We start from the raw sequence: 57,671 nt of genomic DNA on the forward strand, positions 1-57,671 counted from the left end.
TGCCTTATATGCAGTTATTTGGCATTAGCGCCCTTGCGTGGATGTGGGCGCGTATTGCAGCAACATCTCTTGCTGCGATTGAATCTGGCACCGATGAACTAGCCTTCTATCAAGCTAAATTGAATACCGCTTCTTTTTACATGAGTTATTGGGGGTGCCAAACTCGCAGCTTACGCAAGCAAGTTGAAATGAGTAGTGCCCAGATTACAGGTTTTGACGAAGCTGACTTTTAATCACGCATTTATTTAGCGACATTAATATCAAATTTAATAATGCGAAACCGCTAATGAGCAAAATGAAAGTGGATAATTAAATGAAGTTCTGAGTCAGTAACAAAACAAAAACAGCGCCAATAGGCGCTGTTTTTTTTAAATTCAAATTGCCATGTTACTTGTTGGCTAGTAACTTATTAGCAAGTTACTGGGTTTATTAATCCCAGATAAATTCACGAAAATGCTTACGACACACAGACTCGTAGCTTTCATTACCACCAATAGCCACCTGCTCACCTTCGCGCATTGGTTTGCCATTACCATCAAGACGAACCACCATGTTAGCTTTACGGCCACAATGACAAATGGTTTTTAACTCTACCAATTTATCAGCCCATGCTAATAGGTACTGACTGCCACTAAACAGTTCACCTTGGAAATCAGTTTTAAGGCCATAACACAGTACTGGGATATCTAAATTATCTACCACATGAGTTAACTGCTTCACTTGCTCTTTACTCAAAAACTGCGACTCATCAATTAAAATGCAATGTAACTTTTGGGTTTCAAGCTCAGTTTCAATCATTTTTGATAAGTTATCTTCAGCGCCAAAAACTTGCGCTTCAGTTTCAATGCCTATTCTGGATGCAACTTTTCCCACACCATATCGATCATCGATTGACGCTGTCATTACAAGCGTGTTCATACCGCGTTCACGGTAGTTATAAGATGATTGTAAAAGTGATGTAGATTTGCCTGCATTCATTGCCGAATAATAGAAATAAAGTTGTGCCAAAACAGGAGTTCCTTATTGTTATAATCGCGCTTAGTCTAACATTGAATCGATTTATAGATAAGTCACGCTGGGATTAAATAGCGTGAGGCAGCTAGCAGTATTTCTTGTAAGATTATTCATCTTCTTCCCCCTCAAACCTCTAAACAGCTCGCTAATACATCCAATTCACCCTTTATTTAAAACATCAAAACCTTAACAATATTTACATTTTGCAATGAATTAGATCACACTTTTTAAGCCGTGATACTTCACAACAGCTACAGGCATCACGAAAGTGCAAAATCTTCATATACGATTAAGAAACAATTGATAAATTGCGTGAACAACTATAATTAAGGAAGTAAAAAGTAAATGCATAAAACAATTGTCGCAGTAGCCATTGCTACCACACTCGCATTAAGCGGTTGCAGTAACACCCATTCAGACAGTGCCGAACAAGGAGCTCAAGTGCAGCTTCAAAACCCGTTACTGCAAGCCAGTAGCTTGCAATATCAAGCGCCTGATTTTAGTAAGTTGAAAAATGAGCATTACCAACCAGCGTTAGAGCTTGGTATGGCTCAGCATCATCAGCAAATTTTAGATATCGCCAATAACTCAGCGGCACCAACATTTGAAAACACCATTGTCGCAATGGAGAAAAGCGGTACATTACTCACCCGTACTTCTAGCATTTTTTATAATCTAACAGGTTCAAACAGCAATCCAGAACTACGAAAAGTACAAGGCATTATGGCGCCCAAAATGGCGGCGCACTCAGATAACATTAACCTCAACCCTGAGTTATTCAGCCGTATTCAAGCGATTTACGATAGCCGTACTACCAGTTCATTAACCGCTGAAGAAATCCGCTTAGTGGAAGTTTATCATCAGCGTTTTGTCCTTGCTGGAGCTAAACTTACAGAAGCTGAAAAACAAAAAATTCGTGACTTAAACGAAGAGCAATCAACATTAACCAACGAGTTTGCTCAGAGACTACTTAGACTCAGTAAAGAGATTGCAGTCAAAGTCGATGATGAAACTAAACTTGCAGGCTTATCACAATCGGCCATTGCAGCAGCAAAAGCTGACGCTGAAGCAGCGGGACTTGAAGGGCAATACCTTCTCAACATCACCAATACGACACGCCAGCCAGTATTAGCACAGCTAGACAACCGTGAACTACGTCAGCAGGTTTGGGAAGCATCGGCTAATCGCGGATTAGCAGGTGATAACGAAACAGCGTCTTTAGTCGCGCGATTAGCACAGCTTCGTGCTAAAAAAGCTAATTTACTAGGTTTTGACACTTGGTCTGATTACCGCTTAGCCCCGCAAATGGCTAAAACACCAGAAGCGGTATATGACATGTTTGGCTCAATGGTGCCAGCCGTGGTTGAAAACACCCAAAAAGAAGCCGCTGACATTCAAGCGATGATCAATAAAACAGGCGGTGATTTTACTTTAGCACCATGGGATTGGGCTTATTACGCAGAGCTAGTACGTAAAGAAAAGTTCGACCTTGATGCAGCATCAATCAAGCCTTACTTTGAGTTTAACCGTGTATTAGAAGACGGCGTGTTCTTTACCCTTCAAGAGCTATACGGCGTAACGCTTAAACCTCGTCCAGATTTACCTGTATATCATCCTGATGTAAAAGCTTACGAGATGTTTGATGAAGATGGCAGTAGCATGGCAATCTTCTACGCTGATTACTTTGCCCGTGAAGGCAAACGTGGTGGTGCTTGGATGAGCTCGTTTGTGGGTCAATCTCAGTTACTAAACCAGAAACCTGTTGTTGTGAACGTGATGAACATTAAAAAGGCGCCTGAAGGCCAACCTACGTTTGTCAGCTACGATGAAGCAACTACCATGTTCCATGAAATGGGGCACGGTACTCACGGCATGTTCTCAAAAGTGAAATACCCATCACTTGCAGGCACTTCTGTATCACGTGACTTTGTTGAATTCCCATCCACTTTCGAAGAAGACTGGGCCGCGCACCCTAAAGTGTTAGCCAATTACGCCAAACACTATGATACGGGTAAGCCAATCCCTGATGATTTACTGCAAAAGTTATTAGCATCAAGAAGCTTTAACCAAGGTTTTGATACCTTAGAGTACATGTCTGCTGCACTGCTTGATTTAGAATGGCACGCATTAGATGCTAATGCCCCGCTGCAAGATGTGGAAACGTTTGAAGCTAATGCGCTTAAGAAACATGGAGTTGATTTACCAGCAGTGCCGCCTCGTTACCGCTCAACTTACTTTGCACACGCGTTCCCAGGTGGGTATTCAGCAAGTTACTATGCTTACATGTGGAGTGAAATCCTAGCCGCTGATGCTTTTGCTTATGTGCAAACTCAAGGCGGTTTAAATCGTGAAATCGGAATGAAGTTTAGAAAAACTATCCGTGAAGTTGGCAATAGTGTACCGCCAATGGAAGCTTACCAAAACTTCAGAGGTCAAGCGCCGACGACAGATGGTCTACTAGAACGTCGTGGATTAAAGTAAATCTAAGATTTAATTAACTCTCGTACAAAAATGCCACTCAGTTGAGTGGCATTTTTTATGGCTTGATTTATAAAGTTTAAAGCAATTAAAGTCTAAAGCAATTTTATAAATAGTTACTTTAAAAGAGCTCTTCACAAGAGCTCTTCAATAGAATTACTTGGTTGCAATTTTTAACCCTAATACAGCCAATACAAACAACACAGAACAAGTAATAAAGCCCATAGCAACAGAACCTGTAAAACCAAGTACTGTGTAGCCCACTAAGCTTAATGCTGCCACAATAACTGCGTAAGGTAATTGCGTCATAACATGATCAAGATGATGACAACTTGCACCAGTAGAAGACAGAATTGTAGTATCTGAAATTGGTGAACAATGGTCGCCAAATACCGCGCCAGATAATACTGCAGCAAGCATTGGTAACATCATAGTGCTGTCACTGCCCATCGCCATATCGGCAGCGATTGGTAACATAATACCAAACGTACCCCAGCTAGTGCCGGTTGAAAATGCGGTTAAACCAGCCAGTAAAAATAATACTGCAGGCAGTAATGCAAACGGAATATTGCCAGTCGCAAGGCTTGCCATGTACTTGCCTGTTTCAAGCTCACCAATCACAGATGCGATAGTCCAAGCAAATAGCAAAATATAGATTGCTGGAAGCATTGATTTGGCACCAACCTTAAGACCAGTAAACATCATGCTAGTGCTAATTTTTTGTTGGATGGTTAGCAGTACAGTAACTACTAAGCCCACTAATGAACCGTAAAATAGAGACTCACTAACTTCAGTATTTTCAAATGCACCTAACACACTAAACTTAAGGCCTTCGCTTGCAAGTGCATCAGCGCCTGTTGAAACCATAAAGTAAATCGTTGCTGCAACTAACACAAAAATTGGTAGGAACAAGCCCATGATTTTACCGGTATCTGCTTCTGGTAAATCAGCTGTTGCACCTGGTGGTAAGCCTTTGCTTTCGTCAAATAACTCACCTTTTTGTGCATTGCGTTCATGTTGACGCATTGGACCGATATCTAAACCGAAGATAGCCACACAAAGTAATAATAACAGAGCAAAAATGGCGTAAAAATTCATCGGTACCATTTGCAGGAACACGCTTAAGTGACCCGTGTCAGCAAAACCATGTGCCGTTAAGATGCCGCCGATAAGTGCGATGATATACGCACCCCAACTTGAAACCGGAGAGATAACACACACTGGCGCAGCAGTTGAATCTAATAAATAAGCCAGTTTTGCGCGAGATATATGATAGCGGTCTGTTATAGGACGAGCTATTGAACCAACAACAATACTGTTGAAGTAATCATCAATGAAGACAACACAGCCTAAAAACATAGTCATCAGCTTAGCATCACGTTTATTACGAATCCGCTGATGCGCCCAATCGGCAAATGCACGTGCAGAACCACTTACAGTGATTAATGCGGTGATCATCCCTAATACTACTAAGAAGCCAATGATCTGTAGATTCCACGCGTTTAACGCGCCGTCATCCCACACTAAGCTCGTCACAGTGCTGACTAAATGACTTGCAGCCGCACCAAACGAGAAGTCACTTAAAAGTACAACACCAGCAAGAATACCTAAGCCAAGTGAAAGAAGAACTCTACGTGTTACCACTGCTAAAATAATTGCCACTACTGGAGGCAAAAGCGAAAGTGCCGAATCGGCATAACTTGTTATCATCATTTTTATATTTTCTTCGTTAAGTACGAATGGAGGATAACTGATAAGGCAAGACAACGCAGGAAGCGAAGACAAGGATCTTTTCAGTAGCACTCCACAGTAATATCGATATCAACATCGATATCCATTGTTTTATCCTCACGGATAAAAATTACTATGACAGTGCAGCCCCTTTCGGAAACTGCCCCAGCAAACGGCATTGATATAACCTGTTCACTTCGGCACCAAATCCTTTCACGCTAAGTTATTGGTATCACCCAACCTAACCTTACTGATATTTGATGCGCCTCTACTTATGTATTCAGCCGTGCGAGAACCTTATTTGAAGCTCTCAGCTATTACACGCCACTATACAAACATAAGCACGAGGTTAATTACCAGATAAAAGTAGCTTATCTTGTGAGAAATAACATCACAATCAAAAAACACCACAGCAGCTTATCAGCCGTGTAACGATTTGTTAGCAAGTGTGGATTTATCCATCAATAATGACGATTTCAGTCAATTATGCCGCTGTTCACTTTCTTTATTTATTGATGAGTAGTTTCACAGCTTTAGTAATTAATTGAGGGTGATTACTTTTAATTCAGTTGATGCTCTCAGTGATAAAACGTCGTATTAGTGAGTGCCATTGATGATTATTAACTTAACCAAGCGTGCAAGTGAGCCTTATATAGCAACCTAAAATAAATCGTTGCTCTAGAGTAAAGCACTAAGGCTTAACAATTAGAGCATATACTTTAATTGAGGATTGTTTTTATCGCTACATTAGCAGCTCAAGATATTGAATAATAATCCATTTAGTACTATTTAAATCACTTGTTAATAATAAGCCCTCAGTGAATGAAGAAACCTTTAGTCATTAAAAAAGCACTCGCTAAAGAGGAGCTTTAAACAATAAGGAAGCATTAGCTTATTACGAAAGTTTGTAACCTTGAGTACATTTAGAAATAGCTAGAAAGAAGATTTATCAAAAGTGACATTTAAATTAACTTGTCTATTTAAATAGCTTGATAGTTAGCAATTTAATTTGTAAATATTCAGCCAATAAGCCCGTAATCAATCCAATCACGCTCGATAAAATTCTGGTTAATAACTCCCAAAATATACCGCTTTTTTCTAGGCATTAAAAAAGGTTTTTGTCTGTAAGACAAAAACCTTTTTTACTAGTCACTCATATCAAATCAATAACAGCCCCTGGGAACAGACTAAGGACTGTCAGCGATAGCTTATAATGCGTTGGTTAATTCTGGTATAGCATCGAATAAATCAGCTTCAAGACCATAGTCAGCCACTTGGAAAATTGGCGCTTCAGGGTCTTTGTTAATAGCAACAATGACTTTAGAATCTTTCATACCCGCTAAATGCTGAATAGCACCAGAAATACCGACAGCGATATATAAGTCAGGAGCAACAATCTTACCTGTTTGGCCTACTTGTAAATCATTCGGTACAAAACCAGCATCAACAGCTGCGCGAGATGCACCTACTGCTGCAGTCATTTTGTCAGCTAACGCTTCTAAAATGGCAAAGTTCTCGCCACTGCCCATACCGCGGCCACCAGAAACAATCACACCTGCACTACCCAACTCAGGACGTTCAGACTCAGTCAGTGTTTGTGAAACAAACACGGTTTTAGCTTCAGCAACAAAATCAACGGTAACGGCTTCAGCACTACCTTCATTACCCGCAGCATCGAATGCACTGGTACGAACGGTTAATACTTTTTTGTCATCTAAGCTTTGTACTGTCGCTAACGCAGAACCTGCATAAATAGGACGCACAAACGTATCTGCGCTTACCACTTCAATCACTTCAGATATTTGTGCTACATCTAAAAGTGCAGCGACGCGAGGTAATGTATCTTTACCCACACTGGTAGCAGCTGCAACAATATAGTCGTAATCACCAGCAAGCTTAACCACTAATTCAGATAAGTTTTCAGCCATTTGCGCTTCATAAGCAGCTGAATCAGCAACTAATACTTTACTCACACCAGTTAATGCTTGAGCTGCAGAAACTGCTGCACCGCATGCGCTGCCAGCAACTAATACATGAACATCACTACCAATGGCAGTAGCTGCACTAACCACTTTTGCAGTGTCTAGCTTCAAACTTGCATTATCGTGTTCTGCTAATACTAAAATGGCCATAATTAGATCACCTTCGCTTCATTTTTTAACTTTTCAACTAGCTCAGCTACTGAACTTACCATGATCCCAGCTTGACGCTCAGCAGGAGGAGTCACCTTCACGATATTTTGATGTGCTTTTAAGCTCACACCTAAATCATCAATTGAAAGTGTCTCAAGCGGCTTACGCTTAGCTTTCATAATATTTGGTAGTGAAGCGTAGCGTGGCTCATTTAAGCGTAAATCTGCAGTCACAACAGCAGGAAGCGGCATCTTAAGTGTTTGTAAACCACCATCCACTTCACGGGTAACTTCAGCTCCATCAACGCTTAACTTAAGCTCTGAAGCAAATGTGGCTTGAGGCATTTGGGTTAATGCAGCAAGCATTTGACCGGTTTGGTTATTATCGCCATCAATTGACTGTTTGCCAAAAATCACCAAGTCCGCTTGTTCTTTTTCTTGCACGGCTTTAAGAATTTTAGCAATTGATAAAGGCACTAACTCTTCATCTGTTTGCACATGAATAGCACGATCTGCTCCCAATGCCATTGATGTACGTAGCTGCTCTTGTACAGCTTTAGATCCAACACTGACAACCACGATCTCTGTCGCACTTCCCGCTTCTTTCAATCGAACTGCTTCTTCTACAGCAATTTCACAAAATGGGTTTAACGCCATTTTCAAATTAGCAGTATCAACATTTGTGTTATCAGCCTTTACTCTGACTTTCACATTGGCATCGACTACGCGCTTTACAGGCACCAATACTTTCATGGGATTTCCTTCTACACCTTCAATGTATGTGGATGGCACATTGGTTGTCACCAATGCAATATGGCACAACTTTACGTCCTGTTAACGTTAACGTCAACCGAAGTCAAACACTTGTTTTATATTTTTTTGGTTAAGTTGATGCTTATAAATAAGTTGTATTATGTAATAATTTATTAATCTATCGCTTTATTTACGCTTTTTTATTTAAATTTTGTTCATTTATTGATTTTTTTATTTGATCCAAACAAGTTTAGTTTCTATTATTAAAGCCGATTCAAGTAACCGTGTTTTCTACTATTATTTTTTAACATTTAAATGGTCAAATCAATTTACGCTTTCGGTTGATTACAATTAAACAATCAAGAGTTTTGATAAGTATTATTTAATAGCCACTGAATTACTTGAGATACTTATTATTTAAAATCATTAGGATGCACATTGATATGAGTGACTTTTTAGAAATTTTAACACATGGTCGTCGTTTTAAAGCAGCAGTAAAAGAGTTATCACTAGAAGATTTACGTGAACTGTCAGTAAAACTTGAAAAGATTATTACTGAGAGAGAAGAAGACGAGAAAGCTGAATTAGAAGCGAATGCAGAACGTAACGAACGTATTGCTGAAATATTAGCGCAAATTGAAAACAGTGGTTTATCAATTGAAGACTTAGGTGAAATCACTGCTAAGCCTGCGCCAAAGAAACGCGCTCCGCGTCCAGCTAAATATCAAATAGAAGTTGAAGGTGAATTAATTCAGTGGACTGGTCAAGGTCGTATGCCAACTGTATTTAAAACACAAATTGATGCTGGTAAGAAAATGGAAGACTTTTTAATTCCTGGCATGGAATAAAGGTTATCTTTTCTGCAATTATAGAGCTTACTTCGGTAGGCTCTTTTTTTATCGTCAGAACTCTGTCAGCAAGTATTTCCACAACCTTGTTAGCCATGTAAACTGTAACCCAGAACTCCCTCTTTAATGCACTCAAAAGAATTAGGTCGTATTATGAACACTTCTCGTCAGCTTGCGTTATTCACAGCCCTTTCGACTGTACTTTTATCAGCTTGTTCAGGTAATTACTCATTCAACAGTAATTTAGACGGTGAAGCGATTGATGAATACTTCAAACCTTCTGGCGTAGTGTTATACAAAGATGGTGAACGCCCTAAAGGTGCGTTTGAAATTGTCGGATTAGTCGAAGGCGAGTCTTGCCAAGAAACTGAAGATGGTGTGCCAGCGAATATCGCAGATGCGCGCACTGAGGCTCGTAAAAAAGCAGTTGAATTAGGTGCCAATGGATTAATAGTGAAAAAGTGCTTATTAACAGAACAGAAGAACAATACCTGTTATACCCAAGCCTTTTGTGTCGGCCAAGCAATTAAAACTGAAATTACTGAATAACCGATAAATATATTAGTTAAATAAATGAATAAATATTCTAAACAGTCTTTTAGCTCTCAGATAGAAGCTGTTGCAATATGTCGCACACCGTACAAACAAAAATTTGGAATACCAAGACAACCTGGTTTGGTAAATGTGCGAGGCTGGGTTGAACTCGCTCCGCACGTTAATAACCTCGATGCAGTTCGTGGTATTGAACAATACTCTCACTTGTGGCTGCTTTTTTGTTTTCACGAAAACTTAGCCCAAGGTTGGAAAAATACTGTTAGGCCGCCAAGATTAGGCGGAAACGAAAAGCTAGGTGTATTTGCCACTCGCTCTACATTTAGACCAAACGGTATTGGTCAGTCAGTAGTAAAATTACACAACGTCGTGCAACGCAATGGTAAAGTCTGTTTAGAAATATCAGGAATGGATTTATTAGATGGCACGCCCATCATCGATATTAAACCCTATATTCCTTTTTCAGACTCTATTGATAATGCCAGTGGTGGAATAGCACAATCAACGCCTAAGCTTATAGAAGTTGAATTTAGCCAATTAGCACAAGAGCAACTTGCAGATTATTCTAGCACTCAACAATTGGTAAATTTACAGCAAGTGGTTAATGATGTTTTAGCTCAAGACCCTCGCCCAGCATATAAAAAAGCAAAGCTTGACCCTAAAATATATCAAGTCGCCCTATATGATATCGATATTTTTTGGCATATTAATAATGACAAGATTGAAGTGATTGAAATAAAGCCGACCTCGGTATGTTAACAGCTCAAAGCCTGTCAAAGTTGTTGTAAATACCGACTCTACCTCCATTTAATGCTCAAATAAAAAAGTCCATAACCATGACCAATGATAAACCAGACTATCAAAGCCAACATAAAAAACGTTTATCTTGGATGCCTTGGCTGTATTTTTCCTTAAAAGAAAAACATTTAGTTTGGGCTAAACCTTGGCAAGACAACATTCAACAATTATTGATGCAAGTTGAAACTATTCATATTGGTGAGCAATGCTTTATTGCCCCAGAGGCGCATTTATTTGCTGAGCGTGGCCGAGATATCCATATCGGTAATCAATGCATGATTGCCGCCGATGTATTTCTACATGGGCCAATTACGATGGGGAATGAAGTGGCAATTAATCATGGCTGTTCATTCGATGGCGGAAGAGTAGGCATTAGCATTGGCGACAGAACACGTATTGCCAATAACGTAACGATTTATGCTTTCAACCATGGCATGTCTGTAGACTCCCCCATTTATCAGCAACCCGTTAGCGCAAAAGGCATCACCATAGGTGAAGATGTTTGGGTTGGAGCACAAGCAGGGATAGTAGATGGTGTAAAAATCGGTAACCAAGCCGTTGTTGGTATGGGCAGCATAGTGACAAAAGATGTCCCTGAGTTTGCCATTGTTGCAGGAAACCCTGCCAAAATCATTGGCGATAGACGAGATAAATAGCCTGTTTAATTAACCCACGACAGTGCTACTTGGGGTGGCTTAGGTCTGGCTCAATATGTGTATTTATTTCCGCGAAGTTCATTGTTAAAGTCATCGCTGACAACCTAGCCAGTCCACTCTCTTCTGCAGCAGCTACAATAAAGCATTTTTCACATCAATTATCTGGTGACAACATCGTGGCAAGTGCTAAAATGTCGCCCATTAATAGTTACTAAGTGGACATTGGGAATGCGAGTTAGCAATTACCTGCTTTCAACACAAAAAGAAACCCCTGCTAATGCAGAGGTTGCCAGCCATCAATTAATGCTACGTGCGGGTTTTATCCGTCGTAATGCATCAGGTCTTTATTCATGGTTACCGAGCGGCCTACGTGTTTTACGTAAGGTTGAAGCGATTATCCGTGAAGAAATGGACAAAGCAGGTGCAATTGAAATCTTAATGCCGTTAGTTCAGCCTGCAGATCTTTGGGTTGAAACGGGTCGCTGGGAAAAGTTTGGTCCTGAGTTATTACGTTTTCAAGACCGCCACAACCGTGACTTCGTATTAGGCCCAACTCACGAAGAAGTGATTACTGACTTAGTGCGCAAAGAAGTAAGCTCTTACAAGCAACTTCCACTGAGTCTGTATCAAGTACAAACTAAATTCCGTGATGAAGTTCGCCCTCGTTTTGGCGTGATGCGTGCTCGTGAATTCTTGATGAAAGACGCATACTCTTTCCATTTGAATCAAGAATGTATGGACACTACATACGCAGCAATGCATGAAGCGTATAACAATATTTTCACCCGTATGGGCTTAGCATTCCGTTCTGTTATAGCTGACACAGGTTCAATTGGTGGTGACACTTCCCACGAATTCCACGTATTAGCCAACAGCGGTGAAGATTTAATCGCTTATTCAACTGATAGCGACTATGCCGCTAACATCGAGAAAGCTGAATCTCCACTACCAACAGCGACATTAGCTGCGCCATCACAAGAAATGACACTTGTTGATACGCCTGATGCAAAAACTATCGCTGAATTAGTTGAACAATTTGATATTGAAATCACTAAGACAGTGAAAACACTGATCGCTAAAGGTGCAACTGAAGAAGCGCCATTGGTAGCTTTAGTGGTTCGTGGCGATCATGAGCTAAATGAATTAAAAGCTGAAAAACACGAACTTGTGCTTTCACCTTTTGAATTTGCCAGCGATGAAGAAATCAAAGCAGCGGTGGGTGCTGGCCCTGGTTCATTAGGCCCTGTGGGTCTTGAAATGCCAGTTATCATCGACAAAGATGTTGCTGTTATCAGTGATTTTGGCGCAGGTGCTAACCAAGAAGGTAAGCACTTCTTCGGCATCAACTGGGAACGTGATTTACCAATGGCTCACGCTATGGATATCCGTAACGTAGTTGAAGGTGAAGCGACACCAGATGGCAAAGGTACTTATGCTTTCGCTCGCGGTATTGAAGTGGGTCATATTTTCCAATTAGGCACTAACTACTCTGAAGCTATGGGCGCTACCGTACTTGATGAAAACGGTAAATCTAAAGTGATGATGATGGGTTGTTACGGTGCAGGTGTTAGCCGTATCGTTGCAGCAGCAATCGAGCAAAATCATGACGAGCGCGGCATGATGCTACCAGAGTCACTTGCACCGTTCACTGTGGGTATTTTACCAATGAACATGCACAAATCTCATCGCGTTAAAGAAATGGCTGAACAGCTATATAAAGATTTAGCTGATGAAGGCATTGAAATCTTATTAGACGATCGTAAAGAACGTCCTGGTGTGATGTTCAACGATATGGAATTAGTTGGCTTACCGCACGTTGTAGTCATTGGTGACCGCAACATCGATGCTGGCGTATTCGAATATAAGAACCGCCGCACGGGTGAGAAGCAAGATATCTCATTTGATCAAATTGTTGATTTCATCAAGTCTTCAATTAAAGGTTAATTCAATTTAACCTTATTCAAATCGCAAAGCCTTAGTTTACATTAAGACCTGTCGAGATAAAGACGCACCATAAGGTGCGTTTTTTTATGCCTAATCGTTTATCCAGTCTAAAAACTCTGCCTGTTAAAGATGAAATAATTGTTCAATTACTCGTCGAACCAGATATTATTAACCATACTGATATCATGACGTTAGTCATTAGGAAGGAGATCTTAGTTGTCAGAATCAATTGCACTTGTTTTAGGCGGTGGTGGCGCACGAGCAGCATATCAAATTGGGGTGTTAAAGGCCTTGGTTCAACTGTATCCTCGTAATCATCACATTCCGTTTGAAATAATCAGTGGTACGTCCGCTGGTGCGATTAACGCCACATCTTTGGCCACCCACGCTTCATGTTTTCACTTAGGTGTTAAAAAGCTAGATTGGGTATGGCGTCATTTTGAAACTAAAAAAGTCTACCATTCATCGTTTCCGCGAGTATTTAAGCATCTGTGTAAAATGGCGCTTAAAGGCCTACAGAGCGATAAAATGAATACCGATGCTGGCAGCTTATTAGACAATGCACCACTTCGCTGTCTGCTTAACCAGTTGATTGATTTTCAGCGAATAGAGCGCAATATTGGTAGCGGCGCACTCAAAGCCATTAGTTTAGATGCATCAAGCTACAACGACTCTCACTCTTACAGCTTCTTTCAAGCCAATAGCAGTGTAAGTGACTGGCAAAGAGCCAGACGACAAGGAAATCGCTGCACTTTAACCACAGACCATTTAATGGCTACATCTGCTATTCCATTAGTTTTTCCGTCGATTAAATTAAATCAAGCTTATTTTGGAGATGGATCGGTGCACCAACTGTCCCCACTATCCAGCCCCATACATTTAGGCGCAGATAAAATCATGGTGATTAATCTCGATAGTCCCCATCAACAACACCATAACGAAGTCGACGCCCATCCAAAAACGGCCACCATTGCAGGTCACTTACTTGATACTATTTTCTCAGATACCTTAAATAGTGATTTGGAACGGTTAGAGCGGATTAACACCACATTAGCGTTAATTCCAGAAGCGGATGCTAAGCTAATAAATTTGCGAAAAATTGATACTTTGGTCATAAAACCCAGTGAAGATTTAAGTGAGATAGCCGCGCGATATTTTAAAGAGTTACCCATTGCTATTAGGGTGTTACTCAAATTTTTTGGGGTTGATTGCGAAACCGACTCCAGTGTCGTCTCATATTTATTATTTGAAAAAGCCTACACGAGTGCTTTAATTGAATTAGGTTACCAAGACGCAATGACGCAGATTGATACTATTAAAACGTTTTTTAATATCGACCCAGCACTCACAAAGGACAGGTAAGTCAATTATGTAAAGCCTGATTGACCCTATACAAGTTCAAATACCAAAGGAATGCTCATGAGCGCAATAAGGATAATTGCAGCGATAGTAGTCATAGTGCTCACCGCTTGCTCTGAACCACAATTAACTTTCGACCCAGATCCTGCCAAAGGAAGCATACACACCGTCGACTGGCCAGGAGTGTATCAAGGCACTTTTCCGTGCCCGAGTTGTGATGGTATGAAAACAACCCTCACTTTAATACCACCGAATCAATATAAAATATCTACTGAACATTTAGGCCAAACTCCCCTACCATTTAAGAATGGCGGCATATTTCACTGGGACAAAACCGGCAATATTATCTATTTAGACCGTGGCCAAATTTATCATGTGGTTGATGGAAAAATGTATTTATTGAATGTCGAGAGCCAACGAATTCGCGGCGATGATGAAGAAAAATACATAGTGAATAAAATTGCCGATCTACCCAATAAATCATCAATTAGCTCAGATACTTCGAATCAATCATCACATGCAAAAGATTGAACAAAAAAATTCACCGTCTTAGGTGATTTTTTTTGCTTTCGTTCGAAATTCAAATTAGGTAAAAATGGGGTTGTACTCAAAGTGAGTACGGCTCATCACTGAGTTGAACTATCACGTCTTTTATGTGGTCATCAATCAGTTTAAGAAACACGTTGGAAAGAGATATGTCTCAATACTACAAATTTGATATCGACGATGCCCTTTGGGAAAACGAAGTTGAAGAAAAGCCAAAAGCTAAAAAGCTCAAGCAACGCAGAGTAGATGTTAAGCGTCGTTATGCAGATGATTACGCAGAGTTGGATTTTGAAGTAAACCAGTACCACTAAAGTGTTTATACTTATTCGATCAAAAAGCAAGTTGCCCTGCAACTTGCTTTTTTGTTGCCAATGACTTTATCGCCACAACAACATTTTTAATTTTTTCGCTTAAAATCGCGACGTACCGCCAATGTAAAAGCCGTCTTCAAACGATCTGTCTGAATGATTATCATATTGGAATTTCATGTTTCGGTAACCAATAAAGATAGCCATGTTCGGGTTAAAGTCGTACTGCACTTTTGCACCTAATTCGGTGTAACCATCAACATCTGAAAACGATAATACTGATGGCGCATAGTACGCATCACCATGGAGTGAGATTTTATTGCCTAAGGCGAGCGTGTAATGTCCACCAACAGAAATAACACTGCCATCTGGACTGTCATCAAACCATACAGATGTCCACTTAGGACCGATTTCGATAGTATGAGCACCAGTTTGATGAGTCATATGCATAGCAAACTCTGCAAGGTGACCTTTTTTATCAGAATAGATGTACCCACCTTCAAGGTTTGTATGCGGATTTATATTTGATTTTAAATTAGCAGACACAACATGCTCACTTAAGCCAAATGAAACTTCGCTCGCCGTTGCACTTAACGACAACCCACTGACAGCCATCGCTGCTGCTAAAATGATTTTTTTCATATTACAAACCTCGGTCTTAAACTTTATTTCCCGAGATTATACTGGGCTAAAATCTTTAGTCTTTATAAATCAGTTGTATTGCTCAGGGTTCAAGCAATACACACACAAACTTCACACACACAGATAACATCCCCCGCTTTTAATTAATAATTGATACCCATTCGCGATTGGTTAGGTATTTACTAAGTATTCAGTGCTGATGAGGCGACCAATAGCGGGGCATTTAAAAAAATATCAGCTTAAGTCTTAGAGCCACTATCTACAAAGCTATAATCGATATACTAAGGTTATAAATAATTTAAATTGTGCGCAATGCAATTGACTAAATTCAATACTGCTATATAGTGATATTAAATTTATAAGGAGTTTCTATGAGCCAGTCTTTTTACGAGCAAAGTGCAGTTGATATTCAAGGCAACACAGTTTCAATGTCAGATTTCAAAGACAAAGTTGTTTTGGTTGTAAACACTGCCAGTGAGTGTGGTTTTACTCACCAATACAAGCCACTTGAACACCTGTATCAACTCTATAAAGATCAGGGCTTTGTCGTGTTAGGTTTTCCTTGCAATCAATTCGGTGGGCAAGAGAAAGGTGATGAGGCTACTATCAGTAAATTCTGCGAGCTTAACTTTGGCGTCAGTTTTCCGCTATTTAGTAAAGTTGAAGTTAACGGAGCAAATACGACCCCACTTTATAAGTTTCTAAAGTCATCCGCCAAAGGATTACTTGGCAGTGAAGGCATTAAATGGAATTTCACCAAATTCTTAATCAACAAGGACGGAAAAGTGTTAAAACGCTATTCACCAACAATGAAGCCTGAAAACTTAATGACTGAAATTGAATCCTTATTAAAGTAAACCAAGCCTGAGCAAAATTTCTGCGTTAGCAACACTTATAGCGTCTACTAGCGACATACTAGGCCGATAAATAACAGCTGGCGTCAATAATTTTTTTCGCAAACGATTGATTTTAAATACAAAAAATTTTAATCGAAAAAAAATCAAATTAGTTGTATCTTTTTTGAACTATTTTCTCAGGTGACAGTCTTATTTAGTAAGACAGTGTGATTTCACTTTCATCATCTCCCTGGGACTTCTAGCGCGGTCCCCTTGATCTCAAAGTGGATCGATAGGCAATCATTTGATTGCCTTTTTTTATGGCTGTTTTTCTTTTGCTATCACGTTTTATCATTCCCTTTGGAAACATGGATTACTAGGACATCCACCGTTTTAGCGTATTTAATGCAGGCAAGCCATTTGGTTATTTTTCTCAGAGATGGGAATTAGCATCATTGATTTAGCCGTTATGACGGTCTTAGAGACACCAGCTTAATAGGAAATTAAATAAATTTGATCTTTTTTATAAAAAATTTGAACCTTTCTGAAAAGCGTGACTCTGAGTAATGTAGCAAGTTGATAATGTCGATTTACTTTAAAACGAATAACCCCTTCATCACGGTTTATTCAAAGTTAATAAACATATCAACATGGTCTCATCAACCAATGCTAATCGAATTAGTTTTAAGACTTTTTCTTTGTTTTAAAGTTTCATCATCATCCCCCACATTTGGGAACGTATCGATAAGCTAGCGCAACTTTGATACATGTCCCGCAAGAGATACTTCTGGCAACCCGTTGGGTTGCCATTTTTTTTGCGTTCGATTTATCGTAAATCAGTCTCTGCCATTTTGGTAAAACGCCAAGCTGCTCTTCCTGTAAAAAGCTAAGCTGATTTTAAAGTTACAGTGCCAAAGGTGAATATCAGAAACAGAAACGGACAACGACTGCATAGCAATCTATTGATAGCTGAGAGATGGCGATGTGTAAGTAGATGCTTTCGAAAAAGCGTTTACAGAAGTGTGACAAAAAGTTAAAAGAAATAATCAACAGCAGCTTGAAGAGCTGATTACAAACGAGTTGACTCACAAGCCGTTAAAAAAGCCTATTCAATGATAAGAAAAAACGACTTTTCAAAAAGCTCTTTTTAAAATAATGACTAAAAATGAAATTTTTTATCGAGCACATTGAACCTTTCTAAACAATGATACTCATAGTAACTGTAGCGAGTTGATAATGATTTAAACGACTTACTGTTTACAGTAAATCAAGACATTATCTAAGGTTAACTAGCCCTTCATCACGGCAACTTAATTATCGCTAAAAGAATTAGTTTAAAACGGTTTTATTGTTTTTCATTAATTGTTCATCATCATCCCCCTTATTTGGGAACGAGTTAATACGCTAGCGCATTATTAACCATGTCCCGCAGAGATACTTCTGGCAACCCTTTGGGTTGCCATTTTTTTTGAGTTCAATTTCGATATTTCACTTACGCTTAACTTCAGTCACAGTTAACTTTAGCCCCGCTCAAGCTTAGATACAGCCATGCTCATAGCCACACTCAAAAAATAAATTGAAAAAAAGATCATTTTTTATCGATCTGATTGAACCTTTTATAAGGTGGGTACTCATAGTAACTGTAGCGAGTTGATAATGTTTAAATGACTTACCGTTTTTGACTGTATCTCATTACAATTTCAACGGTTAATTTGCCCTTCATCACGGCAAACTAATCATTGCTAACCGAATTAGTTTTAGACTTTTTCATTGTGTTTCCTGTAAACGTTCATCATCATCCCCCCTATTTGGGAACGTATCGATAAGCTAGCGCAACTTTGATACATGTCCCGCAGAGATACTTCTGGCAACCCATTGGGTTGCCATTTTTTTTACCTCCCACTCATGCAACTCAAACTTAAATACATAATATCTGTATAGCCATAAGCGCAATCTCGGACGTTTATGAATAAGCTTGAACGACTTTAAAAACAAGAAAGTTGAGGGTTGAGGGCTAAGAGTGAATTGATGAAGAGATATAGCTAAAACCGTCACTTAAATCATTTAGTACGGCATAAATTAGCTTAGGAGAAAGCATTAGTATTAAACTGAATAAATAAATCGAAAAAAAAGATCATTTTTTATCGAATCGATTGAACCTTTTCCAAGGTAGGTACTCATAGTAACTGTAGCGAGTTGATAATGACTTAAACGACTTACTGTTTCAGTGAATCAAAACATTATCTAAAGTTAACTAGCCCTTCATCACGGCAACTTAATTATCGCTTAAAGAATTAGTTTAAAGCGTTTTGTAGTTTTTCATTAATTGTTCATCATCATCCCCCTTATTTGGGAACGAGTTAATACGCTAGCGCATTATTAGCCATGTCCCGCAGAGATACTTCTGGCAACCCATTGGGTTGCCATTTTTTTATCTTTAAATTTGCTAGTACCATTAAATTAACCACTACTAGTGATTTAAATTCAATCTTTAAATATCAGGTCTAACTGCACTTGAAGTGAAGGATGGTAGCCAGCTCTAGCTTGCTCAAAAATTGTTGTTGCTTGAGTTCGGTAACCCGCTATTAGTAGTTCGCTATAAAGAGGCTTAACAAACTTAGCTCGGCCAATATTGGTGAGAAATTCTGCTACTTTTGGTAACACGATTTCATATTGATTTTTGATCGCAACTCTAAACCAATCACATGCGAGCTCAGCGTTTTGGCTGTTAGTAAAATCAAATGCCATATCAAGATCTTTTAATTGCACTTGGCTTAAGGTAAAAGGCAGTTGAGTGATGAAATATTGCCAATGATGTACTCGCCAGTTCGTCACGTTAAGCTTCGCGGCATTGACTCCCTCACCAAACTGCTTCAAAGCAAATTTTACCTTATCAAGACTGGTTGAAGTTGGCCCAATAAACCACTCAGGTAACCCCTCACCATAAACCCAAATCATTAACTCTGACTCGCTGATTACTGAACTATGTTGGGTGAGTAACGTTTGCTTTGCATACTTAACGAAGTCTTCCGTGGTAATTGCTTCAAATTTGAAATGCTCAACATAATCAAATAAAAACTTATCGAAAGCTTCGCGACCTAACCGCGACTCTAATTCATGGACAAACATCGATGCTTTATCGTAAGTAAATCGATTAAATGAGTCGTTGGCATCTTGATCTTGTACATTAGCTGGAAGAGTTTGCGACGCTAATGGCATTGACTGCATTTCTTCTTGTAGGCGCCCATACTCAATCACCCATTCAAGTTCTGCCTGCTCTTTGCCATATATTTTCTCAACTAACCGATTAGTAAAATAAGTGGTAAAACCCTCATTAAGCCATAAATCGCGCCAAGTGGCATTACTGACTAAATTACCCGTCCAAGAATGAGCGAGTTCGTGAGCAACGGTCGACACTAAGCTTTTATCACCAGCAATTAAAGTTGGTGTTATAAAGGCTAATCGCGGGTTCTCCATTCCGCCAAATGGGAAACTTGGTGGCAATACAATCATATCGTAACGTCCCCATGGGTAAGGCCCAAGTAAAGACTCAGCAGCTACAATCATTGATTCAGTATCTTCAAATTCCTTGAGCGCTTTTTCAAGCATCGCTGGCTCTGTGTAAATTGCGCAGCGCTCGCTCACTTCACCATAGGCAAGATCGCCTACCGCAAGTGCGAGCAAATGCGTTGGAATCGGCTTCTCCATTTCAAAGTTAAACAAACCATCTCGCGGCATTTCAGCAGAATTGGCGGCACTCATCACCGCCCTCAACCCGTTATTAACTTGAATTGACGCACTGAAAGTAATTCTGGCTTTCGGAGTGTCTTGTAGCGGGATCCAACTGCGAGCATTTACAGGCTGAGATTGACTAAACAAATAAGGAGACTGTTTTCCTAAGGTTTGTGCTGGTGTTAACCACTGTAATCCTTGTGCATCCTTGGAGGTATGATAGTTAACTACAACCTCAGTGAGCTCACTACCAACTTCAATTATGATCATTTCGCCCTGAAGTTCATTAACATGCTGCTGGGTAAATTCAAGCTGACGGCCACTTGTATCAGTGATACTAGCAATGTTTAAGCGGCGACCATCCAAAATTAATTGAGTTGAAGTGGTAATGCGGTTAAACAATAGATTAACTGAACCTTGTAGCTGCTGTTTATCAAAGTCTACGTCTAAGGTAAGTGCCATATGATGCACTTTCATTTCGTTAGTATTCGCTAAAGAATGGTAATCGGTATTGAAATCAAATTGTTCAGCCACAACAGTTCCTTATAAGTATTATTCTGCTGCTATTTTAGCTTAATATCTTGGCTTCATCGAGTGTAAGCTTGAGTGGATTTCAGACACAAAAAAGCCTCACGAATGAGGCTTAATAAATCAGATAAATCTAGGCTTTTATCACTTCAGTAATTAAAGCTTGATACCTGCTTTTTCTAGGTCTTTAGCAACTACACTGCGTGGTAGTGGTACATAACCGTCTTTTTCTACAATTTGCTGACCTTGCTTAGATAACACGTAACGGATGAACTCGCGATCCATTGGTGATAAATCTTTGTTAGGGTGCTTATTGATGTAAACGTATAGATAACGTGATAATGGGTAAGTACCATTCGCAGCGTTAGCAGCTGTTGCATCAATATATTTAGTACCTTTCTTAGAAATAGCTACCGCTTTAACACCTGCAGTCTTGTAACCGATTCCAGAGTAACCGATTGCGTTAAGGCCTTGAGAAACAGACTGAACTACTGACGCAGAACCTGGTTGCTCATTAACGTTTGCTTTGAAGTCACCTTTACAAAGTGCTTTCTTTTTGAAGTAACCGTAAGTACCAGATACTGAGTTACGACCGTATAACTGAATGTCTTTCTTAGACCAGTTTCCCTCTAGCCCAACATCAGCCCAGCGAGTAACGTCATCGCCACCACATTTTTTAGTAGACGAGAAAATTGCATCGATTTGTTCGATGCTTAAACCTTCAATTGGGTTATCTTTATGTACGAAAACCGCTAATGCATCGATTGCTACACGAATTGCCGTTGGTTGGTAACCGTAATGCTTTTCAAATGCTTCAATTTCGTTAGGCTTCATTTGACGGCTCATAGGACCGAATTGTGAAGTACCTTCAGTCAAAGCCGGTGGTGCAGTAGAAGAACCAGCAGCTTGAATTTGGATATTTACATTAGGGTAAATGTGTTTGAAATCTTCAGCCCATAACGTCATCATGTTTGCTAACGTGTCTGAACCAACTGATGACAAGTTACCTGAAACACCACTTGTCTTTTCATATACAGGTAATGTTTTATCAATTGCTGCCATCGATGTTGCTGAAAAAACACCAGCTGCTGCAAAGGCGATAGTGCCAACTAGCTGTTTAAGTTTCATTGTAATGCTCCGGTATTATTAGCGTTGTTATTTAAGACACGCTCAGTATCAATCGCTTCAATGACAAGTCTATGACTAATATGTGACAGTTGTATGACAATCAACATTTTAAACAATTAAGAAACAAACCCACCAAACGCTGTGACACATAACAAAAAGCAAATTAAATCAGACAAATAACCCTACTTGACACAGTAAAAAACACAGAACATATAGTGGCATAACCACAAAACCATGACAGCTAGTTTTCGTTTAAATTAAAACCTACGGCCGAAACCTACAATGACATGCTGCCAATTTAAGAAACCGTATTCAGCATAAAAATTCCATTCATTCTTAGGGCCAAAGTCATAATTGACACTAAAAGACATGTTTTTAGTTTCTTTTTTAGCAAGGTCTATATCAAACTTTACCTCTTCCATCAAAGGTTCAAGCTCTGTCCCAATAAAGGAGTAATCACCTGTCACATTCTGATTAACACTCTGATGGCTAAATGCTAAAAACCAAGCGAGTTTATCACTGCCGACATCAAAACGTTGCCCGACCCTAATTGAAGCAAGTTTGGTTTTAATAACACTGTCAGTGGTATCTGTATGGGCTTTTACTATCGCCCCAACCGCCATAATAATTACTGGCGTATCACCGATTAACGGATCAATTTGCCCAGCAAGCACTGTACCGATCCCATAATTTTTAGCCGTGTATTCAATAGGGATAGGCAAAACGATGCCATTACAGGCCTCGTCACAAGGTAAACCTTCAACATTATCAAGTTTAGCCTTGATGTTTTTACTGCCTTCAGTATATCCAAGCAAACCGTAAACATTCCAAAATGGTAGTATCCATGCATCAATTTTTAGCTGTACACTTCTGTCTGTACCAGTAATGCTGACATCCTCCGCTGGTACGACATAGTCGTTTGGCCCTCTAAAGCCTAAAAGTCCACCATCGACCTGAACTTGAAAGTCATTTACCGCGATATAGTCAGCGTCAATATTGTTATAAAAAAGGCTTACCCCCACAGGAATGGGTAGCTCATGACCGCGCTCTGTAGCTTTATCGGCCATTAATGGTAAACCACTCCAATGAACCGGTTTAGTTTGTTGTTCTACCAGTTCTTTGACATCATTTTCAGCCCAAGAAGACAAACTAATAGTAATGAGTAGTATAAAACCACTTACGTTTCGAGAGTAATTAGCCATATATCCGAGACCATAATGAAAGTGAAAGAAGGTCAGGTTTAGAAACTGACTTATAGTAGAGTAGCAGTCTTATTTAGAAGAGCTGTCTTATTTAGAGGAATAGCCTTGATACATATTGTAAAACATATTAATTAAACTGGAGAAGTACTTAAGCAATCATTAAATCAAGGATGTTAAGCCCATCACACCGAACAGGGCTGAAATATTCCACTCAACAAAAAAGCCAACCCAATGAAATTGAATTGACTTTATTAATAGAACTTTCACGCAAACGTTTTACATCTTATTTTAGCTTTTTTTTACCACTAAATGGGTTGGAATGATAAAGCTAAAACAACTGCCCTTTTCAAGCTCACTGCTGATGCTTAATTCACTGTAGTGATGGTTCAACGCATGCTTAACAATCGCTAAACCTAAGCCACTACCACCAGTTTTACTTGAACGGGCATTATCAACTCGATAAAAGCGCTCTGTCAGTCTATTAATATGCTGCGGCGCAATACCAAGACCAGTATCTGTCACACTAAACTTAGCCCCAGTCGATACGGTTTCCCATCTTATTGAAATTTTGCCACCAGGTTCTGTATAGCGAATAGCGTTAGAAATTAAGTTGGTACACGCGCTGCGAAGCTGCACTTCATTACCATGACAATCTAAGTTATCTTCAGCATAAAAGCTGAGCTCGTACTGATCTAATGCTAATGCTGACGCTTCATCTTTTAAGATATCAAGCATCACTCGCATATTAATGGTTTGTTCAAGGTCGATGTCAGCACCATCTTCAATACGAGATAAAGCAAGTAGTTGCTCTACCATTGATTGCATGCGCCGAGTTTGCTGCTGCATTAGATTCAATGGTTTGTGATTCATGCTGTCTGGCTCTTCCATACTTTGCATGATCTCTAAGTAACCTTGAATCACAGTTAGCGGGGTTTTAAGTTCATGAGAGACATTTGCCACAAACTCTTTACGCATGCCTTCTAGCTGATTAATTCGAGTAACATCTCTTGCAATAAGCAGTAACTGCCTATCACCGTAACTCATCAAGCGAATTTCTAATAACCGTTGTTCAGAAACTGGAGACGCAAGTTCAAGGGGCTCTTTAAACTCGCCTTTTTTTAGATAATCAGAAAAGTCTGGATGGCGAATTAGATTATCTATTCGCTGACCATTATCCTGCGGCCAAACGAAACCTAAAATCAACTGTGCTAGTTTATTACACCAAAGAATATTGTGCTCAGAATCGAGAACCACAGCAGCATCAGGAAGCGCTTCAGCACCTTGTCTAAACCGGCTGAGCAGTGACGCTAATTGGCCTACACGACGACGGTTTTTTCCCTGAAGGCGATAGATACCGTTAAAGATCCCTTCCCAGCTGCCAGTACCTTGAGGCGGAGTTAACTTTCTATCTTTCCAAAGCCAGAAATTGAGACGACTTATTTGACGATAATGCCAACCTAAAAGTAAAACACTGCCAACAATAATGGCAAAAGAGACTTGCTCAATGATAACGCCGATGAGAGCAAAAACTAGCAGTATTCCAACGAGGCGTAGGAGCAACCGGGATCCTGAATAAGATCGAAACATAAGCGGCCTAATAATTAATGAAAATAATCTCTTAGCGGATATTTAACTAATTGTCGGTAGAAATAATGGCTCACAAGATAGCTTAAAATGATGACACTGACTATAGCCGACTGTTAAAAAAACTGCTGAATAAATGTGACAACGAAACAACACTTCCTGTATGTATCATTTATAAACAATCTGATTCAGCAGTCTTTCATTCGCGGTCTAATGAGCGATTACATTCTGGTTGAAAAACGGTATCCCGCCCCGCGCACAGTCTGAATTAGCTTATCATGGCCAGAGTCTTCAACGGCTTTACGTAAGCGACGAATATGTACATCTACAGTTCTGTCTTCAACATAGACGTTTGTGCCCCAAACGTTATCTAATAGCTGCTCACGGCTATAAACACGCTCTGGATGTGTCATAAAAAAATGCAGTAGTCTAAATTCTGTCGGCCCCATATCAAGGACTGATTCACCCACCGAGACGCGATGACTCACAGGATCAAGTAGTAATCCTTGTACATCAATCGTTTCTTCTAAACGTGTTGGTGCACTGCGACGTAATACCGCTTTAATACGTGCAACCAGCTCCTTAGGTGAGAAAGGTTTAGTGATGTAATCGTCAGCACCGACTTCTAAGCCTTTTACCTTATCTTCCTCCTCACCACGTGCGGTGAGCATGATAATAGGAATTTGACGTGTAAACTCATCTTGCTTTAAACGCTTCGCTAATTGTATACCACTGCCACCAGGGAACATCCAATCCAACAGAATCAAGTCTGGATAAGGTTCTTGCAGTAGGTCTATCGCTGAATCAAAATCTTCAGCAGCAGATGTGGTAAAACCGTGTTGTTCCATAACAAAGGTCAGCATCTCTCTGATCGCTGATTCATCTTCTACAATTAAAATCTTAGCTGTCATAATAGTTTCTGTGATTAATTTGCCGCATGGGTATTATTGGTCAGTTTTATTACAGAAATATGATCTTAGGGCTAATAAAACCTACAAAATCATATTTTTGTCATAAATCTATCATGTTTTAGCTTAGGTCATTGGTTTAAAAACACACAAAGGAGACATACGCCTCCTTTGTGATACTACTTTATTCAAATTAAATCGTTATGAATAACGACTCAATTTAGAATTTGTGTTCGATACCAACAGCGAAGTAGCTTTCATCAATTGAGATATCAATCATTTCGCCATCATCTTCTTCCACTGTACCCATTGAAGTACGGTCAGTGTAGAAAGCGAATAGTTTAGTAGGCTTACCTAATGAATAATCGGCACCAATTGACCATGAATCACCTTTATCTTCCATGTCTTGGTATTGTGCTTTCAACGTCACTTGTTGAATTTTGTAAGCTGCACTTAGTAAGTAACCATCAATGCTTTCTCCGCCATCAACAGCTTCTTCTTGTTGGTACATACCACCTAGTACGAAACCAGCAATTTTACCCTGAACAGTACCACGAACAATATCGTAACCAGCGACTTCTGAATCATAGGCAATGGCTGCGTAAACGGGTGTACTCTTAAGGCCTGAATCACCGTACATAGCCGCAAGACTGAAGCCATCATTTTCTTCTTGCTTGCTATCGCCTTCAGCTGCGTAAGTCACGCCCACTTGGAAATCACCAAACTTAGGTGTTAAGTATGTTGCTGTTTGCGCTAGACGGTTTTCGCCTTTGAATAGCGCCTTTAAATCACCTGAGTAATCGTTGAATTGGTCAACTTTACCTTGTGACTTTTTAAGCATTGTATCGTTACGACCTACAGCAAAAGAACCAAAGTTACCTTTTAAACCAACGAATTGGTTACGTGCTGTGAAGTTATCAGAGCTTGAGTTACCCGTATCAACTTGGTACTCGATTGTGTAGAACGCTTCTAAAGAGTCGCTTAATTCGAATCCACCTTTAACACCAAAACGAGACGCATTACTTTGAATTTCTGTAACTGAACCATCGCCATCATCATTCGACTGAACAGTAACATTTAACTTACCGTATACTTCAAGTGGTTCAGCAGCGTGTGCAGTTGAAAGCGTAGCAGCGGTAATAGCTGAAGCAACTAGAGTTTTATAAAAAGCGTTCATCATTATCATCCTTTAGACATAATTTATTGGTGTTCTACACCTAGTTTTTGCTGCTATTTGGTTGGAACTAACAGATTACTGCTAACCAATAGCTTGGGAACGAGGCGAATTCTGCACGTCTTTTGTTGCAGAAATATTTCAATTCGTTATTTTTATTTAGCGAAAGCTAAATTAAACACACAACAAAACAAACAAGCCATTGTAAAATAAAGGGAATAATGCATATTCAGCAAATATGACAGTTTAATGAATTCTGTTATTGCAACAATCTTTGATCATTAATCTGATGGTTTACCCCAGCGCTGTGATACCGTAAACTGCATTTTTAATTTTGATGAGCGCCTTATATGTGGTTTAAAAATCTCACCCTTTATCGTTTCAACAAGCCTTTCACTACCGATACCGAGGCACTCGAAACAGCTTTAGAAGACTTCACCTTTTCTCCTTGCTCAAGCCAAGACATCAGCAAGTTTGGCTTCTCTAATGCATTAGGCAAAAAAGGCCAAGCCTTAGTTCACAGCGCCGAAAACCGTCACTTAATCTGTGTAACCAAAGAAGAAAAGATAATTCCAGGTCAAGTCATCAAGGAAGCCATTGATGAAAAAGTGGCGATGATTGAAGATCAAGAAAGTCGCAAAGTCACTAAGAAAGAAAAAGACGCGATGAAAGAAGAGATAACCATGACATTGCTACCACGAGCATTTTCTCGTCGAAGCCAAACTCATGCGCTTATCATGCCTGAACTCGAAATGATCCTTGTGGACAGCTCAAGTGCAGCAAAAGCTGAAGAGCTATTGGCTTTATTACGTAAAGCATTAGGCAGCTTGCCTGTGGTGCCTTTACACTTCACAACGCCAATTGAAACGACGTTAACTGAGTGGTTACGTAACGGCTCATCTCCACAGCCATTTGAGATGCAAGATGAAGCAGAACTTAAATCAGATTCAGATGAAGGCGGTATTGTGCGCTTTAAGCAACAAGTGCTTCAAGAAGATGAAGTCCTTGCGCATTTAGCGACAGGCAAGCAAGTGCATAAACTGGCACTTCATTTTGGCCAATCTATTGCGTTTTTATTGCAATCAGATGCCAGCGTAAAACGCCTTAAATTCTCAGAAGAATTTAGAGCAGCGACTGATGATGTTGGTACTGAAGATCCTTTAGCAAAATTAGATGCGGATTTCGCATTGATGGGCGGCGAACTTGTAGCCTTCATCAATTCGCTTAAACAAGCACTTGGTCCAATTGAAGAAAATATTTAATTGCTGCCGCTTTTTAACGTAATAGCTTGAAAATAAGCGTATAGATTTAAAAAGCCCCCACAACCAAAGTTATGGGGGCTTTTTATTTACTGAATACTCGCTAAAGCAGCTAACTTAAGAAAGCTAACTATTTGCTAAAACCACTTATTTGAGAAAGTTGCCTTCTTCATCAAATGGCCAATCAATTCCGAGCCATGCTTTTAAGAAAGCTTTTTGTTGAGTGCTAGCGTTCTCAATACCTTTAATAGATAGCTCGCCTTTGGGTTGCTCATCCAATGTAATGACAATCTGCTTTAACTGATCATTATTAAACAATGACACAGTAATCTCATCACCAGGTTTAAAGTCTTCTAAACGTTTTTTAAACCCTGCAGCTGTCACTTTTAATCCATTAATGGCGACAATCTCATCTCCTGCAACCACACCGGCATTCCAAGCAGGGCTGTTACGGCTAACGTGTGCCAAGGTTAAGTCATCGTGTGCACCAGTTAATCTCAACCCGCTATATACAATCGCTTCATCCTTTTTGCCATAACGAATAACAAGACCAGCCTTTGCTAATATCGAATCAAAATCTAAACTAAACGGTGAAGTAATGTGTTGTTGCCACCAAGGTTGATAATCTTTGCCTGATATGTTTTTTAAAATACCTTTGACATCATCAACGTTATAACCCTTAGGTAATTTAAAATCGCGATACAGTTGACGATGAACATCACGGTATGAATGCGTTAACTCAGTATCACTTAGCAAACTAAAGTCTAATGATAGCGACGCTAAATAACCTTCTGAGTAAATATTAACTCCGTGGTTTATCGCGTAATCTCCACCAGTATTAGTCCACTCATTAAGGCTTGCCTCAGATACTGATTGAACTTCTCGGCCAGGTTTGTGCATGTTGCTATTCACCCGCTTAGCTAAGTCGGCAAAGAACTCCTTCGGCGTAATCACGTCTGCACGCAGCAATAACTGATTTTGAAAGTAGCTAGTAGAACCTTCGGCCATCCAAAGTAACTCAGTCATGCTAGCTTCTTGGTAATCGTAAGGTACCAACCCTTGTGGACGATATGCCTTCACATTCCATGTATGGATAAACTCATGTGAAGCCGTGCTAATAAAGCGTAAATAATCTTTGCGCTCTCTGAAATTAAAGCGAGGCAACTGAATAATCGTTGAATTTAAATGCTCTGTCGCCCCACGTGCACCACTGGTTGCATGAACCATGTATACATAACGCTCAAACGGATAATCATCCCAAATGACGCTAGCAGTGCTACTGATTTTTGTTAAATCTTCAACAACTTGCTTAGCGTCATAATTTCCTTCACCCCAAAAAACAAGTTCATAATCTCTACCATCTGCTTCAAAGCTATAGTGAGTATTTATGCCGGTTTCAATAGGGGAATCAATAAGTACATCGTAATTGTCTGCAATAAAAGTATGAGACTTACGGCCACTTTTCATGCCAGAATGGCTATCCCACCCCTTAGGCACTTTCATTGCTACTTTGACATTATCATCTCGAAATTCTGGGCTATACATAAACACACCACTGGCATCTAGGTATGCATGGGTATTGTCAATATGGCGCACCCGAGTGCCTAAGTCATTGGCATAAAGCTGATAAGAAACGTTAACTTCTGTAGGTTTGGTTAAGTTAACTTGCCATTCGCCTGTAGCGCTGCGTTGCCAGGTTAATGGGTTTCCTTTGTTATCGGTTGCTTCAAAAAGGCGAACCCCGTCAGCTAACGGCAACACCGCATACTTTCCTGTGCGCCACACAGGTAAGTTAACAGTTAACACATCAGCGGATGATTTAGGAAAACTCACTTTTACTGTTGCTAAGTGGTGCTGTGGATGGGTTAAATCAATTTGGTAGTTTACCTCAGCAAGGCTGTTTGCTGAAAAAAATACCCCTGCAGTAAAAATAGCCAGTTTTGAGACTTTCACTCTACATTCCTTCTGTTATTATTCTTGTTATGTTTTTATGTATTGTAGTTATTTGTTTTCAATATCATACAAATTCTTTGCTGTAAGTTTACTTTTTACCAAGTGATATTATAACAAGCGCGATTGTTCGCCCACCTACTTCCAACAAAAGCTTACAAAAATAATAATAAGGTCGTCATTAACTTATGCAAAAATTGATTCTTTTCTATCACACCTTACTGTTATTAATTGTAACTTTTCCAGCTCACGCTGAGATTAACCAGCAACGTGAGATTGAGTTTATAGAAACCCCTAATATTTTGTTCGAGCGACTTTCAGCTCGTACTCAGTTTCCACTGTCATTTAATAATCGCACTGAATTTGAAGCAGTTGCAGACTCTTTAAAATATCGCCCAGATGAGTTACAAGCAGATTTAGAGATTCTGGCGCGGCTGTTTCTGGAAACAGCGCTCAAAGCAGATGATAAAATAAATAATGCCCGTTTATTAACACAGCAACTTGAGTCTCTTGCTGAAACGCCTATGCAAGAAGCAATTATTTTACTGCTCGAAGGCAGAATAAGAGGCCTTGAGGATCAACAGTACAAACAATCGATAATTTTATTTAAAGAAGCCCTTAATAAAATAAACAATCTCAATGATACTCAAAGTTTAAATTTGCAATTTATATTGCATCAAAACTTGAGTTCCTTGCACACTTTAGTGAAACAAGACACGCAAGCCTTATATCATTACAAACGCTATCGAGAAATTGCCTACCGACTGCGTAATGATTACTTCATTGCCCTATCTGAAACAGCAATAGGCATCTATTACACTGGCCGCAATCAATTAGCTAAAGCACTGCAGCATCACAGTGAAGCTTATCGAATTTCGAATCGCTTAGACTACCCCGTCATTCAAGCGCAAACTCAATTTCAATTATCTCGTGCTTACCGTGACTTAGGTCAATGGGATGAAGCACTTAAAAACGCCAACGAAGCTGCTATCAGTTATCAAAAACTGGGGCGAGATGCATCTCAGTCTAAAGCGATGACTGTCATTGCGATGATCTACGCTAATCAAGAACAATGGAATAAAGCCATTGACTACTACCTTAATGCTCAGCAATTGGATGAAAAGCACAATAGGAGAATTAGCCAAGGGCTTAATTTCCATAATATTGGTGAAGCGTATCTTCATTTAAGTAATTACCCTTCAGCAATGAATTACCTACAAATGGCTAATGATATATTCAGAGAAAAAGGGGTCATGCATTATCTTGTTTATAATGAATTGCTATTTGCCCAAGCATTGTCTGAACAGTCATTATGGAAAGAAACAATAACCCACGGGGTCGCAGCATTAATCATAGCCGACTCAAAGCAATTACCTGATGCTCAAAAAGAAGCACTTGAATATTTAGCCAACGCATACAGAGAAGAACGTAATTACCCTGCGGCATTGGAAATGATGGACAGATTAGTCCAAATGCAACAAAGTACAGAAGAAGACCCTGTTGAAGAAACACTCTCCTCAAACTTAACTGAAGAAAAATTAAAGTTTGAAATCAATATCTATCAGCACAAACTTAGTGGTTATATTAAAAACAGTAAAGACCAGCAAATGGCTATTATTATCTTGCTTGCCGCCATCTTTATTTTATCTTTTGCCTGGCTTTATAGCTTAAAAAGGTTAAACAGTTTTAAACAACAGAAGACTTTACTCGCCACACAAGTGCTACAAGAGCCTCAAACTCAACTTAAAGGGTACCAAGGGCTACTTCACTGCATGTCTGATGAGAACTCACCTAAAACCATAGCACTGGTCAATGTTAAGCTATTAGCCGATTTAGACAATGAATTTGGACTTACAGAATCTAAAATCATCACTGAAAACTTAATCAATCAATTTGAATCACAATTAAGTTGCAAAGTTTATTTGATTAAACCCGGTGAGTTTGCATTTTGTTTTACAAACTCTTTAGCACCAGAGCAAACTTTGATTCAAATATCGGAGGTACTTTCTCATCAAGCGTTAACAATCAATAGCAATGTGCCCAACTACTCAGAGTTACATAACCTTGAATTAGATTGCATCATGGGTCACATCAATTTGCCTTTGTTGGCGAACCCGGATTTAAGACTCACCACCGAATTACAGTTTGAAACGGTACAATATGCATTGGCGGCAGCAAAAAGCATAGATATAGGCCATACTTACGTCAGTATCCGAACATTAAACTTTGCCCCAGCTGCAATCTTTTTCAAGCCTTTATATTTAAACCTAACGCATGCATTGCAAAGAGGCATTATTCGAGCTGAAACTAATAGGACTATTTCAGATATTAAATGGCCTAAAAATTAACCACAAAAGCCTCAGTTAGTTCAGCTTTTATTCAAACTGGCCGATATAAATATATAGTTAATTGATAGCATATTAAAAGTGTGGGTTTTACTATACAATCTGTAACATTCAACTCGCTAGATGATTGAAGTTGTTAGTAATTTATTTGTTCATTTCAGGGAGCCAAAAAGCATGAAAGATTCTTCAACTGCTGTCTCGCAAGTTTCATTATTAAAACAGAAACTTAATTCAGCTAAGTTGGCCCTCGAAGAAATCCATGAAGATCGTAATGAAAAATTACGCACTTTAATCCAATTTTTAGGGCATTTGAGTCTAGCTTGTAAAGGACAGAACCTAGAGCTCGACAATCGTTTAGCTAAATTACGTCATCATCTGCAAGGCTATGATCAAATTGATGAAGCCCTACCAGAATTAGTGGAAATTGAACGCCTTTTAAAAGGCCAATATCACCACACTATGACCCGCTTAGAAGAGAGTCGCACTAGTCTTTCTCGTGTCATCAGCCAGATTCAAAGAGTTGACTCTGCACCTGATGAAATAAAAAAAGAAATTAATTACTTCAAAAAAGATCTCAATAAGCCAATCCATACTATATGGGAGTACATCCCAAAAGTAGAACAGGTCATTAGTTTCTATGAACATATTCTTCAAAAGGAATTTGCAGATAGCGATGACCATGTCATCTTGCCTCAGCACCTTATCCTAGCGAAAGAGTTGGCACATAAAATTTCAGAGATAGAGTTTAGAAAAGAGCAACGTGATCAGATTCTGGTTATGAAAGAAGTGTTAATGGGTGATATTAAACTCAATACTTTGCTTGAATCTTATCAAACCATTTTAAGTTTATTGCTCAACAACATTGCTCGTGAGAAAACTGCATCTCAAGATTTCTTATATTCATTAAATGATGCCATTAGTGTTGTGCGCGATGTTGTCACGAACACAGCTAACAACAACGATCGCTCACAGCAAATTAAGACTCAACTTAATAAAGAAATTAACTTACGTGTAGATAATGCAGATGGAATTCTAATTGAGTCCGATGATTCATTGTCATTAAAGACTGCACTTACTGTACAACTTGCTTCACTAAAAGATGCCTTGAGTCGCAAAGAGGCATTAGAAAGTCGGGAACAAGCTTTATTACGTAAATCAATCGAGTCGATGCGAAAAGAACTCTCAAGCATGACTAAAGAAGCCAATGCCTATAAAGAAAAGTTATTCGAGCACCAAAAACTTAATTTACTCGATCCGCTAACTCAATTACCCAATCGGGCAGCTCTTGAAGATCGTATGGAACAAGAGTTTAGAAACCATAAACGGTTTAATACCCCACTTTGGGTCGCAGTCACTGATATTGATTACTTTAAATCTGTGAATGATAATTTTGGTCACAGTACCGGTGATAAGACCTTACAAGTTATCGCAATGGCGCTCAAAAACTCCCTTAGAGAGAGTGAATTTGTTGCAAGATATGGCGGTGAAGAATTTGTTTTATTGCTGCCAGAAGTCAATGAAGACAATATTGGTTTATTATTAAACCGTGTACGAGAAAAAATTAAGAACATTCCTTTTAAATTTAAGAATCAGCGTATTACCGTCACATTATCCATTGGTGCAGCGCAAGTTATGGACAACGAACGTATCGAAGAGACTTTTGAACGTGCTGATGCTGCCCTATATAAAGCCAAAAATAATGGCAGAGATAGAGTCGTAATCGATATTTAATATCAAATGCAACTCATCTCTTAGAGGAGTTGCTTATGATTATAAAAATAAGTCCCAGAGGCAGTTTAGATCAATTGTCTCAAATGGAAGTTAATCGCCTTAAACAAAGCGCTAAAAGCGAACTATACCAACTTTTAAGAAACTGCTCCCTTGCTGTACTCGCCTCAGGCCTCCAAAGTGATAACTCTGAGGCCTTATTCGATACGTATTCCAACTTTGATATTAATGTGTTGCAGCGCGAACGTGGCCTACTCATTGAATTAATTAACCCTCCTGAGCAAGCTTTTGTTGATGGAGAGATCATTGCTGGTATTCAAGAGCATCTTTTTGCAGTACTACGCGACATTGTCTATATCGATAACAAATACGATAATTTAAAACACATCAATCTCACTAACGCCAGTCACATAACCAATGTTGTGTTCGATATTCTACGCAATGCTCGAGTCATTTCTCCAATGAAAGATCCCAACGTCGTGGTATGTTGGGGCGGTCATAGTATCAACCCCACTGAATATCAATATACTCGAGAAGTAGGCTATGAACTTGGCTTGAGAGGCTTAGATATTTGCACTGGTTGTGGCCCTGGTGCCATGGAAGGCCCCATGAAAGGCGCTGCTATTGGACATGCTAAACAACGAGTCAATAATGCCAGATACATAGGGCTTACTGAGCCAAGTATTATCGCCGCCGAGCCCCCAAACCAGATCGTCAATGAATTAGTCATATTGCCCGATATCGAAAAACGCTTAGAAGCCTTTGTTCGCTTAGGGCATGGGATTGTTATCTTCCCTGGCGGTGCGGGTACCGCAGAAGAATTACTGTATATCTTAGGCATTTTGCTCAACCAAGCTAATCAAACACTGCCGTTTCCACTCATTCTTACAGGCCCTAAAGAAAGCGAAGATTATTTTATCGAAATCGATGCTTTTATTGGTGCAACACTAGGACAAGAAGCGCAGGACAAGTATCAAATTATTATTAATGACCCAGTAAAAGTCGGCCGCACAATGAAACAAGGCATGCTGAAGGTAAAAGAGATGCGTAAGAGTTTAGGCGATGCCTATCAATTTCAGTGGTCATTAAAAATAGAGCCTGAGTTTCAACTACCGTTTGAGCCTACTCACGATGTGATGGGGAATTTGCATCTATATTTTCAGCCAAACAAAGCAGAACTTGCGGCAACACTTAGGCGCGCTTTTTCAGGTATCGTGGCAGGTAACGTTAAAAGTAATACCATCAAATTAATTGAAGAATATGGCCCCTTTGAAATACGAGGTGACAAGCAATTGATGAAAATGATGGATAAACTGTTAAACGCTTTTGTTAAACAGCAAAGAATGAAATTGCCGGGTAGCGCTTATGTCCCTTGCTATCAAATTGTTACCCCTGATGACTAGAAGCCACTTTGACAAAGTAAAATGCAGGACGTTGTTTAATATCATGTTAAATAGCTATATGATTAGTCATTATTATTTGCGCCATATGGAATAGGTTATCCTGTGATGTTAATAATAAAATATTCCCTGCAACGGCTCAATTGAGCCATGCCACCAGCAACGAAAAGATAAAACATGAATAAACTATTGATCATTGATGGTCTCAATCTTGTTAGACGTATTCATGCTGTACTGCCAGATGAAAATGATATCACCAGTGTAAAAGAGCGCACCATTTCAGCTGCCCAAAAACTACTTAAACATCATCAGCCCAGCCATGCTGTTGTTGTTTGGGATGGCGATAAGGAGTCATGGCGAAAACAGTTATATCCTGACTATAAAAAAGGTCGCAAGCCAATGCCTGCTCCGTTAAAATCAGGCTTAACTGATATCAAGACAGCTTTAGCTGAAGTCCACGTAAATTCACATGACGCAGTATCTGAAGCTGATGATGTAATTGCGACTTTAGCGACAAAAATTGCTGAAAATAATGGTCAAGCCATCATTGTTTCTACCGATAAAGGCTTTGGCCAAATCAGTCAGAATAATATTGATATATGGGATCACTTTAAGCAGCAATACTTTGATATTAAAGAATATGAAAAAAAGCTCGCTGTGCAGCAAAATCAAATTTTGGATTTTATTGCATTAGCCGGCGACTCAGGAAACAAAGTTCCTGGCATCGCTGGAATTGGCCCTAAGTCAGCTGCTGACTTACTCAACAAATTCAGAAGTCTTGCCAACTTATACAAATCAATTGATAACCTTGGAGCCAAACAAGCTCAGAAGTTATTAGACGGTAAAGAAATGGCGCGAGTGAGCTATAAACTTGCCCAACTTCAATGTCATATGCCGCTCAACATTAACCTAAAACAATTCAGAGTCCCTTCCAACAATGAAGGGAGAGTTTAGACAATGAAGCCTTCCCTGTCGTTTCTTATTGCCTCAATGTTTATTGCTTACGTCGTGTTTGCCATTACCGTAGTACTCGTCTATGAACCTCGCCCAGAAGACCGCAGCTGGCAAGATAGGCAAGAATTTAATAATAGGATGCTTAGCGAAATCACCATTGGTCAGAGTATCACGAGTATTCGTCAGAAAATGGGACGAGCTGACTTTACTGAAGCTAAAGCCACCGAAGATGCTAACTTTCAAATTATGTTTTACCGCACGCATCACGTGAAATCTGATGGTATAACAACCAAAGATGAGTGCACCCCATTATTATTTAAAGATGATCAACTCATAGCTTGGGGACAAGAAACTTACGATCAGTTTCTACAAATCCCGATATTGAATGTTGTCATAGAATCATCACCGGTAGTAACTTCTAAACCTGCTGCTAGTGAAGAAAAACAGGCTAATAAATCTCTACAAAAGTAGCCTCTAATTTTAAATGAAACGCTTAAAATTCAGACATAAAAAATGCCACATTAAGTGGCATTTTTTATGTCTAGCTTGGCCAAAGCTTGTGATTAAATAGGCCGTAAATCTTCAGGCTACTTATATTCTTTATAAGCCTCACCTTTCTCTAACCACTCTGGTGCTTTTGCCCCTTTTAAGTAATGGTCAAAGTACTGCTTCATTCGAATAGTGTAGTCCAGTTTATTAGGGTACTTCTTCAAATGATGTGGCTCATCTTCGTATTGTAAAAACACCACATCTTTGCCAGTGCGGCGCATAGCTAAATAAAGTTCAACCCCTTGCTCCCAAGGCACCGCATCATCCTTGTCACCAAACATTATCATCATAGGTGTTTGAATGCGCTCGACGTAAAATACAGGTGAATTCTCAATGTATTTTTGCGGAGATTGAAATAAGCTTTCTGCAATACGGCTTTGCCCTGTTTCATATTGGAATTGACGTGCTAAACCAGAACCATGACGAATGCCACTATAAGCACTGGTCATATTCGATACTGGTGCGCCAGTCACAGCCGCTTTAAAGATGTTGGTTTGAGTCACAGCAAAAGCCGTTTGGTAACCGCCCCAAGAGTGACCTTGGATACCTACAGCATCAGGGTCTGCAATTCCCATATCAATCAGCTTTTGTACCCCTGAAGTTAACCCTTTAACCGCTGATGCACCAGGGTAGCCGACTTCAAATCTGATATCTGGTAAGAAAATAGCGTAACCATTATCAGCATACCAAGCAAAGTTAGGTCGATGGTTAATTGCCATGTGAGGGAATGAATGCAAACGGTCACTCATAAAACGATAGAAATAAACCATCACAGGGTATTGCTTGCCCTCTTGATAATTGGTGGGCTTAATTAATACACCATCGGTTTTACGGCCATCAGCATCGCTCCACTGAACCAACTCAGCACTGCCCCAATTAAAGCCATCGCGTTGCTTATCAAGATCCGTTTGTTTAACCGCATCATTTGGTGAAGTCACACTTGCTGTGTAAAGGTCTGGGTATAAATCATAGCGCTCTTTTGAATACACAATGGTGTCAGCATTCTTACTACGCGCAAGAACTTTAAGCTTAGCTTTACTGTCCACTAACTCTGTCAAACCTGGTACACCAATCGTCACACTATATAAACTATCAGCTTTAGTCGATTCGTTATAACCATGAATAAGCACAGACTGTTCTTGAGTCACTTCAGCAGGAGCATTTTGATCTTCATATAGACCTTCAATTCTCAACTGCGTACTCGTTTCACGACCTTGCCCTTTTGTTAGCATGTATCCGTCAAAAGACGATGTATTGAACTGCCAAACATCATATTTATCATAAGCGATAATGCCAGAACCATCGGCCAACCAAGGTCCAAACCCATAGCTAGGGGCATTACCAGGGTAGTCGTGGTCTTCATTGGCAAAACTCACACTAATATCTCTTGAAATAGTGTGCTTTCTTACTCCTGCAATGTCATACATAAATAGCTGACCTTGCTGGTAATATGCAACAAAGCGTGCGTTTGGTGACAATGTTGGCATTTCATTTGTTGGATGCTGTGTTAATAACTGCTGCTTTCTTCCCGTGTTTAAATCAACTAAATACACATCTTGATAAAAACCAGCCCAAGTAATCATCTTCTGGTAAGGCACATCAGATGTCGCTAACAAATAACGCTGTTGCTCCCCATACAGAACATTAGGGATCGTTTCATCAGCAAGTTGAACAATGCGATTAGCATTAATATGAAGCACGGCTAAATAAGTGCGCTGTACCTCTTTTGAATATTGCTTGATTTCATGAGGCTTAATTTTGGGGTCGTCGCCATGCCAGACTTTTAAATTGCGCAGACCAGTTACCACCGTTTCATCAAATAAATCAGCTTCGGTTTCTATTTCTGCAAGCGAGATAATTTTATCAACCTGTGGGACACGCCCCAAGAAAAGACGTAAACTGTCTTCGGAGAAAAAGACTTTAGAATATTGGTTTAATGTCCAATCATCATCTTGTGGGGTATCTTTAAGCTCGAAGGTTTCCAAACTCAATAACGAAAGTTGATACTCACGCTCATCCCGGTCATCAGTTGCGTTACCTTGAGTAAAGGCTAACCAATTTCCATCGTCAGATAGACTTAACTCACCTATTTGATTATCAGTACTTTTATACAGTTGCTTTAGCGTATTATTCGCTAGGTTTACCTTTTTGATGAAATGTTGTTTTGCTTTGTTGTCATTTATGGCTACAACAAAGTTCTTACCCACTCGATCAAAAGCAAATTGAGTTACGTTGATAAAATCATGGCTAGAATTGTCAGCTAATTTAATCAGCTTAATCGCGCTACCAATGTCTTTTTCATTGATTTTAGGCGCATCTTTATCATCTGAATCAGCCTCTTTTTCATCTTCAACGTCAAACCAGATCGCTAAAAATAATCCATCATCGCTAAACTCTGCCTGTTTTACCTTTTCAAAACGTTGTTGTTCACCCGTTGCTGTATTCAGTAATGCCAGTCCAGAATTAAGTTCTGACTTCTTTAAAGTTTCTTTGTCTAATAAAGATGGTTTAAGCATCGCGATAGCATAGCTACCTTGGCTATTTACTTTAACGTCTGATCCGCCATCAATAACAAACTGCTTCTTAGACTCAATGATATTGATTAAAGCACGGCTATCACCTCTATCAGGCATAGCTTCAACTGCCAATGTTCTTCCATTATCAGAAAGTACAGGCTGTTTCAGCGTTTCAAAATGCATGATGTCATTCAGCGATAAAGAAGTGGCTTGTTCTGCCGCGGTGAGCGACATTGACGCTGTCAATAACGTCAAAGGAATAAGTTTATGTAACTTCAAAGTCATCCTCATTATATTTATTATTTTAAGCAGTTAAGCCTTAATGACTCATTTCTACTTCAACCTTGATAAAACGACACATTGGCTTCAATTTGAAATATATCGTTCAGTATCGTATTAAAATTAGCGAACTTGATAATAAAGTTTATTTATTAAGCTGTTAGACCAAAGTCGTCTGTTCAAAAAATCTAACCTCAATAAGCTGTCTTGGTAAATCGACCCGCTAAGTTAACGTTTTAGCAACAATCAAAGTCGAAATATGACGCATATTGAACCTTTAAATTAAGCTGTTGTGAATATCTTAAAGCAATCAGCTGAGGATTAACTTAAAAAATATAAAAAATATGTGATTAAACTCACTAAATCCTGTAAAAAAATTTCAAAATTCGTTAAAATGCGCCGCAACAAAACCGTTAGTTAATCGTCCCGTAACCGTGTTATTAACACTTACAGGAAAATGCAGTAACCACTAAGTGGAAGGACTATCCATGCCAAAACGTACTATAACCGTAATCCCAGGTGACGGGATTGGACCAAGCATTATCGATTCCGCTTTAAAGATTCTCGACAAGGCTGGTTGCGACTTTGAATATGAATTTGCAGACGCCGGTTTAGCCGCACTAGAAAAACAAGGTGAATTAGTACCACAGCGTACCTTAGATCTCATCGAGAAGAACCGTATTACTTTGAAAGGTCCACTTACGACTCCAGTGGGTGAAGGCTTTACTTCAATTAACGTTAGCTTACGTAAAAAATTCAGCTTATACGCTAACGTACGTCCAGTGCTTTCTTTTAAAGGTACTCAAGCACGTTACGACAATATTGATATCATTACAGTACGTGAAAACACTGAAGGTATGTATTCAGGTCTAGGTCAAAAAGTATCTGATGACGGTGCTACAGCAGAAGCCACCAGTATCATTACACGTCAAGGCGCTGAGCAAATCACAACATTTGCTTATGAACTTGCAAGAAAAGAAAACCGCAAAAAAGTCACTATCGTTCACAAAGCCAACATCATGAAATCTACTTCAGGTTTATTCTTGAAAGTGGCACGTGAAGTTAGCCTACGTTACCCAGATATCGAAACAGAAGAAATGATCGTAGACGCAACTTGTATGAAGTTGGTTATGAATCCAGAAAACTTCGATGTCTTAGTTACCACTAACCTATTCGGTGACATTTTATCTGACTTATGTGCAGGTCTTGTTGGCGGCCTAGGTATGGCTCCTGGTGCTAACATTGGTAGTGACGCTGCAATTTTTGAAGCAGTACACGGCAGCGCACCTGATATCGCTGGTAAAAACTTAGCTAACCCTACTTCTGTTATTCTTGCTTCAATCCAAATGCTTGAGTACCTAGGTATGGCAGATAAAGCTGAAATGATCCGCAGTGCAGTATCTGCAGTGATCGAAGAAGGCGACCGTACTACACGTGATTTAGGTGGTACTCATGGTACTACTGACTTCACTCAAGCTGTTATTGACCGTTTAGGTTAATTTAAAACGGCAATAAGTCGGTAATATAAAACCTTTAAAAAAGCCCTTAGTGATTCACTAAGGGCTTTTTAATATCTCTTATTTATTCGCGATATGAACACGCGATATCAGCTGCTACTTAATCGTGAAAATTCCAAGCTGTATTAGGCTTAACCCATAAATGCACCGTCACTTCATCACGGTCATGATAAAGGTGCTTACATTGAATTTTAAAGTCGTCGATTTCGTTTTCTTTTAAAATCTCAGCCATAGTATCAAGAATTTGTCTTACTTCTTTATAACGGCTCTTCATTGGTAGTTTCAAGTTAAAAATGGCTTCTTTAAACCATCCATTAATCGCCCAAGCTTCCATAAGCTCAGCAACCCGTGAAGGCTTCTCAACCATGTCGCACACTAACCAATAAATATTCTTTCTTGGTGGCTCAAAACGGAAACCATCAGCGCGGTAATGACGTACTTGCCCTGTATCCATTAACTTTTGATCCATAGGACCATTATCAACAGCCGCCACAAACATACCGCGGCGGACAAGCTGATAAGTCCAGCCACCAGGACAAGCGCCTAAATCGACTGAATGTAAACCAGAACGACAGCGTTGCTCTTGCTCTTCTTTAGTTAAAAAGTGGCCAAAAGCTTCATCTAGTTTAAGACTTGAGCGACTTGGTGCATCAGCCGCCATTTTAAGACGTGGAATACCCATGAAATGTGGCGAGCTATTATTGGTCAGCGAATAACCGACATAAGCTTGACCGGGTGCAACAAAACATACGTGGATAATCGGTCTTCTATCATTTTCTTGCGCAAGTAAAGAACCTGATTTTTTTAAGCCTTGACGAAGCGGCACAGTAAATTTGCGACAAAAACCTGAAAGCTCTTTTGCTTCGTTGGTATCTGGGGTCTCAACTCTTAACTCACCAGCTTTAGTTACTCCCGCTAATGCAGCCACAATTGGCGTCATGCGATCAGTTTCTGGCAAGTCTTTTAATAAGTCATTTGCTGCAAACATTTGTCTAGCAAACACTAATGAGTTTAATTCAATTTTTTTAGCTAGCTGCTCACCACCATCTTCTTCAAAGCATTGGTAAATAACATAGGCATCGTTGGTATTGGTTTTAACAAAACCACCAATATTCAAGTCAGCTGCGCGCTGTTGAATTTCTGCAGCACAATCTTTCTCATAGCCTGCACGGCAGAACAAAAATAGGTTTTTCATGGTGAACCTTAAGCTTCAATAACGCCGTTCAATAATAAATTGCGTTAGTGTGTACGAATAAAAATACAATAATGAGCTGCATTATACGCAACTTTACTGACACTGTGTAAATTGAAGATACAAAAAAAACAAAACAAAAAAGCAGCTGAAATGGTGTATTTCAGCTGCCTTGATTAAATAACGAATATTAAATTTTAAAGCTAACTGGCTTTAACGTCGTCATTTTGCTTAAAAATCGCCACCGCAAACAACAACCAGCCTAAAAGCATACAAAAACCGCCCATTGGCGTTATCGGACCAATCCATTTAGCCCCCGTAAATGCATACACATATAACGAACCTGAAAACAGCAATATGCCGACAAAAAACAAACCCGCTGCCCAATTAAGTAATTTTGAAGATATCCAATGGCCGGCAAATGCCACCGCAATGATCGCGAAGGTATGATAGAAATGATAATCAACACCTAGCTTAAAAATAGCGACAAGTTCAGGTGGGGCGATATTTTTAAGTCCATGAGCGCCGAAAGCACCTAACCCTACCGCTAAAAAACCGCTCAGTGTCGCTAACAATAACAAGCCTTTTTTCATTTCATTGCCTTTATAAATTCTACTATCATAAAAAGTGATTAAATCTGTGATGCCATAAACTGCTGACATTGTTTAACGCAGGCTTGCAGATTAGCCTCTAAACTTGTACCTGACGACTTCCTAGGTTTAAAACTATGATCGCCATCGGTAATCCACCCTAATGAGATTGATTCATCAATTGGCCAATTTGGGATTTCAGCTTTACCACCAAATTTATCTCGCTCCCCTTGCAACACCATCACTGGAATCGTGGCATTATTGATGGGGGCTAAACGTGGTTCGCCACCTTTAAGGGGCACAAACGGGTAACCTAAACACACTACGCCTTTGATAAGCTTTTTAACTTGCTCAAACTCTGGGTGGATTTCCACTTTAGCAATGTCACTTAACTCAGGGGTCATTAGCATAGCTGACATTCTGCCTCCCATGGATTTACCCATAAGGAATATATTTTCAGTGACCAAACTGCCGTCTTTAATTTGATTCAATACGTCGGCTAAAACTTGTTGATAGTAGTTAAGCAACTTAGGCGCTCTATCAGGCGGTCTTCTTTTTCCATCTTGCATGTTGGCTTGCATATACAAAAAATTAAACCGTAAAACTTGTACGCCTGTTTTAGCTAGGTCTTCCGCTACTTGCTCCATAAAATCTGAATGCATATTGGCGCCAGCGCCATGAGCAAATACCACTAAGGTTTTACTTGGCTCACCCAGTAAAATAGATTCAATGGCTTGAGTGGGTTTATTAGGTACTGCTTCATCAACTTTCATCATTGTTTCTATTACTGCTCATTAAGTTTGATTCTTGTACTAGTCACTGGAACCGTATTAGCCACCAGCCAGTAGTTCGCTACGGGATTCTTCAGCAAACATGTCCACCATCCACTCTCTAAACGCGGCCACCTTGCCAAGTTCTGAGTGATTTTGCTGACAAACAAGATAATATGCATCTTTGCTAACAAGCACTTCAGAAAAAGGACACACTAATCGACCGGCTTTAATATCAGGTCTTGCTAGTACGCTATAGCCCAGTGCCACACCTTGACCATGCGCCGCAGCCTGTAGCACAAGAGACGAATGACTGAAGATAGGGCCAGAGTTAACATTAATTTCACTAATCCCGCATTGTCTAAACCAAGCTTGCCAATCATGGCGGCTTGAGTCATGTAATAAGGTATGATTTTTTAAATCGCTAGGTTTCTCTAATGGTTTAGGACCACTCAACAATAAAGGTGAACATACTGGAATAAGCACTTCATTACGCAATTTGTCGGCGCGCAGTCCAGGCCAGTTTCCTTGGCCATAATAAATAGCCACGTCCACATCATCAGTTAACGAATCAGCTTCACTGTCCACGGCTTTAATTCGCACATCGATATCAGGATTTTTTTCGCTAAATTTTGCTAGCCTTGGCACAAGCCATTGAATAGCAAAGCTTGGTGACATACTTACGGTCAATGAACCTATCGCACTTCTGGCTAAAAGGCGGTCGGTTGAATCACCAAGTTGGATAAATATATCTTTAATATCGAGGAAGTAACTCTGCCCTTCTTCGGTTAATAGCAAAGAACGGTTTTTACGACGAAATAGTTTTAAGCCTAAAAAATCTTCCAATGCTTTAATTTGATGACTCACCGCCGCTTGAGTGACAAATAGCTCTTCTGCTGCACGAGTAAAACTCAAGTGTCTAGCAGCTGCTTCGAATGCTTTAACAGCATTTAAAGGTGGCAATCTTCTCGACATAGTGATCAATCTCTCGTTTTTTAATTAGTTTTTCTAATGATTATCGTTATTTTTTGTCGTTTGTAAAGAACACTCTGTTCGTTTAAATTATAACCATTGAAATTTAGTGAGTTGGACAATCTCAATATGGAAAAGAGGGAGTGTCCGACAGTGTGATTTGTCAGCCCGGAGGCGACCCTTTATGTTTAACTTAAAAACTTTAGCGACTGTAGCTTTACTCTCTTCTTTTGCTTTTGCTGCGAACGCAACTGATACCACCATTGATATCAGCGATCTTCAAGCTTCAATCAATGCTGAGTTTGAACAAAGCATGTCAGACATGCAAAAAGACATTGATGTTGATGTAAAAAGCACTTTAGTTGCCGACAAAGAAGACAAAACAACAGTGACCACAGCAGAAGTTCGCATTGCTGAATAATCTACTGTAAAAACAGTTTCAAAAAAACCGCATTAGCCAAATTTATGGTAATGCGGTTTTTTTATGTCTATTTATTAGCAATTATTTTACATTATCCAAGTTCGCTGATAAATCACTTAAAAAAATAGCCAAAGGCGTAATACCGTCGGCTATTTAATCTAATGATATTGTCTATGACATTATCCAAGTTCACTGATAAATCACTTAAAAAAATAACCAAAGGCGTAATACCGTTGGCTATTTAATCTAATGATATGGTCTATGACATTATCAAGCTGCGGTTAAGGACGATATACCTTAACGTTACTATAACCTTGCTCTGTTAGGTATAGTGCTTGAAGTTTACTCATCACGCCACGGTCACAATATAACAAATAGGTTTTCTGTTTATCTAAATCTGCAAACTGAGTTGCCAATTTAAAGAAAGGAATTTTCAAGATTTCAGTATCTGTAATTTTAAGCGGATTTTGCTCTTCTTCATCTTGAGCACGAATATCAATCACTACGTTACCATTATCGATAGACTCAACCGTTTCAGTTTCGCTTACAGTGGTTTCAACCTTTTCAGCAATCTGTTTAATATCGATAACTACCGCATCGTTAACAACACGATCAATTAAGTCTTCTGTAAATTTAAGTTCTTCAGCTTCAATTTTAGCTAATACAGCTTTCACTGTCGGCTTTTGCGAAATTACACCACAATATTCAGGAATCGCTTTAGCAAAGTCTTCTGTACCAATTTTGCGGCTTTCGTTAATAATGTCTTGCTTATCCATAGTGATAAGTGGACGTAAAATCAATAAATCAGTACAGCGGTCAATAACGTTAAGGTTCGTCAGTGTTTGACTAGAAACTTGACCTAAGCTTTCGCCAGTCACTAATGCTTGAATACCGTATTTTTCAGCAATTTTAGTCGCTGCACGCATCATCACACGCTTTAAGATTACGCCCATTTGGCCATTATCGATGCGTTCTAAAATCTCTTCGACTACTGGTTCAAAAGGCACAGTGATGAATCGCACTTTGTGTGATTCACCGTATTTTTGCCATAAGTGATAAGCAACCTGCTTAACGCCGATTTCATGTTGTGCGCCGCCTAAATTAAAGAAGCAATAGTGAGTACGTGCGCCTTTCTTAATAAACTGGTAACTGGATACGCCTGAATCAAAACCACCTGAAATAAGAGACAGCACGTCTTCTTGAGTCGCCATTGGGAATCCGCCTAACCCTTCAATACGACGTACAACCATATAAAGCTTTTCATGATCGATTTCTAAGTTTACCGTCATGTCAGGATTTTTAAGCTTAACGCCTGTGGCTTCAGTGTGTTGATTTAACCCACCGCCAACATAACGTTCAACTTCAATAGAGTTAAAATCATGCTTACCTGTGCGCTTAACACGAACACAGAAAGTTTTACCTGCAAGCTCATCTTTATAAACAGGCAATACTTGCTGGTAAATATCATCTATCGATTCAAAGCTGTATTCATCAACTTGGATGACATGTGCAATACCTGGAATGCATTCTAAACGCGCAGAAATAGCATCAACTCTTGCTTGTTCATCACTAGCTACGTGGATCATGATGCGATCCCATTGGCGTTGCACTCTTACATCTTCATCGACTTTTTTAAGTACATTGCGAATGTTTGTTTCAAGGATTTTAGTAAAACGCATTCTAACGGTTTTACTTTTCATCATGATTTCTGGGTATAGCTTTACGATAAACTTCATTGGACTTCCGCGGGCATCTGATTCGGTATAAGCCTCATTAGCACTAATAATCTGTCGCTTTAAAGTCGTTCTCTTTGGTTATTTGAGAGCTCACTTTTAGCTTCAATATTGGTGTAAACAGGCATAAAAACGATGACTAGTAAGGTGACTAGTCATTTAAGGGCGGGATTATAGCAAAAATTGGCTATTTACCAAACACATTAAATAGCGTTACGCAGACTGTAACCAGTTTGTGTGAGTTAACCTAAATTCAATAAAAAAGCCGCTTAATAAAAGTGCATGACTATTATTAAAACGGCCTTTAAATGTCCATTTAAAACTTGTTTAAAATCACTTAGCTGTTCGAAAACAGATAAAACCATAAGTAGACCAAAACTAAAACTCAGTCATCACTGCTCAGGAACAGGAATCGCTTCAATCTCTCTAGACTCTTTAGCTTTACCTTGTTCAATGGCAATTTCAACTCGGCGGTTTCGACTTCTATTTTGATTAGAATCATTTGGCACTAATGGCGCATTTGATGCCATTCCAACCACTTGCATTCTAGATTCATCAAATCCTGTTACTTTGGCAAGCTCATGTGCCACAGCAACAGCCCGTTTACTGGATAAGTCCCAATTCGAACTGTAAAGCTCATTACTTATGTGCATACCATCTGTGTGGCCGGAGACAGTTATTATTCCTGGTACATCTTTCAATAAATCACCAATAGAGCGTACAACAGGTTTAAACCGTGGTTGCAAAAACCCAGAGCCCGAGGCAAACGAGCCTTTCTCGCGAATACGAATAATAATTTGTTGGCCTAATGATTCAATTTCGATTGCTCCATCTACAATTTCTTCATTCAACTGCTCAGCCATCTTTTTAACTTGGTCGTTAATGTTTTCTTGCTCAGATGACGCTTGAGATTGTTGAGCTTGCGCTTGCTGTTGCGCCGTTGCTGCCGCATTGCCGCCTCTATCTTCACCTTGTTGCTTTTGCACCCCACCAGCACTGGCATCATCACCCGCTTGGTACTCAATGGTTTGCTGGGTCATTTCATTGGTTTGTTGATTGATAATTTCAATCGGTGTGGGGTCGGGTTTGCCGGGGCGAAACTCCAGCGCAATCACAGAAGTCCCTTTAGGAATGTCTTTCACTTCTACTTTATTTTGTACACCAAAAGCGTACTTCATCGACCCTGCAATTTGTTTAAACTTCATCACATCCATTTCAGAGAATGCTAGCAATAAAACGAAGAAACACATCAACAATGACATCAGATCAGCAAATGTAGCTAACCATAATGGGGCTCCAGGAGGGGGACAATTACACTTGGCTTTCTTAGCCATGAGTTATTCTCCATCCGTTGTATCAATTTGACGTTGTTTTTCTGATAAATAGTTTTTAAGAAAGCCTTCAATAACACGGGGGTTTTGACCATCTTGAATCGCTAGAACCGCATCCATAATCAAATTACGATTAAGTAATTCTTCACTCATTCTTAATTGCAGTTTATCAGCAATAGGAATCGCAATCATGTTGGCGATGATGGCGCCATACAGTGTGGTTAATAATGCAACGGCCATTGAGGGACCGATAGATTTAGGATCATCCATATTCGATAACATAGCAACAAGTCCAATAAGTGTACCAATCATCCCCATTGCAGGTGCAACATCACCGAGGGACTTAAAAATACCTATACCTGTTTTATGACGCTCTTCGGTTAATGCAATATCCTTTTCAAGCGCCTCACGAACCACATCACCATCGTGACCATCTACCAACATATCAACCGCTTTTTGCATAAAGCTGTTGGTGATTTGTGCTTCTTCCAATGCAAGGAATCCACCTTTACGTGCAGCGTCGGCCATATTAACCGATTGTTCAATTAAGTCTTCAGGCTTATCAATTTTAAACATAAAGGCTTTGGCGCCAATTTTAACCGCCCCAAGAAATTGCTTTAAATTGTACTTCATCATTACGACGAATAATGAACCAATAAATACGATCATCACTGACGGCACATCAACAAAGATTGAAATACCACCACTGCTGACCATAGACCCAATAATAAAAGCAAAGGCTCCGATCAAACCTATTAGGGTTGCTAAATCCACAATTTCTCCTTGATTGCAGTCTTTAAATGCTGCCGTACTGACTGATAACCATTAACATGATTAACCGCGTTATGAATATCAATGTAACACCCTGAGTGACAGGGATAATAGTTCAAATAACAAAAAAATACTCTATTCGCAGCATTCTAATAAAAAATGACCAGTTGTGATAAAAATTCCATCAATTCTTATTTATAAAACGATTGTCTTAATGAAGAAGAATATTATTAGTCGATTAAGGAAACTGGCATTCGTTATAGTTATCGGTCAAACTTAGCCCAAGTTTAGATATTTTTTATTAATTGTATAATTTTTCAGTCACAAAGCGTGCTATTGAGCAAATAAACTACGACACAATTTGACCCTTAGCCCGCCCTGATATACCTTGTCCTCCGCACAACAGAAGGAATAATAATTGTGGCAAAAAAACCTGAGAATCTTAGTTTTGAAGAGTCCTTATCGGAGCTTGAAAACATCGTTGCAGATCTTGAGCAAGGTGAAGTCACACTAGACAGTGCCCTCAAACAATTTGAGCGTGGAATTAAGCTGGTTCGTCAAAGCCAGTCCAAGCTTGAACAAGCACAACAGAAAGTATCAATTTTATTGGATGAAGACGATACCAACCTGAGCCCATTTACCGTTGAAGGCGAATAAGCGTGTTAGCCCAAGCAATTGAAAAGTATCAACAACGTGTCGACAACGTTCTACGAAATAAACTCGCAGAACTCGATGACACGGCACCTGAATTAAAAGCAGCCATGACCCATGGTGCTTTACTGGGTGGCAAGCGTATTCGTCCTTTTATGGTTTACAGTATCGGCGAAATGCTAGGCGCAAAAATAGAACACCTAGACAATGCTGCGGCAGCAATTGAATGCATTCATGCCTATTCATTAATTCATGACGATTTACCTGCTATGGATGATGACGCGCTCCGCCGTGGTCAGCCTACCGTGCATATTGCTTTTGATGAAGCCACAGCAATCCTTGCTGGTGATGCACTGCAAACACTCGCTTTTGAACTTATTTGTCAGCCAAGTGACGATATTACGCCACCTCAACAACTCGCTATGGTAACTGCCCTTGCAAAAGCTTCGGGTTACAGTGGGATGTGTGGCGGGCAAGCAATTGATCTGAGTTCAACCAATAAGCGTATAAATCTTGAACAGCTAACCCAGTTACATAATAAAAAAACGGGGGCGCTTATTAGCTGCGCAGCAGAACTGGCATTAATTGCAGCTAATGCTAACCAAGACGAACAAAAAATGATTCGAGAGTTCGCCGCTAATATCGGCTTAGCTTTCCAAGTTCAAGATGACATTTTAGATATTACTGCCAGTACTGAAGAGCTGGGTAAGCCTCAAGGCAGTGATGAAGAAGCCAATAAGAGCACCTTCCCGCGCTTACTTGGACTTGACGGTGCGAACAAATGCGCCGAGCAACTAATTAACGATGCACTATCAGCGCTGGCCAATTTGACCTACAATAGCCAGTTAATTGCAGACTTCGCCCGCTATATCATTGCGCGAAGATTATAAAAGAGACAGTTTATCTCCTTATGAGTTTCGATAATTCTCAATTTCCCGTATTAGCTCAAGCCAATACGCCTGAAGATTTAAAAAAGCTGCCTCAAGGCATGCTGCCACAACTATCTGATGAGTTAAGACAATTCTTACTCAAGTCAGTGAGTAACTCTAGTGGCCATTTTGCTTCAGGACTGGGTACTGTTGAATTAACAGTAGCGCTTCACTATGTCTACAACACCCCTTTTGATCGTGTTGTATGGGACGTAGGTCATCAAGCGTACCCGCACAAAATTCTGACTGGTCGTCGCGAACAGATGCACACCATACGTCAAAAAAATGGATTACATCCTTTCCCTTGGCGCGAAGAAAGCGAGTACGACACTTTTAGTGTTGGCCATTCTGGCACTTCTGTTAGTGCTGCTCTAGCGATGGCAGTTGCTGCAGAAAAAGAACAAAAAGATCGTAAAGTTGTTGCCGTCATTGGTGACGGTGCTATGACTGGTGGTATGGTGTTTGAAGCCATGAACCACGCAGGCGATCTGCACAATGACATGCTAGTGGTATTAAATGACAACGAGATGTCAATTTCTGAAAACGTTGGTGCGTTAAACAACCATTTAGCTCAGCTAATGTCTGGTCGTTTTTATACCACCATTCGTGAAGGTAGCAAGAAAGTGCTTAAGGGCATGCCTGTTATCAAAGAAATGGCTAAACGTACTGAAGAACACCTTAAAGGCATGGTCGTACCCGGTACCCTCTTTGAAGAGTTAGGTTTTAATTATATTGGCCCTATTGATGGCCACGATGTTGACTCTTTAGTTGAAACCCTGCGAAATATGCGTGATCTTAAGGGGCCGCAAATATTACATATCATGACTAAAAAAGGTCGTGGATATGAGCCCGCTGAAAAAGATCCTATTGGCTGGCATGCAGTCCCTAAATTTGATCACACCCAATTTAGAAAACCTAAAGCTAAACCGACTTCACCAACCTTTTCACAAGTGTTTGGTAAGTGGCTATGTGACGTTGCTAAAGAAGATGAAAAACTGTTAGCTATCACTCCAGCCATGCGTGAAGGTTCGGGAATGGTCGAATTCTCGCAAAAATTCCCTAAACAATACTTTGACGCTGCAATTGCAGAACAACATGCTGTTACCTTAGGTGCGGGTTTTGCTTGTGAAGGCTTCAATGCTGTTGTCGCTATCTATTCGACGTTCTTACAACGTGGTTATGACCAAATCATTCATGATGTGGCATTACAACGTTTACCGGTATTATTCGCTATTGACCGTGGTGGTATTGTCGGAGCAGATGGACCAACTCACCAGGGCGCGTTTGATTTAAGCTTTTTACGTTGTGTACCTAACATGGTGATAATGGCACCATCTGATGAAGATGAATGTCGCCAGATGCTGTATACCGGTTATCGTTATAAAGATGGTCCTACGGCAGTTCGTTACCCTCGTGGTAGCGCTACAGGTATCGAGCAAACGGAAGCGATGACAGCCTTGCCTATTGGTAAAGGCTTAATTAAACGTCAAGGCTCTGACAGCAACGCCCCAAGTATTGCCATCATTAACTTTGGCACCACTTTAGCAGCGGGTCTTGAAGCTGCAGAAGCATTGGATGCAACCGTTGCAGATATGCGCTTTGTTAAACCACTAGATGAAGCGCTACTGGCTGAACTTGCAAACAGTCACGACATTATCGTAACCCTTGAAGAAAACGCCATTATGGGCGGTGCGGGTAGCGGTGTAATCGAGGCTTTGCAAAAAATGAAAATCATCAAGCCAGTGCTACAAATTGGTTTACCTGATGAATTTATTAAGCACGGCGCACCAGACGAAATAATTCAAGAATTAAAACTTGATGGCGCTGGCGTACTAGAACAAATTCAACAATATATTGGCTAAGATTCAATATAAATCAGCCACAAAAAAGGACTGCCATGCAGTCCTTTTTTATCATTTTAAATAGGTAATTTGCTTAACTTTACATCAAACTACCCAATCAAATATCTTGCAAGCTTTACACTTCAGCCGCTAATGCTTTAATAACTTATTATGTATTAAATATCTTATGCTTGAGTATCTACGCTTGGGCCGCCTTGCGAAACCATAACCATAGCAGGGCGCAATAAACGTGAGTTTAATGTGTAGCCTTTTTGCATCACTAGCATAACAGTGTCTTTCGGGTATTCGGCACTTGGTTGCATACCGATAGCCTGATGATGCTCAGGATTAAATGCATCACCTAACGGGTTAACTTGTACCACACCAAATTTCTCAACAGAGCTTAAGAAACCTTTCATCGTTAAATCAACGCCTTCAACAATAGCTTTAGTCGCTTCATCTTCAGGGTTAACACCCGTTAACGCACGCTCCATGTTGTCTAACACAGGTAAAAGTTCGTTTACAAACTTCTCTAAGGCGAAAGCTCGTGCTTTTTCTACATCTTTTGCTGCGCGAGTACGGATGTTTGCCGTCTCTGCAGCAGCACGAATTTCAACATCTTTACGATCAGCTAGTGCTGCTTGAGATTCCGCAAGTTGTTGTTCTAATGCTTCAATTTTAAGATTAGCTTGAGTTAACTCATCAACTTCTTGTGTTGCTTCAGCTTCAACTTCTGTTTCAACATCAGTGATTACTTCTGCATCAATTACTTCTTGATCTGCTTTATTCGACTCGTTGCTCATTTTCACTCCAGCTAAAAATGCTTTGTTTCTGATTACTATGGGCATATTATGGGGATCAATTTCTTTGTTTCAAGCCTTTGAGCAAATCAAATACTAATATGACCAAAAAGTTCCAAACAATTGGCCTTATCGGCAAACCACATCACCAAGGTACAAACCTCACTTTGAAGCGTTTGCATCATTGGTTGTCTATGCAAGGCTTTGAGATTTTAGCTGAAGAGCGAGTGGCATCTGAACTCAAAGTTGATATTGAATCCGTTGATTTAACTGAATTAGGTGAGCGTTGCGATCTAGCCATCGTCGTGGGTGGTGACGGTAATATGTTAGGTGCAGCCAGAGTATTGGCAAGATACGATATTGCAGTGATCGGTGTTAACCGTGGCAACCTAGGCTTTTTAACTGATTTACCGCCAGATAATTTTGAAGAGTCTCTGTCTAAAGTGTTAGATGGTCAATACGACACAGAATATCGATTTTTACTGGAAGCTGAGGTTCATCGTCATGGAATGCTCAAATCAAGTAATACAGCAGTGAATGAAGCGGTCTTGCATCCAGGGAAAGTTGCCCACATGATCCAGTTCGAGGTCTATATCGATGACCAGTTCATGTATAGCCAACGTGCAGACGGTATGATTGTATCTACCCCGACAGGCTCGACGGCTTACTCGCTTTCTGCCGGAGGCTCGATTTTAACCCCTAACCTCCAAGCATTGATATTAGTGCCGATGTTTCCCCATACACTCTCTTGCAGACCTATTGTTGTTGATGCTAGTAGCACTATTAAACTTGTGGTATCACCAGATAATGGCGAGAACTTAGAAGTGAGCTGTGATGGTCACGTCCATTTATCGGTATTACCTGGTGATGAGATTTTAATTAGTCGAAGTGAAGACAGATTAAGAATGATCCATCCTAAAGGGCATAATTACTTTAATGTATTACGAGCTAAGCTCGGTTGGGGCAGCAAGCTGTTTTAGTCTTACCTGCAAACCAAGCTTTGAATAATGGCGAATATTTTTTATGTCTAAAAATCTGTTGTTAGAGCATTAAGCCCTAGAAACATTGTTGAAAGAGATTAACTCAGATAATTAATCTCTTTTATTTAAATGAATATTTCAAACTTTCGAATCTTGATGTAAGCAGGCTAGCAATAACTTTGTAAGCTGAGTTTCAGCTAATGGTGATAGCGCAATAATCTCCATTCGAGAATCCATGGTTTCATCCAATTCCATCACAGAAAGTTTACCATCCACCATATTAAAACCCGCTATACCCTCTTCTGTAATCATCACTGCTTTCAATCGAACAATGTTTTTTTCAATAAAATGATTCGCTAAACTTATCAAAGCATCAAAATCAAAACATAATCTGGGTTCAAATACCCAACCTATACTAAACGCGCCCTCACCTTGATTTTCTTTAAACCAAAAGCCTTGCTGATTAAATTCGATAATCTGAGGTTCTTCGTTTTGGGATGAAGACTGCGAAAATATTGATGGTGAGTTGCCAGCTAGAAGTGATTTATTGTCTGTAACTGAGCACATTGCTTGTGACTTATTCTGTTTGGCAATAAACGGTTTATTAAGGCCTGCAAATAACTGCTGTATAGAAGTGTCACTGGCTGAACTAATTAACGATTTAGTCTGGTTAAATCGCCCTAAGAACTCACTAAGGTTCTCAAGTTCATTTTGCTGGTATAAATCAACTTTACTGGCATACACAATATCGGCGATTTGCATTTGTTGATTAAAGTTATCATTTTTACTGTATTGTTCATCTAACACTTTGCGGGCATCTACCACACAAACGGTTTGATTCACTTTTAATACTTGTTGATTAAATTCATTAGTGAGCACTTTTAAAATTTCAGCCGGATGGCCTAAACCAGTTGGCTCAATGAATAAACGATCTGGCTTCGCTTTTTGAATAAGTTGATTAATAGCAACTTGTGTAGGAATACCTGCAGCGCAGCAAAGACAGCCACCAGCGACCTCTTTAATCACAATGTCATCACCAGTATTTACACCACCAATAAGCCCTGCATCGATTCCTATCTCACCAAATTCATTGACTAATACTGCCCAGGTTTCGTTTTGCGGTTTTAACTTGAGTAAAGATAAAATAAGGCTGGTTTTACCTGCTCCTAAAAAGCCAGTAATAATGTTGGTATTAATTCGTTTGAGGATCACGCTGTAACTTCCCTGTTCTAGATGGCTAAAAAAAATACTTACTTAGCTTTTTTAGCGTATTTGCCTTGACGCGTCGGCTTAGATTTATCACTGCCTCGATTTCCACTTGGTCTTTTATGCTTAAAAGATTTTTTTGGTTTTACTACTTCCACGTCGCGATACCTTGCAGGTAAAGGTGCTCCAGCTTCATAACCAGGGTGAATATGAATATCTAGTTGAGTATTAATTAATGCTTCAATATCAGCTAATAAATCCATTTCGTTTTGTGCCACTAACGATATTGCCTCGCCAGCTAAGCCAGCACGGCCAGTTCGTCCAATACGGTGGACATAATCTTCAGGCTCAGGTGGTAATTCAAAGTTAATGACTAAAGGTAGAGCTTCGATATCTAGCCCCCTGGCAGCCAAATCAGTCGCAATCATCACTCTTAGTTTGCCAGACTTAAATTCCTCTAGCGCTCTATTCCTTGCACCTTGGGTTTTATCGCCATGAAAAACAGCGGCTTTAATACCATCTAATTTCAATTCTTTTAACAGATGCTCAGCCGTTTCTTTCATGCTGGTAAACACCATGACTTGCTGCCAATTATTACGGCCAATAAGTTCTGACAATAATTCCGCTTTGCGTCTTTTATCCACTTGAAACACAGATTGAGAAACTGTATCCGCTGTCGTTTGATTCGATACATGCACAAACTCAGGTTCATTCAGCATTTTTGCAGCTAAGCTTTTTACAGCTTCTGAATAGGTCGCTGAAAACATCATGGTTTGATGCTGGCGATTAACTAAACGTTTTACCTTTTCAATGTCTTTAACAAAGCCTAAATCCAGCATACGGTCAGCTTCATCTATCACCAAATGAGTGACAAACGATAAATCCAATTCATGTTGACCGATAATGTCAAATAAGCGACCTGGCGTAGCAACAAGGATATCTACACCTTTCGTTAGCGCTTTACGCTGTGGGTTGATACTGGCGCCACCATAAACAGCAACGCTTTCAAACGGAAGAAACTGTGCGTAATTAACAATATTCTGTTCAATCTGAATGGCGAGCTCACGAGTCGGTGTCATGATCAATACGCGCAGCCTTTGCCAAGCTGTTTTATTGTCTTGCTCGCTAAGCTGTTGCTCTAATAAAGACAATAACGGTAATGAGAAAGCTGCAGTCTTACCTGTTCCAGTTTGAGCACTGGCTAAAATATCTTTTCCATCAATGGCCAATGGCATCACAACCTGCTGCACTGGCGTCATGCAGTCATAACCACAAGCCGTTACTGCATCTAATATAGGCTGTGAAAAGCCAATTGAATCAAAAGTCATATGTTTCTCTAATATACACTACCAATAATGGCGTCATTGTAACGGTTAAAGCCTATTTTTGCGATTTATTCACAACCTTTATAGTCGATCCCCTTAAACACAGAAGTAATCTCAAATTAGCCATTTACCTATATTTTAAATGCGTAACTAAAATCTTCATTATAACTTTAGCTATTCTTTATTAATCCCTATTAATCTTTAGGAAATGACTAATCCCCCTCGAAGTAACAGTTTGTATCTTGTGCGATTTCCTATTGCAATTAACACCTCATTTGAGCAACATTGCAGCTACAAAAACAAAACAATAAAGGCCTGAAATGAAATTGTTGTACCCTTTGCTATTTGCACTGACGTTATCTGCCTGCGGTGGAAGTTCAGATTCAAGCTCTCCAGCTCCTATCGATCCAGATCCCGTTCCACCAGTTGAAGATAAAGAACTACAGGCTGATGTCTGTTATTTGATGTCTACGACCCTTGGGGATATGACACTGGCAATTGATACAACCAATACCCCAATCACAGGGCAAAACTTTAAACGTTATGTAGATGATAAGTTTTATGATGGCACTATCTTCCACCGAGTGATCCACAATTTTGTATCTCAAGGTGGTGGATTTACTACGGGCTTAGTTGCTAAACCTGGTTATGACCCAATCGAACTAGAAACAAACCTAGGCCTAACTAATGCTCACTACACTCTTGCAATGGCAAGAACCAGTGAAGCAAACTCAGCGACTTCTCAGTTTTATATCAATGCGTTAACTAACACTGACCTTGATTATCAAAATAGTACAAATCCTGGTTACG

General features: G+C 39.7%; 47 protein-coding genes and 1 riboswitch (2 of these 48 only partly in view). Of the genes, 24 read left to right on the forward strand and 23 right to left on the reverse strand.

Going from position 1 to position 57,671, the window contains the following annotated elements:
- Window positions 1-233: the end of an acyl-CoA dehydrogenase C-terminal domain-containing protein gene (locus tag QPX86_RS14165; protein WP_285163048.1), read on the forward strand. The gene continues 1,558 nt to the left of window position 1, outside the view; only the last 233 of its 1,791 coding nucleotides appear in the window; the start codon falls outside the window, past its left edge; its stop codon occupies window positions 231-233.
- 196 nt (window positions 234-429) lie between these two features.
- Here QPX86_RS14165 and QPX86_RS14170 read toward each other — a convergent pair whose 3' ends face one another.
- Window positions 430-1,008, reverse strand: a complete 579-nt coding sequence (locus QPX86_RS14170; protein ID WP_102528814.1) for a thymidine kinase — start codon at window positions 1,006-1,008, stop codon at window positions 430-432.
- 351 nt (window positions 1,009-1,359) lie between these two features.
- On the opposite strand from QPX86_RS14170, the gene QPX86_RS14175 reads away from it, so the two are divergent.
- Complete coding sequence (locus QPX86_RS14175; RefSeq protein WP_285163049.1) at window positions 1,360-3,495, forward strand: M3 family metallopeptidase; 2,136 nt, start codon at window positions 1,360-1,362, stop codon at window positions 3,493-3,495.
- A gap of 153 nt (window positions 3,496-3,648) precedes the next feature.
- Here QPX86_RS14175 and QPX86_RS14180 read toward each other — a convergent pair whose 3' ends face one another.
- The 3 genes from QPX86_RS14180 to QPX86_RS14190 form a co-directional block, all read right to left on the reverse strand.
- Window positions 3,649-5,205 carry a Na+/H+ antiporter NhaC family protein gene (locus QPX86_RS14180; RefSeq protein ID WP_220755592.1) on the reverse strand — a complete coding sequence of 519 codons (1,557 nt, stop codon included), beginning with the start codon at window positions 5,203-5,205 and terminating at the stop codon, window positions 3,649-3,651.
- Window positions 5,206-5,281: 76 nt separating this feature from the next.
- Window positions 5,282-5,502: riboswitch (Lysine riboswitch) on the reverse strand.
- A gap of 929 nt (window positions 5,503-6,431) precedes the next feature.
- Window positions 6,432-7,355, reverse strand: coding sequence for an electron transfer flavoprotein subunit alpha/FixB family protein (locus QPX86_RS14185; protein ID WP_220755591.1), 924 nt, complete (start codon window positions 7,353-7,355; stop codon window positions 6,432-6,434).
- A gap of 2 nt (window positions 7,356-7,357) precedes the next feature.
- The gene (locus QPX86_RS14190) at window positions 7,358-8,107 is read right to left on the reverse strand and encodes an electron transfer flavoprotein subunit beta/FixA family protein (protein ID WP_220755590.1); all 750 of its coding nucleotides are present in this window, start codon (window positions 8,105-8,107) and stop codon (window positions 7,358-7,360) included.
- A 443-nt stretch (window positions 8,108-8,550) separates the two neighbouring features.
- Here QPX86_RS14190 and QPX86_RS14195 point away from each other — a divergent pair, with 443 nt between their 5' ends.
- From QPX86_RS14195 to QPX86_RS14230, 8 genes are all read left to right on the forward strand, one after another.
- Window positions 8,551-8,955 (forward strand): H-NS histone family protein, encoded by a 405-nt coding sequence (locus QPX86_RS14195; RefSeq protein WP_220755589.1) that lies wholly within the window; start codon window positions 8,551-8,553, stop codon window positions 8,953-8,955.
- A gap of 153 nt (window positions 8,956-9,108) precedes the next feature.
- Window positions 9,109-9,504 carry an Rcs stress response system protein RcsF gene (rcsF, locus tag QPX86_RS14200; protein WP_220755588.1) on the forward strand — a complete coding sequence of 132 codons (396 nt, stop codon included), beginning with the start codon at window positions 9,109-9,111 and terminating at the stop codon, window positions 9,502-9,504.
- Between the two features lie 24 nt (window positions 9,505-9,528).
- On the forward strand, window positions 9,529-10,266 hold the full coding sequence (gene tsaA, locus QPX86_RS14205) for a tRNA (N6-threonylcarbamoyladenosine(37)-N6)-methyltransferase TrmO (protein WP_285163050.1): 738 nt from the start codon (window positions 9,529-9,531) through the stop codon (window positions 10,264-10,266).
- Window positions 10,267-10,343: 77 nt separating this feature from the next.
- Window positions 10,344-10,961: an acyltransferase gene (locus QPX86_RS14210; RefSeq protein ID WP_285163051.1), complete on the forward strand. Its 618-nt coding sequence runs from the start codon at window positions 10,344-10,346 to the stop codon at window positions 10,959-10,961.
- Window positions 10,962-11,189: 228 nt separating this feature from the next.
- Window positions 11,190-12,905: a proline--tRNA ligase gene (locus tag QPX86_RS14215; protein ID WP_285163052.1), complete on the forward strand. Its 1,716-nt coding sequence runs from the start codon at window positions 11,190-11,192 to the stop codon at window positions 12,903-12,905.
- A gap of 216 nt (window positions 12,906-13,121) precedes the next feature.
- Window positions 13,122-14,267, forward strand: a complete 1,146-nt coding sequence (locus QPX86_RS14220; RefSeq protein WP_220755585.1) for a patatin-like phospholipase family protein — start codon at window positions 13,122-13,124, stop codon at window positions 14,265-14,267.
- 57 nt (window positions 14,268-14,324) lie between these two features.
- The gene (locus QPX86_RS14225) at window positions 14,325-14,795 is read left to right on the forward strand and encodes a copper resistance protein NlpE (RefSeq protein ID WP_285163053.1); all 471 of its coding nucleotides are present in this window, start codon (window positions 14,325-14,327) and stop codon (window positions 14,793-14,795) included.
- 164 nt (window positions 14,796-14,959) lie between these two features.
- The gene (locus QPX86_RS14230) at window positions 14,960-15,121 is read left to right on the forward strand and encodes a small highly charged protein (RefSeq protein WP_220755583.1); all 162 of its coding nucleotides are present in this window, start codon (window positions 14,960-14,962) and stop codon (window positions 15,119-15,121) included.
- Window positions 15,122-15,220: 99 nt separating this feature from the next.
- On the opposite strand, the gene QPX86_RS14235 is transcribed toward QPX86_RS14230, so the two are convergent.
- Window positions 15,221-15,760 (reverse strand): YfaZ family outer membrane protein, encoded by a 540-nt coding sequence (locus QPX86_RS14235; protein WP_220755582.1) that lies wholly within the window; start codon window positions 15,758-15,760, stop codon window positions 15,221-15,223.
- A gap of 371 nt (window positions 15,761-16,131) precedes the next feature.
- Between QPX86_RS14235 and QPX86_RS14240 the strand changes: the two genes are divergently transcribed.
- A complete protein-coding gene (locus tag QPX86_RS14240) occupies window positions 16,132-16,617 on the forward strand; it encodes a glutathione peroxidase (RefSeq protein ID WP_220755581.1) in 486 nt (161 codons plus the stop codon).
- Window positions 16,618-19,080: 2,463 nt separating this feature from the next.
- Here the strand turns inward: QPX86_RS14240 and QPX86_RS14245 are convergent.
- The 6 genes from QPX86_RS14245 to QPX86_RS14270 all read right to left on the reverse strand — a co-directional run bounded on the left by QPX86_RS14245 (window position 19,081) and on the right by QPX86_RS14270 (window position 26,858).
- Window positions 19,081-20,805 carry a M1 family metallopeptidase gene (locus QPX86_RS14245; protein WP_285165173.1) on the reverse strand — a complete coding sequence of 575 codons (1,725 nt, stop codon included), beginning with the start codon at window positions 20,803-20,805 and terminating at the stop codon, window positions 19,081-19,083.
- A 207-nt stretch (window positions 20,806-21,012) separates the two neighbouring features.
- Window positions 21,013-21,984, reverse strand: coding sequence for a PstS family phosphate ABC transporter substrate-binding protein (locus QPX86_RS14250; RefSeq protein ID WP_220754804.1), 972 nt, complete (start codon window positions 21,982-21,984; stop codon window positions 21,013-21,015).
- 257 nt (window positions 21,985-22,241) lie between these two features.
- Window positions 22,242-23,186 carry a hypothetical protein gene (locus tag QPX86_RS14255; RefSeq protein WP_285163054.1) on the reverse strand — a complete coding sequence of 315 codons (945 nt, stop codon included), beginning with the start codon at window positions 23,184-23,186 and terminating at the stop codon, window positions 22,242-22,244.
- 288 nt (window positions 23,187-23,474) lie between these two features.
- Window positions 23,475-24,773, reverse strand: a complete 1,299-nt coding sequence (gene phoR, locus QPX86_RS14260) for a phosphate regulon sensor histidine kinase PhoR (protein ID WP_285163055.1) — start codon at window positions 24,771-24,773, stop codon at window positions 23,475-23,477.
- A gap of 218 nt (window positions 24,774-24,991) precedes the next feature.
- Window positions 24,992-25,681: a phosphate regulon transcriptional regulator PhoB gene (phoB, locus tag QPX86_RS14265; protein ID WP_102529072.1), complete on the reverse strand. Its 690-nt coding sequence runs from the start codon at window positions 25,679-25,681 to the stop codon at window positions 24,992-24,994.
- A 217-nt stretch (window positions 25,682-25,898) separates the two neighbouring features.
- Window positions 25,899-26,858 carry a porin gene (locus QPX86_RS14270; protein WP_220754807.1) on the reverse strand — a complete coding sequence of 320 codons (960 nt, stop codon included), beginning with the start codon at window positions 26,856-26,858 and terminating at the stop codon, window positions 25,899-25,901.
- A 344-nt stretch (window positions 26,859-27,202) separates the two neighbouring features.
- Here QPX86_RS14270 and rdgC point away from each other — a divergent pair, with 344 nt between their 5' ends.
- Window positions 27,203-28,114: a recombination-associated protein RdgC gene (gene rdgC / locus QPX86_RS14275; protein ID WP_220754808.1), complete on the forward strand. Its 912-nt coding sequence runs from the start codon at window positions 27,203-27,205 to the stop codon at window positions 28,112-28,114.
- Between the two features lie 144 nt (window positions 28,115-28,258).
- Here the strand turns inward: rdgC and QPX86_RS14280 are convergent, their stop codons facing one another.
- On the reverse strand, window positions 28,259-30,064 hold the full coding sequence (locus tag QPX86_RS14280) for a M61 family metallopeptidase (protein ID WP_285163056.1): 1,806 nt from the start codon (window positions 30,062-30,064) through the stop codon (window positions 28,259-28,261).
- Between the two features lie 185 nt (window positions 30,065-30,249).
- Here QPX86_RS14280 and QPX86_RS14285 point away from each other — a divergent pair, with 185 nt between their 5' ends.
- The 5 genes from QPX86_RS14285 to QPX86_RS14305 all read left to right on the forward strand — a co-directional run bounded on the left by QPX86_RS14285 (window position 30,250) and on the right by QPX86_RS14305 (window position 36,959).
- Window positions 30,250-32,409 carry a tetratricopeptide repeat protein gene (locus QPX86_RS14285; RefSeq protein WP_285163057.1) on the forward strand — a complete coding sequence of 720 codons (2,160 nt, stop codon included), beginning with the start codon at window positions 30,250-30,252 and terminating at the stop codon, window positions 32,407-32,409.
- Between the two features lie 171 nt (window positions 32,410-32,580).
- Entirely contained in the window at window positions 32,581-34,137 is a 1,557-nt protein-coding gene (locus tag QPX86_RS14290; protein ID WP_220754811.1) for a GGDEF domain-containing protein, read from the forward strand.
- 35 nt (window positions 34,138-34,172) lie between these two features.
- Complete coding sequence (gene ppnN, locus QPX86_RS14295) at window positions 34,173-35,537, forward strand: nucleotide 5'-monophosphate nucleosidase PpnN (RefSeq protein WP_285163058.1); 1,365 nt, start codon at window positions 34,173-34,175, stop codon at window positions 35,535-35,537.
- Between the two features lie 174 nt (window positions 35,538-35,711).
- The gene (gene xni / locus QPX86_RS14300) at window positions 35,712-36,488 is read left to right on the forward strand and encodes a flap endonuclease Xni (protein WP_220754813.1); all 777 of its coding nucleotides are present in this window, start codon (window positions 35,712-35,714) and stop codon (window positions 36,486-36,488) included.
- Window positions 36,489-36,491: 3 nt separating this feature from the next.
- Window positions 36,492-36,959 (forward strand): DUF3192 domain-containing protein, encoded by a 468-nt coding sequence (locus tag QPX86_RS14305; RefSeq protein ID WP_285163059.1) that lies wholly within the window; start codon window positions 36,492-36,494, stop codon window positions 36,957-36,959.
- Window positions 36,960-37,075: 116 nt separating this feature from the next.
- Here QPX86_RS14305 and QPX86_RS14310 read toward each other — a convergent pair whose 3' ends face one another.
- The gene (locus tag QPX86_RS14310) at window positions 37,076-39,838 is read right to left on the reverse strand and encodes a S9 family peptidase (protein WP_285163060.1); all 2,763 of its coding nucleotides are present in this window, start codon (window positions 39,836-39,838) and stop codon (window positions 37,076-37,078) included.
- A gap of 482 nt (window positions 39,839-40,320) precedes the next feature.
- Here QPX86_RS14310 and QPX86_RS14315 point away from each other — a divergent pair, with 482 nt between their 5' ends.
- Entirely contained in the window at window positions 40,321-41,331 is a 1,011-nt protein-coding gene (locus tag QPX86_RS14315; protein ID WP_220754816.1) for an isocitrate dehydrogenase, read from the forward strand.
- 118 nt (window positions 41,332-41,449) lie between these two features.
- Here QPX86_RS14315 and rlmM read toward each other — a convergent pair whose 3' ends face one another.
- From rlmM to QPX86_RS14335, 4 genes are all read right to left on the reverse strand, one after another.
- Window positions 41,450-42,544, reverse strand: a complete 1,095-nt coding sequence (rlmM, locus tag QPX86_RS14320) for a 23S rRNA (cytidine(2498)-2'-O)-methyltransferase RlmM (RefSeq protein WP_285163061.1) — start codon at window positions 42,542-42,544, stop codon at window positions 41,450-41,452.
- A 200-nt stretch (window positions 42,545-42,744) separates the two neighbouring features.
- Window positions 42,745-43,134 carry a DUF423 domain-containing protein gene (locus QPX86_RS14325; protein WP_220754818.1) on the reverse strand — a complete coding sequence of 130 codons (390 nt, stop codon included), beginning with the start codon at window positions 43,132-43,134 and terminating at the stop codon, window positions 42,745-42,747.
- A 38-nt stretch (window positions 43,135-43,172) separates the two neighbouring features.
- Entirely contained in the window at window positions 43,173-43,904 is a 732-nt protein-coding gene (locus QPX86_RS14330; protein ID WP_285165174.1) for an alpha/beta fold hydrolase, read from the reverse strand.
- Window positions 43,905-43,961: 57 nt separating this feature from the next.
- On the reverse strand, window positions 43,962-44,876 hold the full coding sequence (locus QPX86_RS14335) for a transcriptional regulator GcvA (protein ID WP_220754819.1): 915 nt from the start codon (window positions 44,874-44,876) through the stop codon (window positions 43,962-43,964).
- Window positions 44,877-45,057: 181 nt separating this feature from the next.
- Between QPX86_RS14335 and QPX86_RS14340 the strand changes: the two genes are divergently transcribed.
- Entirely contained in the window at window positions 45,058-45,294 is a 237-nt protein-coding gene (locus QPX86_RS14340; protein WP_220754820.1) for a hypothetical protein, read from the forward strand.
- Window positions 45,295-45,575: 281 nt separating this feature from the next.
- Here the strand turns inward: QPX86_RS14340 and thiI are convergent, their stop codons facing one another.
- The 3 genes from thiI to pomA form a co-directional block, all read right to left on the reverse strand.
- Window positions 45,576-47,030 (reverse strand): tRNA uracil 4-sulfurtransferase ThiI, encoded by a 1,455-nt coding sequence (gene thiI / locus QPX86_RS14345; RefSeq protein ID WP_220754821.1) that lies wholly within the window; start codon window positions 47,028-47,030, stop codon window positions 45,576-45,578.
- A 389-nt stretch (window positions 47,031-47,419) separates the two neighbouring features.
- Entirely contained in the window at window positions 47,420-48,361 is a 942-nt protein-coding gene (locus QPX86_RS14350; protein ID WP_220754822.1) for a flagellar motor protein MotB, read from the reverse strand.
- Window positions 48,362-48,364: 3 nt separating this feature from the next.
- Entirely contained in the window at window positions 48,365-49,132 is a 768-nt protein-coding gene (pomA, locus tag QPX86_RS14355; protein ID WP_220754823.1) for a flagellar motor protein PomA, read from the reverse strand.
- Window positions 49,133-49,549: 417 nt separating this feature from the next.
- On the opposite strand from pomA, the gene xseB reads away from it, so the two are divergent.
- The 3 genes from xseB to dxs are packed head-to-tail and all read left to right on the forward strand — an operon-like array spanning window position 49,550 to window position 52,571.
- Window positions 49,550-49,786 carry an exodeoxyribonuclease VII small subunit gene (gene xseB, locus QPX86_RS14360; RefSeq protein WP_102529053.1) on the forward strand — a complete coding sequence of 79 codons (237 nt, stop codon included), beginning with the start codon at window positions 49,550-49,552 and terminating at the stop codon, window positions 49,784-49,786.
- 2 nt (window positions 49,787-49,788) lie between these two features.
- Window positions 49,789-50,670: a (2E,6E)-farnesyl diphosphate synthase gene (gene ispA / locus QPX86_RS14365; RefSeq protein ID WP_285163062.1), complete on the forward strand. Its 882-nt coding sequence runs from the start codon at window positions 49,789-49,791 to the stop codon at window positions 50,668-50,670.
- A gap of 20 nt (window positions 50,671-50,690) precedes the next feature.
- Window positions 50,691-52,571 carry a 1-deoxy-D-xylulose-5-phosphate synthase gene (gene dxs, locus QPX86_RS14370; protein ID WP_285163063.1) on the forward strand — a complete coding sequence of 627 codons (1,881 nt, stop codon included), beginning with the start codon at window positions 50,691-50,693 and terminating at the stop codon, window positions 52,569-52,571.
- Window positions 52,572-52,735: 164 nt separating this feature from the next.
- On the opposite strand, the gene grpE is transcribed toward dxs, so the two are convergent.
- Window positions 52,736-53,353: a nucleotide exchange factor GrpE gene (gene grpE / locus QPX86_RS14375; protein WP_220754826.1), complete on the reverse strand. Its 618-nt coding sequence runs from the start codon at window positions 53,351-53,353 to the stop codon at window positions 52,736-52,738.
- Window positions 53,354-53,451: 98 nt separating this feature from the next.
- On the opposite strand from grpE, the gene nadK reads away from it, so the two are divergent.
- Window positions 53,452-54,330 (forward strand): NAD(+) kinase, encoded by an 879-nt coding sequence (gene nadK, locus QPX86_RS14380; protein WP_220754827.1) that lies wholly within the window; start codon window positions 53,452-53,454, stop codon window positions 54,328-54,330.
- A 138-nt stretch (window positions 54,331-54,468) separates the two neighbouring features.
- Here nadK and QPX86_RS14385 read toward each other — a convergent pair whose 3' ends face one another.
- Together QPX86_RS14385 and QPX86_RS14390 are read right to left on the reverse strand one after the other, a co-directional pair.
- Window positions 54,469-55,542: a CobW family GTP-binding protein gene (locus tag QPX86_RS14385; RefSeq protein WP_285163064.1), complete on the reverse strand. Its 1,074-nt coding sequence runs from the start codon at window positions 55,540-55,542 to the stop codon at window positions 54,469-54,471.
- Window positions 55,543-55,580: 38 nt separating this feature from the next.
- The gene (locus QPX86_RS14390) at window positions 55,581-56,864 is read right to left on the reverse strand and encodes a DEAD/DEAH box helicase (protein ID WP_220754829.1); all 1,284 of its coding nucleotides are present in this window, start codon (window positions 56,862-56,864) and stop codon (window positions 55,581-55,583) included.
- A 317-nt stretch (window positions 56,865-57,181) separates the two neighbouring features.
- On the opposite strand from QPX86_RS14390, the gene QPX86_RS14395 reads away from it, so the two are divergent.
- Window positions 57,182-57,671, forward strand: the 5' portion of a protein-coding gene (locus QPX86_RS14395) for a peptidylprolyl isomerase (protein ID WP_220754830.1). 131 nt of this gene lie beyond the right edge of the window; 490 of the gene's 621 nt are visible here — the first part of the coding sequence; its start codon is at window positions 57,182-57,184; its stop codon lies off the right edge, out of view.

This window comes from Shewanella goraebulensis (assembly GCF_030252245.1).
GTDB lineage: Bacteria > Pseudomonadota > Gammaproteobacteria > Enterobacterales > Shewanellaceae > Shewanella > Shewanella goraebulensis.

Excerpts from the sequence above, each read along its gene's own strand:
- QPX86_RS14255 (WP_285163054.1), bottom strand. The coding sequence starts at position 23,186 with ATGGCTAATTACTCTCGAAACGTAAGTGGTTTTATACTACTCATTACT.
- QPX86_RS14245 (WP_285165173.1), bottom strand. The coding sequence starts at position 20,805 with ATGAAAGTGCATCATATGGCACTTACCTTAGACGTAGACTTTGATAAA.
- QPX86_RS14190 (WP_220755590.1), bottom strand. The coding sequence starts at position 8,107 with ATGAAAGTATTGGTGCCTGTAAAGCGCGTAGTCGATGCCAATGTGAAA.
- QPX86_RS14180 (WP_220755592.1), bottom strand. The coding sequence starts at position 5,205 with ATGATGATAACAAGTTATGCCGATTCGGCACTTTCGCTTTTGCCTCCA.
- rlmM (WP_285163061.1), bottom strand. The coding sequence starts at position 42,544 with ATGAAAAACCTATTTTTGTTCTGCCGTGCAGGCTATGAGAAAGATTGT.
- QPX86_RS14335 (WP_220754819.1), bottom strand. The coding sequence starts at position 44,876 with ATGTCGAGAAGATTGCCACCTTTAAATGCTGTTAAAGCATTCGAAGCA.
- QPX86_RS14240 (WP_220755581.1), top strand. The coding sequence starts at position 16,132 with ATGAGCCAGTCTTTTTACGAGCAAAGTGCAGTTGATATTCAAGGCAAC.
- thiI (WP_220754821.1), bottom strand. The coding sequence starts at position 47,030 with ATGAAGTTTATCGTAAAGCTATACCCAGAAATCATGATGAAAAGTAAA.
- QPX86_RS14315 (WP_220754816.1), top strand. The coding sequence starts at position 40,321 with ATGCCAAAACGTACTATAACCGTAATCCCAGGTGACGGGATTGGACCA.
- phoB (WP_102529072.1), bottom strand. The coding sequence starts at position 25,681 with ATGACAGCTAAGATTTTAATTGTAGAAGATGAATCAGCGATCAGAGAG.
- QPX86_RS14285 (WP_285163057.1), top strand. The coding sequence starts at position 30,250 with ATGCAAAAATTGATTCTTTTCTATCACACCTTACTGTTATTAATTGTA.
- QPX86_RS14390 (WP_220754829.1), bottom strand. The coding sequence starts at position 56,864 with ATGACTTTTGATTCAATTGGCTTTTCACAGCCTATATTAGATGCAGTA.
- QPX86_RS14250 (WP_220754804.1), bottom strand. The coding sequence starts at position 21,984 with ATGAAACTTAAACAGCTAGTTGGCACTATCGCCTTTGCAGCAGCTGGT.
- QPX86_RS14230 (WP_220755583.1), top strand. The coding sequence starts at position 14,960 with ATGTCTCAATACTACAAATTTGATATCGACGATGCCCTTTGGGAAAAC.
- QPX86_RS14340 (WP_220754820.1), top strand. The coding sequence starts at position 45,058 with ATGTTTAACTTAAAAACTTTAGCGACTGTAGCTTTACTCTCTTCTTTT.
- QPX86_RS14330 (WP_285165174.1), bottom strand. The coding sequence starts at position 43,904 with ATGAAAGTTGATGAAGCAGTACCTAATAAACCCACTCAAGCCATTGAA.
- QPX86_RS14325 (WP_220754818.1), bottom strand. The coding sequence starts at position 43,134 with ATGAAAAAAGGCTTGTTATTGTTAGCGACACTGAGCGGTTTTTTAGCG.
- QPX86_RS14195 (WP_220755589.1), top strand. The coding sequence starts at position 8,551 with ATGAGTGACTTTTTAGAAATTTTAACACATGGTCGTCGTTTTAAAGCA.
- xni (WP_220754813.1), top strand. The coding sequence starts at position 35,712 with ATGAATAAACTATTGATCATTGATGGTCTCAATCTTGTTAGACGTATT.
- QPX86_RS14310 (WP_285163060.1), bottom strand. The coding sequence starts at position 39,838 with ATGACTTTGAAGTTACATAAACTTATTCCTTTGACGTTATTGACAGCG.
- phoR (WP_285163055.1), bottom strand. The coding sequence starts at position 24,773 with ATGTTTCGATCTTATTCAGGATCCCGGTTGCTCCTACGCCTCGTTGGA.
- QPX86_RS14350 (WP_220754822.1), bottom strand. The coding sequence starts at position 48,361 with ATGGCTAAGAAAGCCAAGTGTAATTGTCCCCCTCCTGGAGCCCCATTA.
- QPX86_RS14305 (WP_285163059.1), top strand. The coding sequence starts at position 36,492 with ATGAAGCCTTCCCTGTCGTTTCTTATTGCCTCAATGTTTATTGCTTAC.
- ppnN (WP_285163058.1), top strand. The coding sequence starts at position 34,173 with ATGATTATAAAAATAAGTCCCAGAGGCAGTTTAGATCAATTGTCTCAA.
- QPX86_RS14185 (WP_220755591.1), bottom strand. The coding sequence starts at position 7,355 with ATGGCCATTTTAGTATTAGCAGAACACGATAATGCAAGTTTGAAGCTA.
- rdgC (WP_220754808.1), top strand. The coding sequence starts at position 27,203 with ATGTGGTTTAAAAATCTCACCCTTTATCGTTTCAACAAGCCTTTCACT.
- QPX86_RS14175 (WP_285163049.1), top strand. The coding sequence starts at position 1,360 with ATGCATAAAACAATTGTCGCAGTAGCCATTGCTACCACACTCGCATTA.
- QPX86_RS14225 (WP_285163053.1), top strand. The coding sequence starts at position 14,325 with ATGAGCGCAATAAGGATAATTGCAGCGATAGTAGTCATAGTGCTCACC.
- QPX86_RS14235 (WP_220755582.1), bottom strand. The coding sequence starts at position 15,760 with ATGAAAAAAATCATTTTAGCAGCAGCGATGGCTGTCAGTGGGTTGTCG.
- QPX86_RS14290 (WP_220754811.1), top strand. The coding sequence starts at position 32,581 with ATGAAAGATTCTTCAACTGCTGTCTCGCAAGTTTCATTATTAAAACAG.
- rcsF (WP_220755588.1), top strand. The coding sequence starts at position 9,109 with ATGAACACTTCTCGTCAGCTTGCGTTATTCACAGCCCTTTCGACTGTA.
- QPX86_RS14215 (WP_285163052.1), top strand. The coding sequence starts at position 11,190 with ATGCGAGTTAGCAATTACCTGCTTTCAACACAAAAAGAAACCCCTGCT.
- QPX86_RS14210 (WP_285163051.1), top strand. The coding sequence starts at position 10,344 with ATGACCAATGATAAACCAGACTATCAAAGCCAACATAAAAAACGTTTA.
- grpE (WP_220754826.1), bottom strand. The coding sequence starts at position 53,353 with ATGAGCAACGAGTCGAATAAAGCAGATCAAGAAGTAATTGATGCAGAA.
- nadK (WP_220754827.1), top strand. The coding sequence starts at position 53,452 with ATGACCAAAAAGTTCCAAACAATTGGCCTTATCGGCAAACCACATCAC.
- dxs (WP_285163063.1), top strand. The coding sequence starts at position 50,691 with ATGAGTTTCGATAATTCTCAATTTCCCGTATTAGCTCAAGCCAATACG.
- tsaA (WP_285163050.1), top strand. The coding sequence starts at position 9,529 with ATGAATAAATATTCTAAACAGTCTTTTAGCTCTCAGATAGAAGCTGTT.
- QPX86_RS14270 (WP_220754807.1), bottom strand. The coding sequence starts at position 26,858 with ATGATGAACGCTTTTTATAAAACTCTAGTTGCTTCAGCTATTACCGCT.